This is a genomic window from Pseudomonas sp. LBUM1674, from assembly GCF_059695635.1.
In genome coordinates, this window is the sequence record NZ_CP166779.1 from 2634914 (window position 1) to 2691322 (window position 56409).

Sequence of the window (56409 nt, forward strand, 5' to 3'; positions counted from 1 at the left end):
GTACATTGAGCATTGGCGGTCGAGCCATCAGTGCCTTGATTCAAACCCAGGGGGTCAGCGACCTCGATCGAATCTACCGGATGGCGAAGCAGGATGGGGCGGACTTCAATCTTGCGTATATCGGTGCCGATTTTTGCTTTTCCCGAAATCATAAATTCGATGGCGAGTACATGAAGCGTTTATTCGAATACGCCTTTCAACTCGGCGCGAAGGGCTATCCGTGGCATAAGTTGCCGCCGGGCCCGGTCCTCTGACTGCCCTATGAGTCATTTCGAAGAAAAATACGCGTGTAGTGCCTGGTCTGTCTTGCGCCTGGCCTCAACCACGGCATCCGGACCCAAGGCAGTGCCTTCAACCGAGAAGAACGTTAGTGCATGCAGCCCGATCATGCCCAGAACGGCAGTCAGATACGGCGTGAGAAAATCCGGCTGACGCGGGTTCACCCCGGTAAATCTTCCGCCCGAGGCCACCGCGACAAACACCGGCCTGTCGCGCAAGAGGCTGGTTTTGCCCTGCGCGCCGACATTGAAGGTGCGACGAACGCGAGCCACGTGATCGATCCAGACTTTCAGCGCGGCCGGCACGGTGAAGTTATGCATGGGCGTGCCAATGACCACCACATCGGCGCTTTCCAGTTCTTGAATCAACTCATCTGACCGGGCAAGAGAACCTTCTTGCGAGACGTCTGCAGACGATTGTTGTGAATTCGCGTAATCCTCGTCGACCTGCGAAATGGCATCTTCTGCTACGACCCGGTTGATGACGGTGGCCGTCGGGGCGCTATCGAGTAAAAAACCGATGATGTGTTGGGAAAGTCGATAGCTCTCGGAAGATTGCCCGCGGGGACTGCAAATAACGTGGAGGATTTTCATGATTCACCCGTTGCTGAAAGTGCTGATGTGAGGGGAATCACTGTATGAAGCTTATGACCTATAACAAAGGTCCATGAATGGACTAAGTGACTGGGCCAAGACTGTCAGCGGCCGAGGGATCATGGACCATAACACAACACTAATCATGGACCTTATCAAATAGGCCAAGAAGCAGCACGATGGCGTCCCTTATCCAGCAAACACAAGGACTCATCATGAGCAACCGTATCGACTACTCCAACGCTTCTCCTGAAGGTTACAAGGCATTTGGCGGTGTCTACGTCTATCTGCAAAACAGCGGTCTGTCCCACGAACTGATCGACCTGGTCTATCTGCGGGTCTCGCAAATAAACGGCTGCGCTTTTTGCATCGACATGCATTCGCGCGATTTGCTGAAACTTGGCGTCAGCGTGGACAAGCTGGTGCTGGTACCGGTGTGGCACGACGCGGGTGAAGTCTTCAGCCAGCGCGAACGTGTTGCACTGAGTTGGGCGGAGACCGTGACCCGTGTCGCTGAAACCGGCGTTCCCGATGCTGATTATGAGGCTGCGGCGGCCGAGTTCGGCGATAAGGAACTGGCCGATATGACTTATGCGATCGGCTTGATGAACGCCTTCAATCGATTCGGCGTCACGTTCCGTTCGAAACCCGCTGCTGCCAACAAAGCTTGACCTGCCCGATAGGTCAGTAGAGCGCTCACCCAGTCTCGCCAGGCGCTGACGCCTGGCGATTCAACTTACGGATCTACCTCAACGGGACTATTACCATGGCATGGGCATTACTGGGCATCGCCGGCATTCTCGAAATCGCCTTCGCCTTCTACATGAAAGGCTCCGACGGTTTCACCCGGTTGATACCGGGATTGCTGGCAGCCGCTACAGGCTTGTCGAGCGTTTTTCTGCTTTCACTGTCGCTGCGCACATTGCCGGTCGGAACCGCCTACGCGGTGTGGACCGGTATCGGCGCCGCGGGCACCGCGATTCTGGGCATGGCGCTGCTGGGGGACGCCACCACGGCGCTAAGAATATTCTGTATCGCTCTCATCCTGGCTGGCGTTATCGGGCTCAGGCTGGTCTCGGCAAATTGAACGGGCTCCTTATGGCTGTAATTGCTCCACCAAGTGCGGTGTCACGTAGTGCGGACCGTCGAACAGGTAGAGGGGATAGCCGTCATACGCGGCGAGCTGCGTCTTGAGTTCGGCGGCGGTCGCGGAGCGGAATCCGCCGCCGAAGTTGGGCCGAAAGGCCTCGACGATGATCCGCACACGCTCCTTGCCCAGACGTTCGCCCAAGGCGTCGGCATAGGTTCGGGCCACGGGTGCCGTGCGCGCATAGACGCCGACACCATCCTGAAAGAACACGCCGATGTCATCCGGCAGCCATTGCTTGAGCCAGTCGGCGGTGGCAGCGGGGCCAATGTTGGCGCCGTCGTAGACACTGATCCACAACGGTCGCGGCAGCCTGGCCAGCAGGGCGGGCAATTCGTTGGCGCGGGTCCAGCTGGGATCGACTTCGGCCGGGAAATACCAGCCGGTGACGTGCAGTGGCGTCGGCAGTCTGGCGATGCGTTCCGATACGATCGCCAGTTGCTCGATGTTGTCCCTTGAACGGTTTTCGCTGAAATATCCGGCCAGCCCGAGGATGACATCCTGGGCCCAGGGAGCCTTGGCGATGCGCGCCCAATCGGGCAGGACCGGTACGCCGGGCAAGCCGCTGCCGGGAACGAAAGCCTGATCGTCGACGACGGTCCATTGCACCAGCAGTTCTCGGGCGCCCAGTTTTTCCCAGTTTCCGCTGATGCCCACGGTCTTGTTGTCCGGCTGCCAGACGATGCCGACGATCCCCGGTTCCAGGGCCTTGGTGCTCGTCACGTAGAGCAAGCCGGCACCGGCACCGAGGGTGAGGGCGAACAACACGGCCGTAACGGTCGCGCGACTGGCGGTGTAGCCGAAGATGTTCACGGCAGTGCCTTCTTGATGCGCTGATGCCATTGGCTCAGCGGGGTGACGCCTTTTGCATTCCAGTTGGCTGTCGTATCAGGGCCGAGGTGGAACTGGCCCTCATTGAATTGCCAGACGATCACTTGCGGCTTGTGCTCGGCAAAATCCGCCGACTCCAAGTATTGCAGCAGCGTAGCCCACGGGCCCACGTCGCCGGGGTTCCAGGTCAACGCGACGGGACGGTCCAGGGCATTGGAGAGCTTTTGGGTAAAGCCCAGATACGGCTGGACAAAACTGTTGCCGATCACCTGGACCGGAGCTGGCGCGTCATCGATCAGCAAGTCTTTCTCTGCCTGATGGCGCACGGTGTAGATGTCGCGACCGATGGCCTTGCGCTTGACAGCTGGCAGGAAATTGCTGGCCAGGTCGCCGAACGCGCGCCGATCGAACCACTGGCCCAGCGCCGCGCCACCACCGGGCTCACCGGGCAGGGGGTAACGCGCGGATATCAGTTGCGCCGCAGCGTCGGCGGTGTTTTCGGCGCTCCAGGCTGTCCAGTGGTAATCGGCGCGGTAAAACGCGGTCTGTTGGCCTTGCTCGGTGCGTTGCAGGATCGGCTTGATGTTCAGGGTGGTCAGGCCCGCTTGGGTCAGGTCGTTCTGCAAGCGCTCGTAACGCTGCTCGACGGCGGGGCTCAAGGGCTGATCGGCGGGCAGGCGCCGGGCATAAAACGGCGCTTTCATCGGCACCACCAGCACGACCAACCCGATGTGCTGGCGTGCAAGTTGCTGCTGGAGCTGTTTCACCAGTGCAATGTTGCGGGCCGTGGCGGGGTTATCGACCTTGCTCAGGCTTTCCCAGGCCGGGAACAACCAGCCGCCGTTGCCGGTAATCACTGCCGACGCCGCTTGCACGCCAGTGCCTGACAAGCCCAGCAGCAGGCCGGCGACCATGCCGGGAATCGACAAGCGATGGATAAAACGCTGGGGTTTGAATGAAAGGATCATGGCGCAGTCTGGTCGACAAGGCCAATCAGGCGTGGCGCCTGTCGGGAGCCAATCAGGAACAGGCTATAGCGATCGCCGGCCTTGAAGGGCGCCAGTTTCATCGGCAGGCTGCTGTTCTGATTGCAGCTGGCAACCAACGTCGCCTGCACCGGGTTGATCGTGCGCTGGGCTTGTCCGTTGAACGGCACCTGGTTGAATACCGGGGCGCCATTGGCCAGCTGGATATCGGCCCGTTCACAGCCGCGGCCCAGGTTATAAAAGTTGAGTTCGGCGCGCAGGTCTTTACCGCGCAGCGGCGGATCGATGACCAGGCGTGGGGCCAGTGCCGGGTTGCTGTCGAGAATCAGCGTGACCCAGGCGCCTTTCGGTGCGGTCAGGCCTTGGATCTCGCGACCATTGACGGTCACGTAAATCGGCTGTTGCGAGTCCACGACCTGGAAAGGGCTGGCCACTTCGGCCTGGGCGGAAAGGGCCAGGGTCGCGCCTTGGCCTACCCGGACCTGCGTGGAAGTTTCGCCGGGATTGACCACCCGCACCCAAGCGGAGCCTTCGGGCAGTGTTGGCGCGTAAAGACGGGCGATTTCAGGGGCGGCTTGGGCCCCTGTCGGGAGCAGGCCAAGTCCCAGCCACAAAAAAACTCGAACGTTCATGTCAGTCCTCAATAGGAATAGGTCAGGCGCGCGAACACGCCTTTGGCGCGGTCATCGCCCAGCACTTTCACGCGGTACTGCAGGGAAAAATCCACGTAGGAGCGGGGGGCGTTGTACGCATCTTCGCGGAACCAGTACCGGACGTTGTTACCGACACCGATGCCTCCAGCCTTGCCGGATGATGAGTCCGTGCTGCCGTCGGCAGCGGTCTCGCTGTGCATTTTGGAGTCGTAGTCGAACGCGGCCACGACATGCGGGAAGCTGACCCAGCGCGAACCTGTGCCGCCGATGGCGTAGCTGCGACCCACCTGCCATTCGCTGTTGAAGTAATCGCGCGAGTCATTGAAGTAATGACCGGCCTCGGCGAACAACTGCGAGGTCCACCAGCTTGAGGTATCGACCCGCAGATCGGTGCCGATGCTGGAGCCATAACCCAGGCGTGCCAGCCAGTCGCCATCGACGTCCGACGATCCCAAGGGGAATGTGCGTTCGACGGCGGCCATCACGTTCAGCGCCGTGAACGGTTTGACCCGAACACCCACGGCGCCTTGCAGCGCGTCCAGTCCAGTGTCCGAACTGCTGTTCTTGCTCCACAGGGTGTCGGTGACGCGTCCGTAGAGTTCGACAAAACGTGCATTGCGATAACCCAGGGGGCGCCAGGACAATTCGGTGCTGTTTTGCAGGCTGTCATTGCTGTTGCTGCCGCTGGTCGGGGCTGCGCTCAGGCCACTGCTGGAGCTGTTGCCACGGTAGCTGGTGGTGCTGGTCAGGCCCCAGGTGCGCGATACATCGGCCACCGCGCGACGGGTGTCGAACAGCTGCTGCACGGGCATGTCCAGGTCACCGGCGGCTTGCGCGTCGATGACGCGCTTGAAGTAGCTGACGGCTTGCTCGTCGTCATTGGCCCGCATGGCGGTGTAGGCGGCGTCCTGGGTTGCCGTCGGCGTGAGTCGGGTGTCGGCGTCTGCCTTGCGGAACGACGCTTGGGCGCCGTCATCATCGCCGGCCTGGACCGACAAATAGGCCAGCTGCAGCTCGCTCATCGATTCCAGTTCGCCCGTTTCCCGCGCTTGTTGCAGGCGTTCGCGCGCGGTTCGACGCTGGCCGATGGCGGCATACAGGCTGGCCTCTTCGTAAGCGGGCAGGCTGCCCAGGGCTAAGGCCCGGGTAAAGTCCTGGCGCGCCGCTGCATCGTCACCCGCTTGCTGATGCAGACGGCCGCGCTGGGCCAGCAGCCGGGCGTCATCGCCATTGATCTTGAGGCCGTCGCTGGCCGCGGCGATGGCTTGGGGCACTTGTTTGCGCTCACTCAGGGCGCTGACCAACAGGCGCCGGTACGCCGGGTTCTGCGGGGCGCGGCCGATGGCTTCATTGGCCAGGCCAATCGCCGTCGCCGGGTCCTTGCGGGCCAGGGCAGCGTAGGCCTGAGCGGCCATGTCGGTTCCGCCGTCGCGCTGGTTGCCCGGCCAGATATCACAGACCAGGCCGAAGGCCGTTTCCTGACAGTTCAGCGCCGGTGCCGGAAAGTGGGCAACAGTGTTCAAACCGTTGTTCTTCTGCCGCAGCGCCATTGCGGCGGCAGTACGTCGGCGGGACACTTCGCCGCTGTCATCGTCGGCCACTGGCTGCAGATGCTCGAGCGCCTGTTGCGGCTCGCCATGGGCCAATGCGGCGTCCGCGGCGAAGAAACGGATGTCACGGACTTCCGCATCCAGCAGGCCATCGATGGCCAAGGCGTGATTCAGGTCAGCCTCGGCTGCCTGGGTGTTGCCCTGTCGATCAAGGGCATAGCTGCGCAGGATCCACGGCGCGATTTCTCCATCGTCCTGTGCCAATGCGCCCGACGCGGCCTGTTCGGCTCCGGGATAATCCCTGGCAGCGAGCAGGGCACTGATCAGCAGTTGCTGATTGGCGCCGATTTCCGGAGCCCAGGCCACGGCTTTCCTGGCCTGGTCCACGGCCAGTGACGCCTGGCCTTGCTCCAGGGCGCGATAGCCCTGGACCGCCAGCGGTGCCGCCAATTGACGACGAATCGCTTCGCGCCGCATCAACAACGTATCGTCATCCGGGAACACGGCCAGTGCCTGGGTGGTGGCTTGATCCGCTGCCTGCAGATTGTGTTGACGCTGCAAGGATTCGATCAACAGCAACCGGTAATCCATGCGCTTGGGTGCCTGTGCGATGGCTTGGCGTGCTGCCTGGGCAGCGAGTCCGAAGTCATCGCGATCATAGGCCTTGAAGGCCCGGGCCGCGGCACCGAAGCCTGGCGCTTGACGGGACTGTGGATAGCGTTTGGGATAATCACGCAGGTCCTTGTCGCGCTGTGCCAGCCCAATCAGCGTGTTCAAGCGGGTGATGTCGGCCCGCTGGCGCAACGCTTCGCGGGCCTTGGCGATGGCCAGGTCGTAATCTTTGCGTTCGTAGGCGCTGTACGCCTCGTTGGCCGTTACATAGGCGGGGCCGGTCAACGGCAGCGGCAGCGTCTGGGCATGAGCATATCCGGGCATCAGGCTCAGCCCCGTGGCCATGAGAGTCAGGAAGGGGCGGTTCATGCCGGAAGCTCCTCGGGATAGTGGCTGTGCTGACGCGCGACGGCCTTTTCGATAGTGGCGCGAGGCAGCACGCCGCTGTCGACCAGGTAGTCGCCGATGCGTCCGTGATGTTGCGGGCGGTACTGCAGCATGGTGCGGCTGAACACGTCGCGATCCATCAGTCCCATTTCGATCAACAGGTCGCCCAACAATGGCGCACCGGCATCCGGAACCGACTGGCCTTCGTTTACCTTCAGCTGACGCAATCGCGCGACGATTTCGCTTTCCCGGGCAATCAGCTGCACCGGCACGCTGCCCAGATCATCGCTGACCTGGCGCAGACCTTCGGCTGGCAGCGGGTTGGCCACGGCAACTTGCGCATGGCCCTCGGCATTCAAGCCCAGCGGCACCACGCGCCAGCGCAGGGCAAATTCATCGTCCAGCATCAGGGGCGAATTGCGTGCCTTGGCAGCGACGTCGAACACCCGTGGCAAGTCGTTCTGGAAGGCAATGGCTTCAGCCAGGGTTTCATCGTCCAGCCAACCGTTGCTGAGCAAGATCCGCCCCAAAGGCATGTGTCGGGTTTTCTGTTCGGCCAGGGCGCTTTGCAGATCGGCGTCGTTGATCGCCTGCCAGGACAGCAGCACGCTGCCCAGCTTGCGCGGTGCGGCAGCGACCAGATCGGTGGACGGGAAGTCGTGCATGGTCTTGTCCCAGACCAGCTTGCGGTTGAGCACCTTGCCGACCAGGAACATGCGCCAGGCACGGGACGCTGCCATGAAGTTGACGAAATTGCCCACGACCATCCGCGGGATGGACAGCACGCCATGCTGCCAGCCGTACAGCACTGTGGTGAAATAGCAGCGGTGCGCGATCCGCCAGGCCAAGGCGAGCCCGTTAGCCAACAGGAGGTACGCGATAAACCTGTTGGTTTCGAAAGGCGTTGGGAAACTCACGTCCCACAAGCCACTCTGGCGCAGGATGATCAGGCCCAGCAGCTGCGCCAGAACGACGTAGGCGATGATGCTGACGAAAGCCGTCACCAGACCTTTGCGGTCACGAAACAGCAGATACCGGTTGGCCAGCGAGCCGCTCCAGCCCATTTGCTCCCAACCTTGCAAACCGATGCCCAGCGTCCAGCGAGCTTTCTGGCGGAACGCGGTGCGGAAGGTGTCAGGGAACAGTTCGCGCACGCATAACGGCATCTCCAGGGTCGATTCGTAAGGCTTGCGAAACCACGACTTACGCAATACCCGGAACTGCACCGGGAAGCGTACGAAGATTGCGTTCATGCCGACCTTGGCCAGGCGCGCGGCGACGTCGTAGTCCTCGGTCAGGCTGTCGGTGTTGAACGGCTGGTTCTGGTTTTTTCCGGCGAGCACGCGCAGGGCACGATGGGAAAAACAGGTGCCGACGCCGGCTGACGGCACCGTGTCGGTCATGCTTTCACGCACCACCAGATCCTTGCCGTGCCATTCGGCGAATTCGTCCATGTAGGTGCCCGCCACCCACTCGTACCAATTGCGCTCCAGCGACACCACCGGCAGCTGGATCATGTCCTTGCGGGGCAGCAGATAGTTGAACAGACGCAATTCCATCGGGTGCAACACGTCTTCGCTGTCGTGCATCACCACGCCGGCGAAGGTCATGCCGTGGATTTGCTCATGCAGGAAGATGGCCTGGATCACCCAATTCAGGCAGTCGGCCTTGCAGGTCGGCCCGGCGTGCGGCACTTCCACGCGGTGCAGCTGTTTGTAGCGCCGCCGCATGCGTTCCACTTCATCGATGGTGCGCTGGTCGTTGATGTAGGTGCCGACGAAGACCACATAGTTCTGGTAATCCAGGGTCGACACCATGTTCTCGATCATCGGCGCGATCACGTCATATTCCAGCCAGGCCGGGACCATGATCGCCAGGGGCTGCTCGTCCCGGGCCAGCAGCTGCTCGGCCGTCAGCGGCCGGTACTTGCGCTGCGCGGTGAATTTGCGGAACAGGCGGCGAGACCAATACCACAGATCAATGAACAGATCGTCCATGCTGGAGATCAGGATTAGCACCGCGACCACGATGGTCGAGATCTCCAGGAAGCTGTAGTAGTGGGCCAGCCAATAGGGCCAATAAAGCGACGTCATCGAAGGTTTCCGTTACTGGCGATTGCGACGGGCACTACGGCCGGCCAGCAACAGGATGAGGAGCAACAGGATGCCGCCGGGTATCAGCCACAACCACGACGGCGTGCGCCAGGCGTCCAGGCCCTTGGGTTCTTCGATGTCGATCAACTGGCTGCCACTCGGGTCCTGGGTGTCGAAAGTGCTCAGCGCACCCTTGTCACCGAGGATGGCCACGTCGCCGCGGGTCAGCAGAATCTGCCGGGCGAAGCGCGGTGCGTCGGGGCCCAGGGCGCGATAGACCAGGCCGTGCTGGCCCCCGGCATCCACCACTTGCAACGAGGCCAGGTGGTTGAGGGGATGCACGTCCAGCAGCACCTGATCCTTGTGATTGATGCGCAGGCGACCCTGTTCATCGACCTGCACCGATTCCTTGCTGTCCTTGATTGGCAGTTCGAAGGCGAGGAAGGCCTTGTCCGGCGTGACCGAAGCCTTGGGGTCGGCACTGACTTTCAGTTGTGCCCGCAGTGGCGAAACGCCGGCGGCGTCAGCCACTGAAATCACTTGTGGCAAGCTGCTCGCCGGATGCTCGAGGTAGGCCTGTGGCACGAGGATCTGCGTGTCCATGGCAAAGCGCGCGGCCATGCCGGAGAAGTCGTTATCCAGTGCGGTTTGTTCCAGCACGATGTGGCTGGTGGGCAGCACCGAGACCGGGAAGGCTTGGGGTGTTTCCAGGCAGCGGTCGCTGACCGGCTGGCGCTGGAACGACACACGCAGCACGTTCTTCGAACCCAGGGTGTAACGCGGGATATGCGCTTCGATGCGCTGCTTTTCCCCGTTGGCCACCAGCTGTTGCGCGCCAATCAGATAATCGTTGAGAAACAGCGAGGCCACCGGCGCGGTGTCCGAGGCGCCGGGTGCGGCAGACACGTCGATCACCGCCTTGACCGGCAGGCGACCGTCGTACGCCACACTGCCCAAGGGGAACGAGGTGCTCCAGTCGGATTTGGCCAGTACGTCGATGGCGCCGGGGTTGCCGCCCAGGCGCGACAAGGTCACGCGGCCGTCGACGCTCAAGGGCAGCTGTGCTTCGCTGATCGTCAATTGGCGGCTGCGTGCCAAGGAGTTCCAGGCCGAACTGAACAGGGCCAGCGCCTTGCCGGGTGCCTGGGGCGCGATCATCAGCACCGGTCGTGTGCCGAGCAATGCCAGGCGCACATTGTCAGTACCGGTGGCGGCCAGACCCGCATTGATATGCCGCTCACGCCACTGCGTAAAGGCACTGGCTGCCGCGGCGTCGAGGCCCTGGATCTGGCGCTGCAGCGCGTCCAGTGACTCGTTGACGGCCTTGAGCAGTTGCGGGTCGTTGACGGCCAGGTCCGCCTGGACGTTCGGCGTCTGCCCCAACATCAACAACGCGCCGATTTGCGCCGGGTCCGCCAGCACGTGCGGGCCTTTGCCGTTGAGGCCGGCGAACGCTGGAATCGTCAGCAGTTCAGCGGGGATGCGCAAGCCGCTCAGGTCAACGCTGTCTTGCAGGGCAGGGAAGGGCAGGATGCGGCTGTGCTTGCCAATCCGCTCCAGTGCCACACCCAGGCGCCAGGCCGCGTCGTAGCTGTCGGCGGACAAGGTGCCCGACGCGACCATGATCCCTGGCTTGCCGGGCAGTGCGGTCCAGGCGGCCCCGACGTCCTGCAACTGGCTGGCGTCGTAGCTGTAATTGAGGCGGGTGTCGGGTTCGATACGCAGTACGTTGCCGATGGCGCGTTCATCTTCGCACAGCACCCTGGACACGATCGACGACCAGGCAATGCCCAGGCGCAGCGAGCCGTTGTCCCGCGCTGCCTTATCCACGCCCAACGTGGCGCTGGCGTCGCCCTGGGCTTCGCTGAGCCCTTCGGCGCGTACCGGATAGCCGTCGAGCGACAGCAGCAGCGTGTTGCGGCCACCTTCGCCATTGAGGTAACTGGCATCGAAATTCAGTGTGGCGTCCGTCAGCGGCACACCGGGGGGCACCGGCAGGTACAGTTCGCGTCGGGAGTCGGTGGAGCCGAGGATGATCGGTGCGTCGATCCCCAGATCGCTCAAGCGGATCTCGCGCTCCTGCCGGGTATCGGCGTTGAGCCGGTGGATGGCCTGGGTAAGCGGGCTGTCCGCGGCCAGGGCAAAGGCAGGCATCAGCGCGAGCAGGCTCACGCCACAGGCAAGGGCGCTGAGCGCACCCGTATGGAGGGCAACGGAAGACTTCATTCAGGCAGATCTCGAGCAGATAAGAGGGGAGCGAACGGGTTACAGAGAAGTGAATACCGAGTGATGTCCTTGCGCTAACAAGGGCACGCGTTGCAGGTAATTCGGTGATCGACCGGCGACAAACTCATCGACGGGGCGCCCCATCAGGGCATCGACTATGCGTGCGCTGGCCTTGCCATCGCCGTAAGGGTTAGCCGCCCGGGCAGACCGCCGCCATAACAGATCGTCGTCGAACAGCGCATTGACACCGCGAATGATCGTTTCCGGTGAAGTCCCGACCAGCCGCACAGTACCCGCAGCCACCGCTTCCGGGCGTTCGGTGACATCACGCATCACCAGTACCGGTTTGCCCAGGGACGGTGCTTCTTCCTGCACGCCACCGGAGTCGGTGAGAATCACGTGGGCACGCTGCATCAGGCGTACGAACGCCAGGTAGTCGAGGGGTTCGATCAAGTGCACGTTGGGCAAATCGCCCAGTTGTTCGGTTACCGGGCCCAGCACATTGGGGTTCAGATGCACCGGATAGACGATCTGGATATCCGCACGCCGCGCCAGATGGCGCAGGGCCTTGCAGATATCCAGGAAGCCGTCGCCAAAGTTCTCCCGACGATGACCGGTCACCAGCAACACCTTGCGCCCGGTCTGCAGGAACGAGAACTGCCGGTCCAGGCTGTCCCGCAGACCAGGGTCGTGGTCGATGCGTCGGGCAGTCATTTGCAAGGCGTCGATTACCGTATTGCCGGTCACCAGCGTATGCCCTTGCAGGCGTTCGCCCAGCAGGTTGTCGCGAGATTCGCAGGTCGGTGCAAACAGCAAATCCGCACCCAGGTCGATACAGCGCCGGTTCATTTCTTCCGGCCACGGGCTGTAGATATCACCGGTACGCAAGCCGGCTTCCACGTGGCCCACGGGGATGCGCCGATGAAAGGACGCCATCGCCGCGACCATGGCCGAGGTCGTATCGCCATGCACCAGCACCCGATCCGGCCGGGTCATTTCCAGCACCGGGTCGATCGCTGCGTATAACGCCGCGGTCAGCGAGTTCAGGGTCTGCTTCGGGGTCATGACATCAAGGGTGTAATCGGCCTTCAAGTCGAAAAGATCCAGCACCTGTTTAAGCATGCTTTGGTGTTGGCCAGTGATGCAGATCTGCGAATGAATGCCGGGCTCCGCAGCGAGAGCCTTGACCAGGGGCGCCATCTTGATGGCTTCCGGACGAGTGCCGAAAATCGAGAGGATCCTGATCGGTGAATGATGGCGAACGATGATGCCTTCCTTGCGCAGTTCTAATGCGCCGCATACCAGTCGAACCAGGCATGATTTCGTCCTGGATCAACTTGCGAGAGTTGAGATTGGTAAGGGTCGGAGTTATACGGGAGAGACTTGCCGATCACTAAAAGTTAGAGGCTAAGTTGCGTGACTGTCCGAAAGCGGCGCGATTATTAACATCAATGGCGATAAGGGCAAAGGTTATATGAAGTTTTTTTAATAATTTAATAACTGAAACTTTTCGCGTTATTGTAGGTCGCGAATTGCTTGCTCTATATTCTAGATATTGCTTTATGTTTATTCTGTTATCGACTGTTTTTTAAGTGAATTCTATTTGGTCTCCGTTCATCGCTACAGTGGAATTTGTTACGGTGAGTCCTGTCGTGCAAGCGCTGTCAGATAGGGTGAATAGGTCAGTAGAATGGCGCCTGTATATTGTCATGTTATGTGAGAAGAGCTTTAGGGGTTGTTTGAGTGGGAGTAAAAAGTTCCATCTAAAGATGGGGCGCTCACAATCCGCTGCCCAGCAGTTTTAGATATTCTGGACTTTCGGAAATCGAATTGTGCCCGACACCGGGTATAACCCGTAGCGACGCGACGCCTTTGGCGAAATGCATGTAGAGCCGATCGGTACTGGAACGCGGTATCACTTCATCACGCTCGGCCGCGATCAATAGCGTCGGCACTGTGATCCGAGGGGCGTATTTCCAGGAGTCGAAGGTGTCCTTGAGCAGCCACTTCACCGGGAAAATCGGGTACTGCCGCGCTCCGAGTTCTGTAAGGCTGTTGTAGGGCGTAATCAGCACCAGGCGTGCCGCCGGCCGTTGGCTGGCGAGGCGCACGGCGACCCCCGAGCCCAGGCTGCGACCGACCACGGCGATATGGGGATGGGTGGCATAGACCTGGTCAAACAGGGCCACGGCATCGCGCTGGATCGCCTCCTCGGAGGGCGACCCGGAACTGCCACCGTAGCCCCTGTAGTGCATCAGGTAGAGCGCATGATCCGGGAAGGCCTGGGCGAACCCGGGCAGGCTGCGGGACACGTCCTCGGCATTGCCGCCGAAATAGATCAACGCCTTGGCGCCGTCGCGCGGGCGCACCGAAACCAGCACCCGCGCATCGTCGACCGCCAGGGTCAGCAGCGCTGCCGAGGTGTCGATGGCGCGTGGTTGCGGGAAGTAGATGAGCGCCCGCTGGAATACGAACAATGCTACGCAGAGCACCAGGTACAGCGCTGCGACGATGACGACGAGAGACACCAGGGTGCGCGACATTCGGCTAACGTTAGTGGGCGGCATTGACTGCTCTGGGCCTGAAGGCTGCTATCGCCTGATAGCGGTCAAAGTGTAGTCGATCAATAACGCACGCACCGGGAGGGCACCCATGCCGATCGTTCTGAAGTGGCTCAACGTATTGCCATCGGAAAGAACGGCGCTGATGCTGGGATTTGCCTTTCATTTCTGTGTGCTTGCCAGCTACTACCTGGTACGACCGTTGCGCGATGCCCTGGGCCTGGAGGGCGGCGCCGACAAACTGCAGTGGCTGTTCACCGCCACTTTCCTGGTGATGCTGCTGATGGTGCCGCTGTTCGGCGCGCTGGTTTCGCGGCTTCCGGCCTCCCGTTTCGTGCCGTTGATCTATCGCTTGATCGCCTTGTCGATGCTGGTGTTTGGCGTGTTGATCGCCAACCACATCTCGCCGGTAGGCGTAGGGCGTGTGTTTTTCGTCTGGATAAGCATCTACAACCTGTTCATCGTCAGCATCTTCTGGAGCGTGCTGGTGGACCGTTTTTCCAGTGAACAGGGGCGCCGGCTGTTCGGCTTCGTCGCGGCGGGCGGTACCCTGGGCACGTTCATCGGGCCGTTGCTGGCGGCGACCATGGCCACCCATCTTGGCCCGGTAGCGTTGACCATTGCGGCGGCGATACTGCTGGAAGTCGCGGTGCGCTGTTATCGGGCATTGTTGTCCCGTACGCAGTCGCAGTCCGACAGTCGTCAACTGGATGATCGACGCATGGGTGGCAGCATATTGGCAGGCATCACCCTGATCCTGCGCTCGCGCTATCTGTTGGGGCTGGTTCTGTTCATGCTGTTGCACACCAGCGCCGCGACCTTGTTGTATTTTGAACAGGGACGGATCGTCGCCGGTAGCTATGCTGATGTTGCCAGCAGGACGCAGTTTTTCGCCGTCGTCGATTTGATCGTGTCGACACTGACCTTGATTTTTCAACTCATGCTGACGGCGCCGTTGATCCGATTGATTGGCGTCGGCGGGGCGCTTGCAGCCTTGCCAATGGCGACGATCGTGGCATTTACCGCCATGGCGCTTGCGCCCGTTCCGACAACGGTGGCTCTGGCACAGGGACTGCGCCGCGCGGTCGAGTTCGCCATCGTGCGGCCCGCGCGCGAAGTGCTGTGGACCGTGGTGAGTCGCGAAGAAAAGTACAAGGCCAAGAATGTCATCGAAACCCTGGTGTATCGCGGTGGCGATGCCGCCAGTGGCTGGCTGTCCGCCGGATTGACGGCGCTGGGCGCCGGGTTCGGTCTGGTGGCGCTGGTGATCGTGCCGTTTGCCGGGCTGTGGGGCTGGTTATGCCTGTGGTTGGCCAGGCGGCAACAGCAAAGCGCTGACAGCAAAAATGTGGAAGGGCCATTTCATGAGCCACACTGATGGATATACGCGTCGACGACTACTCACGCTGGCCGCCGGTGCTTCGGTGGTCTTCACCTTCGATCCGGCCTTCGCAGCGTCCCCGCCGTCGAAGGAAACAGGAGGCAAGAACATGCTGACCCGAGCCATCCCTTCCAGCACCGAGCCGTTGCCCGTCGTCGGGCTGGGCACTTATCGCGGCTTCGATGTCGCGCCTGGGGACCCTGCCTACAAGGATCTGCCGGCGGTGCTCAGTGCGTTGTTCCAGAAGGGCGGGACGGTGGTTGACAGCTCGCCGATGTATGGTCGCGCCGAACAGACCACCGGTGAATTGCTGTCGATCCATCAGCCGCGTTCGCCGGCCTTTCTGGCCACCAAGGTCTGGACCCGTGGCCGCGAAGAAGGCATCGCGCAGATGGAACAGTCTTTCAAATTGTTACAGACCGACCGCATCGATCTGATGCAGATCCACAACCTGCTGGACTGGAAAACCCACCTGCCGACCTTGCGCAAATGGAAGGAAGAAGGGCGCATCCGCTACATCGGCATCACCCATTACACGGCGTCGGCGTATGACGAGGTGGAAGCGGTGCTCAAGGCTGAACAGTTGGATTTCCTGCAGATCAACTATGCCCTGGATGATCGCAGCGTGGAGAAACGCCTGCTGCCATTGTGTCGCGAGCGCGGCGTGGCGGTGATCTGTAATCGCCCCTTCGGCGGTGGTGGCTTGATCGCTCGCTTGAAGGGCAAGCCGCTACCGGGATGGGCCGCACAAGTGGAGGTCGTTAGCTGGCCGCAACTGGCGCTCAAGTTCCTGCTGGCGCATCCGGCGGTGACCTGCGTCATTCCCGGGACGGGCAACCCGCGCTACATGGCAGAAAACGCCCGTGCCGGGTTTGGCCCGATGCTGACGGGGGCGCAGCGCGAGCAGTTGATCGATCTGGTGGGGTAGGTGGGGTATTACCCGGCCTTGGTCCATTTGATCAGATTGTTGCGCAGCGTCACGACCGCCTTCTGCATGTCCATGAACGCCTCCGGCGTCAGCCCGGTGGCGTCGGAGAGCCCCAGTTCCGGGCGGCCTTCGCGCAGCTGTCGACCTTCCTTCGTCAGGCTGATCCGTACCTGGCGCTCGTCCTCGGGATCGCGCTGGCGCTGCAGATAGCCCATCGCTTCGAGCTTCTTCAGGATCGGCGTCAGGGTGTTCGATTCCAGAAACAGCTTTTCGCCCAGGCTGCCGACGGTCTGATCGTCTTGTTCCCATAGCGCCACGATGGTGATGTATTGCGTGTAGGTCAGCCCAAGCTGTTCGAGAATCGGCTTGTAGGCCTTGCCGAACGCCAGGTTGGTGGAATAGACCGCAAAACACAGGAAGTCGGAGAGCTTCGGGTTGGCGGGTGCCGTCTTGTCGGTGGTTTTCATGTGCATCCTCTTTGGCCGAAGACTGGTGCTGGCAAAAAATGTGAAATATACCTCGTATGCGATTCTATCGGAATGAAACCCACTTGGGGTTGCGACCGGTTCGTCGGCGAAGGCGAACCGGTCACAGGATGGATCATGCCGTCAGGGCGTTAATGACCACATCGATATTGCCTCGCGTCGCCTTCGAGTACGGACAGATCTGGTCGGCAGCGTGCGCCAACTCCATCGCGACCTCTTGCGTCAGGCCCGGCACGCGCAGCGTCAAGCGCGCCTGGAGGAAGTAGGCCGCACCGGTCTGGCCCAGATCGACCTCGATAATAACGGCCAGATTCGAGGGGAGCGTCACCTTCATGTTTTTCGCCGCCAGCTCGACGGCGGCGGTGTAGCAGGCCGACCATGCGCCGGCGAACAGCTGCTCGGCGGTCGGGTGCGGCACGATGGCGGTGAACTCGTGTGCCAGTTTTGCGTTACCGGGCGACGAGAGCTGGATGTCGAGGCCATGGGCAGAGTTGCCGGCGTCGCTGAACGTCGTGTGGGTTTTGCCTGTTGCCAGTACTTTTTCGATCTTGTTCATGGATGAGTCCTCATTGTTTGGAAAGTTTAGTTGTTCGCATACGCTTTAAGCGTATGCGATATATATGGCATATCGAAGCTGCCGATCGATATCAACGCCGCGCGGTGCGTCATGCCGTGAGGACGTTCAGGGCCACGTCAATATTACCCCGCGTCGCCTTGGAGTACGGGCAAATCTGGTCGGCGGTATGCGCCAGCGTCGTCGCGACATCGTGCGCCAGACCTGGCACGCGCAGGGTCAATCGAGCCTGGAGGAAGTAGGCCGGACCGGTCTGGCCCAGATCGACTTCGATGTCGACGGACAGGTCAGAGGGCAGCACTACGTTCATCTCACCGGCCACCAGCCCGACGGCGGCGGTGTAGCAGGCCGACCATGCGCCGGCGAACAGTTGCTCGGCGGTCGGGTGCGGCTGGGTGGCTGCAAATACGTGGGCCGGTTTCGCGTTTCCGGGTGTCGACAGTGTGATGTCGAGGCTGCCGTCATGGCCGCGCGAGGTGGTGCCAGCGTTGCTGACGGTGGTGTGGGTTTTGCCGGTGGCCAGGACTTTTTCGATCTTGCTCATGGGTGAATCCTCAAAGGTTTGGAAAGCTGTGATTTATGTGTCGCATACGTTTGTATCGTATGCGATTGAAATAATATTCGCGCAGACGCCAATCGCTGTCAATAGATCCGGGGCGGGGTTCCCGACGAGTGGTCGGACAGACCCGTGCCGACATGTTTGACGGTATGCCGAATTCGTCATCGACCGAGCCTAAAGCGATCAAGCCGCAGGCTCTGGACTGGGCCAGTCTGGGCGGTCTGTCCTAGGAGTTGATCATGATCCGACTGTCCCTGGCCGAAGCTCGCGAGCTGGCCGAATCGATCTTGCTGCACAACGGTTTCAACCTCGCCCACGCCCGTGCGGTGAGCGACACGGTGATGGCCGGCGAGCGCGATGGCTGCGCCTCCCATGGTCTGTACCGGATATTGGGGTGCGTGAACTCACTCAGGGCCGGCAAGGTGCTGGCGGATGCCGAGCCGCGGGTGATCGACCTGGCTCCGTCGATCGTGCGGATCGATGCTGACGTTCGGCGGGCACAAGGGTTCGGCGCTGGCGGCTATGGTGGAGCTGATCGCCGGGCCATTGATCGGCGATCTGACCAGTGCTGAATCGCTGGCCTATGACGCCGGCAGCAAATCGTCGCCGTACCACGGCGAGCTGATCATCGCGCTCGATCCGCGGCGCTTCCTCGGCGAGGCCACCGAACAGCACCTGGCCCGGGCCGAAGTCATGTTCGATAGCATCCAGGGGCAGGGCGCCCGCTTGCCGTCGCAACGACGCTACGAGGCGCGAGCCCGTAGCCAGCTGGAGGGCGTGCAGATTCCCGAAGCCTTGTACCACGACTTGAAGGCACTGCTGGCCTGAATAAACGGGTTGCCCAGCCCAGCCTGTGGGAGCGAGCCTGCTCGCGAAGAGGCCATCAGATTCAACATTTTCGTTGACTGCCAGGCCGCTTTCGCGAGCAGTCCGGCCCGGCACTCACTCAGAGACCGACGTCCGGCAATTCAGGACGATTGGCCAGGGCCTTGGCCATGATCTGCTCGACGAACACCCGATCTGCTTCCGGCAGGGCCAGGCGTGGCGGACGGGTCAGGGCGCTGCCGCGACCGGCGATCGCTTCGCACAGCTTGATGCACTGCACCAGGTCGGCACGGGCATCGAGGTGCAGGATCGGCATCAGCCATTCGTAGATCGGCATGGCTTCGGCGAAGCGACCGGCCTTGGCCAGGCGGAAGATGGTTTCGCCTTCCTTGGGGAAGACGTTGGACATGCCCGAGACCCAGCCTTCGGCGCCCACCGCGATGCTTTCCAGCACCACGTCATCGAGGCCGGCGAACAGCACGAACCGGTCGCCGACTTCGTTGCGCACGTCGATGAAACGCCGGGTGTCGCCGGAGGAATCCTTGAAGCACACCACGTTGTCGCAGTCGGCCAGGGAAATCAGGATGTCCGGGGTGACGTCGTTTTTGTAGATCGGCGGGTTGTTGTAGACCATCAGCGGCACGTCGGCATGCGTGGCCACGTAGCGGTAGTGCTCGGCGGTCTCGAACGGCTTGGAACCGTAGACCAGCGCCGGCATCAGCATCACGCCGTCGACTCCGACCCGGCGCACCGCGTTAGCGACTTTGGCCGCTTGCACGCTGGTGAATTCAGCCACACCGCAGATCACCGGCACGCGGCCGCGGGAGGCATCGACCGCCACTTCGGTCACGGCGATTTTTTCTTCGGCGCTCAGCGAGGTGTTTTCCCCCACCGAACCGCACACCACCAGGCCCGAAACGCCGTCACGGATCACGTTGGAAATCACCTGGTGGGTTTTTTCCAGGTTGATGGAGAAGTCGTCGTTGAATTGAGTGGTCACCGCGGGGAAGACGCCACTCCAGTTAATGCGCTTGCTCATTGTTGCCTCCGGTTCGTTAATTGTATTTCGTATACGATATGTAAAATGACAATGCTCGGCTAGTGCTTTTTGCAAAATATACAGGGGGTTCCGTAGCCGTTTGTCCGGGAAATCTCAGGCGCCGGGCCAGGTGTCCGACAGGCGATAGCCCTGTGGCCAGGGATCGGCTGGATCGAGCAGCAGCTGATGGGTGCCAGTGATCCAGGCCCGGCCGGAAATGCACGGGTAGATCGCCGGGCGTCCAGCCACTTCCGTCAGCGAATCGATGCGGCAGTGGAACTCGGAGCCGATGATCGAACGCCCGATAAAACGCTCGCCCACTTGCATCAAGCCTTTGGCCTGCAACACCGCCATCCGTGCCGAACAGCCGGTGCCGGTGGGGGAGCGGTCGATCTTGCCGGGTTGAATCACTACCGCGTTGGCGCCGGTGGCGACGCCATGTTCCATGACGATGGGCGCGGCGATCTGGCAAAAGGAAATATGTGACCACTCGGGGTTCAGCGGGTGGACAAAGCCCAGTTGTTCATTGGCCGCGCGGGTGATTTTCAGCCCGACCTCAACCAGCTCGGCCGCCTCGTCGGGACGAATGGCAAAGCCCAGGCCCTTGGCGTCGGCGATCACAAAACTGTCGCCGCCGTAAGCCGTGTCGACCTGCAATGAGCCAATACCTTCGACTTCGATCCAGGCGTCAAGGCGGTCAGCGAAAGAGGGCACGTTCTTGATTTCTACCCGTTCGACCTTGCCGTCACGGCAATCGGCCACGGCCTCGATCAGGCCGCCGGGGGCTTCGAGCACCAGCCGGGTTTGCGGTTCGGTCATCGGCAGGATGCCGCTGTCGAGCAGCACCGTGGCGACGCACAACGAGTTGGAACCGGACATTGGTGGGGTGTCCGCCGGTTCCATGATGATCCAGGCCATCTGTGCCCGGGGATCCTTGGCCGGCACCAGCAGGTTGACGTGGCGGAACACGCCGCCGCGGGGTTCGTTGAGCACGAAGTTGCGCAGGGTCTGATCCTTGGCGATCCAGCGCGACTGTTCCCACACGGTGGCGCCGGGGGGAGGGGCGACGCCGCCGACAATCACATCGCCGACCTCGCCTTCGGCGTGGCAGCTGACTACATGGATGACTTTCGATGAGCGCATGGCTTAATCCTTCTATTGCCTGTTGGGGCCTCATCGCGGGCTTGCCCGCGATGGGGCCATCCATTACTTCACTGATTTGAGAAACGCCGCAGTCTCCGCCTGCACCGGATTCCCAATCACCTGATCCGGCGAACCAATCTCATGCACCCGCCCATTGCGAAAGAACGCCACGCGGTCGGACACATCCCGGGCAAAGCGGATTTCGTGGGTCACCAGGACCATGGTCATGCCGTCTTCGGCGAGCATGCGCATGGTGTCCAGCACCTCGCCCACCAACTGCGGGTCGAGGGCCGAGGTGGCTTCGTCGAACAGCATGTAGTCCGGTGACATGGCCAGGGCACGGGCGATGGCCATGCGCTGCTGCTGGCCGCCGGAGAGCTTGCCGGGGAAAGCCTTGAGCTTGTCGCCGAGACCGACGTGAGTCAGTTGCCGGACCGCCAGCGCTTCAGCTTCTGCCTTGCTTTTACCCAGCACTTTGCGCGGCGCCAGCATCACGTTTTCCAGCACGGTCAGGTGCGGGAAGGCGTTCCATTGCTGGAATACGATGCCGATCTTCTGCCGCAGGCGATTGAGGTCGGTGGCGCTGTGGTGGACCTCGACGCCATCGACGCGGATGTTGCCTTTCTGGATCGGCTCCAGGCCGTTGATGCACATCAGCAGGGTCGATTTGCCCGAGCCGGAGCCGCCGATGATCGACACCACCTCGCCCTTGTTCACCGTCAGGCTGACGCCCTTGACCACGTCGAGGTTGCCGAAGGATTTATGTACGTTGTCGATCTCAATCATTTTCTTGCCACCTTCTTTCCAGACGAGCACCGAGGCGCGCGACCACCAGGCTCATGACGTAATAGATGAGGCCCGCAACACACAGCACCAGCAGCGGTTCCTGGATGCGGGTGACGATGGTTTGCGAAGCGCGCAGCAATTCGACGATGCCGATCCACATCACCAGCGCGGTGTCTTTCATCACGCTGAGCACCAGGTTCAGCCAGCCGGGGAAAGCCACCCGCGTGGCCATCGGCAGGACGATCCAGCGCAGGTCCTGCAGGAAACTCAAACCCAGGGAGCGACTGGCCCGGCGCAGGGTGAACGGCACCGAGAGCACGCCGCTGCGTACGATCTCGGTGAAGTACGCGGCGGCGTAGACCCCGAGCACGATGCAACCGACGCTGAAGGCGCTGATGTTCAGGCCGACGATACTTTTCAGGGAGTTGAACAACACGAACTGGATCAGCAACGGCACGCTGCGAAACACGTCCAGCACCCAGGCGAGCGGCAGGCTGGCACGCGGCAGCAGCGCCCGCAGCAGGCCGAACAACAGCCCGGCGCAAGAGCCGAGGATGATCGACCAGAACGTCAGTTGCAGGGTGACCCAGGCGCCATCGAGCAGAAACAGCAGGTCGTTCCAGGAAAAACCGGTGGAGAACATGCTCACCTCCTCAGTAACGGAACAGCCGCCAGGCCATCAGCCGGGCTGCCGCGACGATCGCCTTGGCGATCAGGTAATACAGCGCCGCGGCGATGGCGAAGTACTCGAAGGTGCGGAACGTCTTGACGTTGTAGTCCTGGGTCACGCCGGTGAGGTCATTGTTCAGTCCAACGATCACTCCCAGGGACGTCATCAGCACCGCCCAGACCATCTGGTTGCTCAGGGGGTAGAACACGATCCGCAGCAGCTGCGGGACGATGATCATCCGGTAGGCCTGGAACGCACTCATGCCCAGCGAGCGCGCGGCGCGCACCTGGGTATCGGGCACGGCCTTGAGGCCGCCGCGAAAGTTTTCCGCAAGATAACCGGCATTGTTGAAGGTGATCCCGGCCAGCAGGGCGAACCAGGAGCTGACATGCAAGCCGAGCGAGCCGAGGCCGAAGTACAGGACGTAGATCTGGAACAGCGACGGGGTGTTGCGGGCGATCGATACCCAGCCGTTGCCGACACCGCGCAACAGCGGGTTTTTGGTTTCGCGCATCACTGTCAAAGCCAGGGCGATCAGCACACCGAAGATCATCGACAGCGCGGCGGTCTCGAAGGTGACCCAGGCGCCGGCCAGCATGTCCGGCAGGGCGCGCAGGGTCGCGCGCCATTGGAAGGTGTAGTCAAACATGCGCGGGAATCTCCAGTGAGGCGGCGGGTTGCAACCAGGCCGGCAGGCGACCGCTGGCCCTGGCGCTGCAGGCGGCGTCGACGCATTCGGCGAGGTTGGCGAAGTGCACCTTGCGTCCCACCAGGCCGGGGGCGTAATGGGCGTACTTGCCGGAGTTGGTCATCAAGGTTTTTGCCGCCAGCGGGATCACCGGTTCACCGAGCATGCACCAGCAGGTGTCGGTGACCAGGGTCGCGCCGAAGGCTTCGATCACGGCGATATGCCCGGCCTCGCGGGCCTGCTCCAGCACGGCACGGCCGCAGGTAATTGCGAGGACCACGTCAGGGTGCTTGTGTCGACCCCGGCACAGTCGCGCCAGGTGGGCAAACTCGCTGAGGGAGAAATGCGGGTTACCCAGCGAGACCACATCCACCCGGCTGTCGCGGGCACTGTTGAGCTCACGCCAGCTGCGTAGCAGGTCTTTCAGGTAAATGGTTTCCACCGGCAGGGGGACGTCCGGCTCCAGCACTTGCGCGGGGTCGAGTGCCTCCGGTGTCACCCCGGCGATATGAAACAACGGCGCGGCGGAGGTGGTGGCGAAGGCCGCGCCGAAGGCTTTCAAATCGTCCAGGCTCGGCTTGCGCTGCTCCAGCCCCAACACCAAAGGAATCCGGCTGCCGGCCAGGGCGCCGATGTGGTAGCCGAGCAGCGGGTAGAAGGCATCGTCCAGTTCACCCAGCACGGGCAATTCGATTTGCAGCCTCGCCTTGCGTTGCGCATCCAGATGGCAGCCGATCAGAGGCGCGCGGCCGGTCAGGGCGATGCAGATATCCAGGTAGTCCGGGTATTTCAGGGTGCGCGCACCGAGCACGCTGTTGGCGTAGACCACCGCGTTGGATTCGGCCCAGACGATCTGCTCGCCAGCCTTCGGCGCGCTGTCGAGCAAGTAGGGCGCGCAGGTGAAACTGAGCTGCGCCCCCATCGCCATGTAGGCATCGCCCAAGGCACTGGCCGGTTCGCCCAGCGCCGGATCGATGCCCAACTCACGCCAGCGACGCTGGTCCACGGAGATCGAATTGAGGGTGGTCGGCACCCGCACTTGTGCTCCCCACTGCACCAGCTGTTCGGCAAAGCGCAGGCTCGCCGGCCCCGTATAGATGCAGCCGTCGATGTGCGCCTGGGTGACATCCACCAGGTTGCGCGCGCCTTGCAGTTCGGCCATGCGCAGCACGATCTGCATGGCCACCTGGGCAGCCTTGCCCTGCGCGCCGTCGAGCAGCGCCTGATCGTGTTCGGTGAGTTCGATAGCGGTGCTTTTTTCTGCTGTCTGCAACGGACTCTCGAGTGCCTGCCAGGCATCGCCCGGCAGGTGTTCGAACACGGTCACCGTTGATGCTTCGACCCGAGCAAAGGCCTTGCCGCGCAAGGTGGCGAAGGCCCCCCGGGCGATGCACAGCACCGGCAGGGAACGCTCGAAAATGGTCTGTGCCACGAGCACGCCCAGGGTCAGGATCTCATCGGGTTCGGCCAGCACCAGTGCGGCCGGCGCATGACCATTACTGATCAGTTCCATCAGCACACTGCTGCCGGTGCACGAGCCGCGACCGCTGGGAATGGCCAGCACCCGACCGGCCAGGTATTCGCCGCTGAGCGGGTGGTGCCGGTCGATGATCTCGCCGCTGTACGGGTCGACCCCGCCCCAGAAACTCAAACCGACATCGGCGAACAACAGGGCACCCTCGGCGGCGCCCGCGACCAGGCTGCGACCGGTCAGAGCAGTGGACCTGGGCATGCCGGACACCTCAGTAGTAGACCTTGGGCACGGTCAGGTCGGTGGGTGAAATCTCGGTACCGACCCATTTGGTGAATAGCTCATTGTATCGACCGCTGCGTACCTGCTGATTGACGAACAGATTGAGGTAGTTAAGCAGGCCGTACTCGTTGCGCTTGGCGCCCAGGGAGACGTAGTCGATGGTGTATGGCGCGTTGCCGGCGATTTTCAGGTTCTTGTATTTGCCTGACTTGATGGTGGCGGCGGCCACGGTATTGGTCACCACAGTAGCGTCGATGTGACCCTGGGCGACGGCCAGCAAGGTGTCGTTCTGCGACTGATAGGCGCGGAAGGTGCCGCTGCCCCAGTGCTTCACGTCTTTTTCCAGGGCGATGGCTTCATAGGTGCCGCTGGTATTGCCCAGGGCTTTGCCCTTGATGTCGGCGAAGCTGTTGATGCCGGTGTTGTCGCGGGTCAGCACCACCATCTGGAACGCGAAGTAGGGCACGGTCAGGCCGACGGTCTTGGCCCGCTCGAGGGTGTCGGAGGTGGAGGCGACGATCACGTCGGCGCGCCCGGAGACCAGTGCCGGAATGCGATCCGGGAAGGGCGTTTCCACCACCTCGGCGTCGACCCCGAGGATTTTCGCCAGATCGTTGCAGTAGTCGACGTCAAAGCCGGCGGGGTTGTTGCCTTCATCGCGAAAACCCATGGGGGGGAAATCCAGGGTCACGGCGCAGCGCAGCTTGCCTGAGCCAATGATGTCGTCGAGCTTGTCAGCCTGGGCGGTGGCGATGAAGGAGGTACTGAGAACAGCGCTGAGGGCTACGGCAAATGCGGGGTTTTTCATAGAGGCCTCGTTAGGTGATGTGCTGTCAGATATCGTATTGTGGATTTCGTATACGATATTAACAATAGCAATGGACGTGCCTGTTTTCCTCTCCAGGGCAGAATTATTTGTCAGCCCTTGAGTCAGACGGGTTGAGCGGCCGGAAGGAGGCAGCAGCGCGTTGGTGCGCAGAAGGGAGGTGTTACAGAAGGGAGCACAGGTGTGCCCGCTGGCGCCCCTTAAAGGAACACACTAGCGACGGCTGTCGCGATATTGGCTGGGCGCCAGGCTGGTCAAGGCACGGAACTGCCGACTGAAGGCGCTGTGGTCGGTGTAACCGCAACGCAGGGCGATCTCGGTGATGGGCAGGTCGGTATGCAGCAACAGCCGTGAGGATTCTTCCAGGCGTGCCTTGTGAATCATTTGCCGTGGGGTGAGCTGGAACACCCGTTTACAGTGGCGTTCCAGTTGCGCCACGGAGTACCCGGCAATTGCCGTCAGCTCGGCAAGGCTGATGGGACGGGCGAAGTGGTTGCGGATATGCGCGTCCACCGCGGCGAGTTTCTGGAAGGCCGGATGGTTGGACTGTGGCAGTTGCAGGTCGCGGGAGATGCCGGCCAGGCCGACGATATGACCCTGTTGGTCGCGCAATGCGAGTTTGTGGGTCAGGCACCAGACCGGCTGGTTACCGAAATACAGGTGCAGTTCGAGCTGGTCGGCCAGCTCGCGGCCGGTGGCAAGGACCCGGCGATCCTGCTCGGTGTACAGCGGACCGAAGCGTTGCGGAAAGACCATGTCGGCGGTGCGTCCGAGCAGCTCGTCAGTGTGTTTGAAACCGCAGCGCCGTGCCAGCGTCTGGTTGACGAAGGCATAGCGCGCCTCGCTGTCCTTGATGAAAAACACCACGTCCGACAGGGTATCGAGCAGCGCCGCGATCGGTTGCAGACTGCTCAGCAGGGTCGGCAGGTCGCAGGGTTTGAAGGTAGTGAGCGAGGCATACATGGCGCTGGGCGTCTGGTGGCAATGCCCGGGATCATAAAGACTCGGCAGCGGACCCGGAAGCCCCGGGCCGGCATTCAACCTGGCGGGGTTTCGTCCAGGCACAATAAGGTCTCGATGCGCGCCGGACTGAATGGCGGTCGTGGCGCCGAAGGTTGCCAGCCGAACAAGTGCTGCGTTGCGCCGCCGCACACCCGGCCCTGGCAGGCGCCCATGCCGCAACGGCTGGCCAGTTTAGCCTCGCGCCAACCCGTATGCCCGGCCAGTGCCCCGTAGGATACGTCTTCGCAGCGGCACACCAGGGTATCAGCCTGTGCCAGCGATTTGAGTTGCGGGTCGAGTGTGAACGCTTGGTTCAGGGCGTCGGCAAAACCCTGCCAGCGCGCCCGACGCGGCCACAATGCCCGGGCCGCTGCCCTGTCGCCGACGGCAGCGAGGCCGGCGATCGCACCTTCGACCAACGCCAGCTCACTGCCGCCGAAACCGGTGCATTCACCCGCCGCGTAGTGATCGGCGCGGCTGCTGGCCTGCCAGGTATCGATGGCCAGCGCCTGGCCGTCGAGCTCGCAGCCCAAGGCCTGGCCAAGCTGGGTGTTGGGGATCAAACCGAAGCCGCACGCCAGGCGATCGCATTGCAGTTCGACGATTTTTCCCTGTTGTTTCAGGCGTACGCCTTCCAGGCGGTCATTGCCCAGAGCGGCCAGTACGTGGGTCCCGCTCCGATAATGACGGTCGAACAAGGTGAACGACTGCAGCAGTTTGTGCGGCCAGCGTGGCAGTTGCGCAGCGAAACCGGCGACGGCGGCGGTGGAGGCTTGCTCGGTAATGCGCAGCACCTGGGCGCCGTTGTGTTTCGCGGTGGCGGCGCTGGCCAGCAGCAACGGCCCGCTACCGGCGATCACCAGGCGCTCGCCGTGCACGGGCAGGCCGCCCTTGATCAAAGCCTGCAGGCCACCCGCGCCCGTCACGCCGGGCAGCGTCCAGCCGGGGAAGGGCAGCAGCAACTCCCGGGCGCCGGTACACAGAATCAGTTTGTCGTAGCCGATCAGCCAGCCACGATCGAGGTCTTCAACCAACAAGACTTTCGGGCCGGCACAGGCAATCACTCGAGTGTCAGAGTAGCGGCGGATGTTGCTGCATGCCTGCAGTCGCTCGCGAAGGTGACGCGCCTGCTTCGGCAGGTTGGCCTGAGGCCCGTCACGCCAGATTTGCCCACCCGGCAACGGGTTGTCGTCGAGCAGGACGATGCGGGCATGGCTTGGCGCCGCAGCGAGCGCCGCGGCCACGCCGGCGGGACCGGCGCCGATGATCAGCAGATCGGCATAGTCGCTCATGCTTGAGTCTCCACGCGCATGCCGTCACGGCACAGTGTCTGGCAGGCGAGCCGTCGTCGGCCGTTGATCGTCACCCGGCATTCCTGGCAAATGCCCATGCCGCACAGCGGAGCGCGGCGCTGGCCACTGACCGAGGTGCGACTGCAACCATCCCCGCCCAGCGCCAGTGCCGCCGCGACACTGGTCCCTTCAGCCACCTTCAACGCCTGGCCGTGCAGGATCAATTCAGGCATACACCGACTCCTCGAGAAAACGCTGCGGCAGATAAGGTTGCGCCGCCAGTGGCGGCGTTTCGTTGAACAGTTGCGCGGCCAAGAGATCGGCCGTACCCGGGGCGGTAGTGACACCCAGCCCCTCGTGCCCGACCGCCAGCCATAAGCCTTTGCGGTGCGGATGCGGGCCCACCAGCGGCAGGCCGTCGGGACTCGCGGCGCGAAAGCCGGTCCAGGCGCGGATGCCGTTGAGCGCGACCAGCCCCGGCATGTACTCGGTGGCGCGCCTGAGCATTTTCGCCAGCATCCAGCCTTCGACCTGCGGGTCGGTGGTGCCGAACTGCCGTGACGCGCCGATGAACAGCTGCCCGGTCGGCCGGGGCTGGATGTTGCAGGCGGTCGACGGGCCCGTGGCGTTGTGGGCGCTGGTGACATAACCCAGTTCCACCAGGGTATGGGTGACTGTTCCGGGGTAGCGATCGGTGATCAGCAAGTGGCCTTTTTTCGGCTCGATCGGCAACTCGGGGCAGAGCTCGCTGGCCTGGATGCCGTTGGCCAGCACCACCGCATCGGCACTTAGCCAGTGGCCGTCGTCGAGGCGCACGCGGTGGCCATCGACTTCGCTGACCCGCGCCCGGTGTTGGCTGATGTTGGGTGAATCGAGCATCCAGCGCGCAGTCGCCGGGGCATAGAGGATGCCGTCGCCCTTGATCAGCAGGCCGCCTTCCAGGCCTTCGCGCAGTTGCGGTTCGCGCTGGCGCAAGGCACTGCTGCCAATCAATTCACAGGCCACGCCTTGTTCCTGAAGGTTGCGGTATTTGCTTTGGGCGACCGCCATTTCTTCAGCATTGGCCGCCAGCCACAGCGTGCCGTTGCTGCGGTAGGCGCAGTCGTCCGGCAAGGCCGGCGCCTGTTCGCGCCAGCGTTGCAGGGAGTATTGGCTGAGCGCCAGCTCTGCCGGGTTGTCATCGAGCACCAGCAGGTGGCCCATGCCCGCCGCCGTAGCGCCGGGCAGGCCGGCGTCCAGCACCCGCACGCGCACGCCGCGCCGGGCCAGCGCCTGGGCACAGGCGGCGCCGATGATGCCGGCACCGATCACGATCACATCGGCCACCCGGCCCTCGCTCACGGGCGAATGCCCCAGGCGAACGGGTCGTCCTGTTCGATGATCAGACTGGCTTCGGCGCTGATGTAGGCCCGGCCGCGAATGGTCGGCACGATGCGCTCGCCGTGGATCTCGTAGGAGCCCTCGAACTCGCTGCCGATGACACTGGCCTGGCGCCAGATCTGTCCCGGCTGCAATTTATCGTCGGCCGCCAGGCACGCCAGTTTGGCACTGGTTCCGGTGCCGCAGGGCGAACGGTCGTAGGCCTTGCCGGGGCAGAGCACGAAGTTGCGGCTGTCGGCGTGCTCGTCCTCGGCGAACAGCTCGACGTGGTCGATCAAGCCGCCGTCTTCGCCGCGAATGCCCTGGACCTCCAGGGCTTGCTGCACGGCGAAGGTATAGGCGGTCAGCGCCTCGAGATTGTCGCCGACAATGCGCAGACCGTGCTCGGCGATCAGGAAAAACCAGTTCCCACCCCAGGCAACATCGCCGGTCACCTGACCGATTCCCGGTACCTGCAGCGACAGCGCTTTGCGATAACGGTAGGCAGGCACATTGCGCACGCTGACCGAGCCGTCTTCGTGCAGCGTCGCCTGTACCGTGCCCACCGGCGTCTCGATGCTGTGCACGCCCGGGCCGATCTTGCCCAAGTGCGCCAGCGAGGCCACCAGGCCGATGGTGCCGTGGCCGCACATCCCGAGGTAACCGCTGTTGTTGAAGAAAATCACCCCGGCACAGGCGCTCGGGTCCACCGGCTCGCAGAGCAGTGCGCCGACCAGGACGTCACTGCCCCGTGGTTCGAGCATGCAGGCGGCGCGCCAGTGATCATGCTGTTCGGCCAGGCGCTGTCGACGTTCGGCCATGCTGCCGTTGCCCAGCTCGGGAAAACCGGCGGTCACCAGGCGGGTGGGTTCGCCGCCGGTGTGGGAGTCGATCACGGTGATGCGTTTCATGGGAGGGCCACGTCCGTTCAGTTGAGTGAACGAAAGAGTGGCCTCTGAAGGTGCTTGCCGGCTTGATGGTTTTACTCGGCGCCTATGACGAAATCGGCACAGCCGGGCACGCTGTCAGTGAGGGTGGGGCAGATGCTCGAACAGCGTCTTGCAGACCCCGGCAATATGCTCGTCGAGCAGCTTCACTGCCAGATCCACATCGCCGGCGCGGCAGGCCGCGAGGATTTCCCTGTGCTCGTGATCGGCGCGCTCCTTGCCGGCCGACAGGCTCATCTGCATACGCAGGTAGCGTTCCAGCTTGTCGTTGACCGAGCGGATCAGGCCGACCAGAAACGGCCGTTGCGCCGGTTCGTAAAGGCAGGCGTGCAGTTCCCAGTTGAGCTCGGCCCAGCGTCCGACGTCATCTTCGCCGATGAATTCCTGGCAGATGCGTTCTGCGCGGGCGAAGGTGTCTTCGGTCATGTTGGGAATGGCCAGGCGCAGCACCTTGTCTTCGAGCAGCATGCGCACTTCGAACATCTGCGCCAGTTCCGCATCGGACACCCGCGTGACCATCGCCCCGCGATTGCGCTGAAACATCACCAGGCCTTCGGCTTCGAGGCGCTTGAGGGCTTCACGCACCGGAATCTTGCTGACGTTGAACTGGCGGGCGATGTCGTCCTGGCGAATCGGCTCGTCTTCGGCGAAATGTCCGGCGACGATGGCATCGCGCAGATGACGGGTGATGATTTCCGAGGTCGACGGCGAATTGCCAAGGTCGGGTGCGTTGAGTTTGGTCAGGGCCACGGTGGTGATCATTCGCAATGAGGTGCATATATGGTATACGAATTTGCCCTGTGGTTCCGCCTATCAACGTTCGGGCAGGTTCCAGCTTGCGCGAACATGCTCGTATTCCGTCTCGGGCAACTGGATCAGCAACGGCGACTGGCCTGGGTCCAGCCAACCGAACAAACGGGAAATATCCGCTTGATCCATGGCGGTACAGCCAAGCGTCGGCGAGGAGGGGCTTCGCCAGATATGGAAGAAAATGCACGAGCCTGAAGCGGGGGATGCCGGCGTGTTGTGCTCGATGAAAATGCCTTTGCGATACATATCATCGTCACGCCGCATCCGTTCGGAACTGTTCCAGTCCCTGGCGATTGTCGCCCCATCGACCAGCTCGTTGTAATGCCCGGAGTGACTGTCATCCACGCATTCGGTGGTCGATGTCAGCGCCAGGTAAGGCAGTTTGGTGCTGGCTGTGCTGTCGTAGCCGAACGCCGTTCCCAGCCTGAATATCCCGGCAGGGGCTTTTCCATCGCCTTCATGCTTGACCGGTCCGTCGCGCTGATCATGGCTGTCCGCAAGGCCCTTGCCCCAGGCCAATCCGTTCTTGCCGAGCACAATCGGAAACGGCTCCCCGTATTTTCGAAACGTCTGCCCTTGCCGTTCATAGCGCTGGGCCGTGCCCTGAACATCAGTCCAGTTTTTGCTGATGACCACTATCAGCTGATGACTGGTGTCGAGAACGTGGCTTGCCTGCAGCGGCGTGATGGGGAAATCCATGACATCCTTGCGCGGACCCGCGCCACTGTAGGTGAAGTGCCACCATTCCTTGTCGTACCCGGAAAACCCTTCCTTCTCCATGGCCCGGCTGAGTAGCTGGCGATTTTTCCGCGCGTCGGCGTTGATCAACGGAGTGTCGGTATGCGCGCGCTCATCGAAGCAGTCGAAACCGGTGCCCATATCGAGTGCGCCGTCACGCGAACGCTGGCCGTAGGGCGCCGTGCAGTCCACTTGTGCGGCCGCGGGCGACCAGGTTTCAGCCGGCAGCGCCTGCGGACCGGTCAGGGTCAGGTCCACGGTCGAGCCTCGGGAGTGATTGGACACACGGGCCACATAACCCAGGCGCCAGAAGTCTTGTTTGTCTACGCGTGGATAGAATTCCGCCTTGCGCGGGTCACCAGGCACCAAAGCGAAGCGCCCCATATCGGCAACCGCACGGCCGGGCCGATAGCAGTCGAATACCTTCAAACCATAGCCCTGGGCACGCAGTGCTTTTTGTACCCGGGCAAGGGCCTGGGCCGCGTCCTGCGTCAGCAGGCACTGCGCCGCGACGTAACCGTCGAGCGGATGCCCGGTGAAGTTGTGGGCACTGGCATAGCGGATGTCCTGCTCGATGCCCGGATCGATCGAACGTAGATACACCATGTCCCCGGGCCGTGATTGCTCGGCGGCCAGGGCGGAGGAGACGAGGCCCAGACACAGGCCCCATCCCAACCAAGACCTGCGCACTGGACACTGTCTCGAGCAGGACGCTGGCTTGGTTCGACATATAGGGTGCATGCAATGCCCTCCTGGGCTACGGCTGTCTACACCGGATCATGCTGACTCGCGGCGCTGATCTCAAGCGCACCGTCCACGCTGCGCGGCAATCCCAACTGATTGATCCTGCGCAAGGCTTCGGGCAGTAGCGCATCGGGAAACTCCTGGTAGCACACCGGGCGCAGAAAACGCTCGATGGACGTCATGCCCACCGAGGTAAAACGGCTGTCCGATGAGGCCGGAAAGGGGCCGCCGTGAATGCTCGCAAACGAGACCTCCTGCGGATGGGCGAAGGCGTTGACGACGATGCGACCTGTGCGCCGTTCCAGCACCGGCAACAAGCGCCGGGCCAGCGGGATGTCACTGTCCTCCAGATGCATCGCGGCGCTGAGCTGGCCCCGGCGTTTTCCAAGGCGGCGAGCCCGCTGACATAGGCCGCATGGATACCCGGCGTCAGCATCGGACGTGACGATGCTTCGCTCACGCGCTCGAGCATGGCGGTCCGCAGCGCCTCAAAGCCAGCCCCTTCGATCGCGATCAGCAGGGCAGGCTTGAGGCAGGCTTGCCCGACATTGACCAGCATGCGCTCGACGAAACCATCACCGATCCGGTCACCACGTTCGGCCAGCGCATCCGGGAGGATGAACGTGGGGTTGACGCTGGTCATTTCGGTAAACACCGGAATCGGCTCGGGGCGTTGCTGCGCCCGACGATACAGCGCCATGCCACCTTGCTCGGAGCCGGTGAAGGTCACCGCCTTGATCAGGGGGTGATCGACCAGGGCTTCGCCGATCGCATTGCCGCTGCCGCGCACCATCGAGAACACGCCTTCGGGCAGTCCGTTGTCTTGCACGGCCTTGCGGATGGCTCGCGCCTGGATTTCCGAGGCGCCCGGATGCGCGTTGTGCGCCTTTACAATGACCGTCGCGCCCGCCGCCAGGGCCGACGCGGTATCGCCACCGGCGACTGAGTATGAAATGGGAAAGTTGCTTGCACCGAAAACTACCACCGGGCCGATCGCGATCTTCTGCAGTCGATGGTCCATCCGTGGACGTGGCTGGCGATCAGGTTGTGCCGGATCGATGGCCAGCTGGAGGAAGCGGCCCTGGCGCACGACCTCGGCGAACTGGCGGAACTGGGTGGCGGCTTTTGCCGCCTCGCCCTCAAGCTGGGCGGCAGGCAGGCCCGTTTCCAGCGCGGCCCGTGCGGCCAGCTCGGTGCGAACAACGTCGAGATTGTCGGCGATGCTGTCGAGGAAAGTCGCCCGGGAGGCAAGCGAGGTATGGCTGTAATGGTCAAACGCCTGGTCGGCGAGCGTCGCCGCCTGGTCGACCTGCGCCTCGCCACCCAAGGCGAACTCCGGTTCGATCAATTGGTGAGTGGCGGGATTGAGCGCCTTCATCGTCCCCTCAGTGCCCGGGACATCCTTGGTGCCGATCAGCAGTGCTCCTGTCAATTTCATCGGGTTACTCCTGCTGTGCCAGGGCGGCGATGAGTTCGTCGGTGGCCACAATGGAGTGAGCGAACGTCGGGCCATTGAGTTCATGGGCGGCATGCATCATTTCCGGCTTGAAGGCGGCGGTCGCATCGCGCACCAGAGTAACGTGGTAGCCCAGCTCGGAGGCGTAACGGGCGGTTGCCTCGATGCAGGTATTGGCCAGCAGGCCGACGATGATCACGTGAGTGATGCCTTTTTGCTTGAGGCGAAAATCCAGGTCGGTGTTGGCAAAACCACTCGAACCCCAATGCTCCTGAACCACGATGTCGCCGTCCCTGGGCGCGAAATCGGGGTGCCATTCGCCACCCATTCGCCGCGTGCGAAGTGGTGCATATGCATGACCTTGCACTGGGTCGGGCTCGGGTGATCCCAGTTTTCGTAGTCGCCTTGTTCCCAGCGGCGGTGCGGTACGATGACTACCGGGATGTCCAGTGCGCGGACAGCGCGGTCGAGAGCGCGCAGGTTGTCGAGCAGACCGACCTGGTTGGCGATCGATTCGATCAAGGGATAGACCTTGCCGCCTTCCGACAGGAAATCGTTGTAGGGATCGACCAGCAGGTAGGCGGTTCTGTCGAGTGGATAGTTGACTTTGGACATGGCGCTGTTCTCCAGGGATTTGCGATGGCCTGTGCCGTGGAGTTGCCATGGCACGTTGTAGATATGATAATCATAGTAACTGTGAGAGAGGCAAGGCCTTATGTCGGCAAATCCAGGCACTCCCCAAACCTTGTGCCCGATTTCAAGGGCCGAGGACATCGTGGGCGACCGCTGGACCGTGCTGGTCCTGCGCGAGTTGTTCATGGGCAGTCATCGCTTCGACGAGATCCAGGCGCAGACCGCAGGCACCCCGCAAATGGTCGCCACGCGCCTGAAAAACATGGAGGCTGATGGCCTCGTCACGCGGCGCCCTTACAACGAGCGGCCACTGCGCTACGAATATCACCTCACCGCGAAAGGCGAGGCCTTCTACTCGGTAGTGCTTGCACTACGCGCTTGGGGCGAAACCTGGTGCAAGTCGCCTGAGGAGGGGCTGGCGGTGAGCTATACCCATCAAACTTGCGGCCAGCCAGCCGGGCTCGGGCCACTGTGCGAGCACTGCGGCGAGCCTTTGCGCCGTGGCGAGCTGATCAGCGAGCACAGTGAAGCTTATGCCGTCGAACGAAAATCACGGCGCGAAGCCTTCAAGGGCAATCGTGGGCCGGACTCGGTCTAAATGTCCCCTGTTTGAGTGATCGGGTCGGTCTAGGTATCTGTTAAAGAGATAGCTATGATCATTATAATTCGCTTCTGAAGATTGCTACTTCACGAGTACTGTCTGCCCATCTGAAGAAAAGAAGGGCAGAGATGAACAGTGTGAAGCCAACGATCGCCAGAGAACCCACGCTGCGGCCAGCCTCCGCAGGGTGGAGCACCCTGGCCGGTTTTTGCGCCAGTCTGGTCGGCATCGGCCTGGCGCGATTTGCCTATACGCCGCTGCTCCCGGCCATTATTGGCGCGCAATGGTTTGAGCCTTCAAACGCGGCTTACCTGGGGGCCGCCAACCTGGCGGGCTACCTGGCCGGAGCGATTTTCGGTCGTTCCATGGCGGCCAGGACCTCAACGGCGTTTACCCTCAGGGCGATGATGCTGCTGGCAAGCCTGGCGTTTTTTGCCTGCGCCTGGCCTGTGTCCTTCGCGTGGTTTTTCGCCTGGCGCTTTCTCTCAGGAACGTCCGGTGGCGCGCTGATGGTGCTGGCCGCGCCAACCGTGTTGGCGCATGTTCCCGCGTCCCGGCGTGGACTGGCAGGCGGTGTCATTTTCATGGGCGTCGGGGTGGGCATCGCGGCCTCCGGCACCCTGGTTCCGCTTTTGCTGCAACAGGGCCTCAGGCAAACCTGGCTCGGCCTTGGGCTGATTTGCCTGGTGTTGACCGCCATTGCCTGGCGCGGATGGCCGAGCGAACAAGCGCCTGTGGCCAATCCCACGCACCACCGTCGTCCCGCGGCCAACGGCACGCTCAAGGCGCTGTATGTCGAGTACGCACTCAACGCTGCCGGTTGGGTACCGCACATGATCTTTCTGGTGGATTTAGTTGCCCGGGGCATGGGCCAAGGCCTTCAGGTGGGCGCGCAGTACTGGGTGTTTTTCGGCATTGGCGCCACGGTCGGACCTCTGCTGGCAGGCGTATTGGCCGACCGGATCGGCTTCGGACGCGCCTTGCGGGTGTCTTTCATCATCGAAGCCATCAGCGTCGCCGTACCGGCCCTCGGACTCGGGAGCGCCTGGTTGATGATCTCCAGCGTCGTCGTCGGCGCCTTTGTCACCGGTACCGTGCCGCTGGTGCTGGGTCGGGTTCACGAACTACTCGCCAGGCATCCCGCCCAACAGAGTTCGGCCTGGCAAACAGCCACGGTCGGTTTTGCCTTGTTCCAGGCGGTGGCGGCCTATGGCTTGTCGTTTCTGTTCTCGTACAGTGGCGGCAATTACAGCGTGCTGTTCATCATCGGCACTTCGGCGATGTTGCTGGCTTTTGTCATCGATGTCATCGCGGTCAGGAGTGCCAGTGGCCAATAACGGAGCTTCTCTCCAGGTGAGTTATGCCGAGCGCAATCTTGCCTATTGGCGCCGCAATCTGACGGTTTGCGTCTTCGGCTCGTTCACCACCCTGGTTCGAAAGCCGATGCTGGTCCGGGCGGCGATCGGCATGGCCATTGTCATGTCGATGATCGGCCTGGCCCGCAACGTCACCGATCTGGTGCTACTGCGCCTGATCGCCGGGCTCATCGGCGGCTACGCCTCGGCGTCGATCGTCATGATCGGCTCACAGGTGCCACGGGAAAAGGCCGGTTGGGCGCTGGGTGTACTGTCCACGGGCGCCTAGTCCGGCAACCTGATCGGGCCGCTGGTGGGCGGATTCCTGCCGGAGATTGTCGGGATCCGCGGAACGTTTTTCGTCGGTGGAGGGATGATCGCACTGGCAGCGCTGACGACCATCCTGTTCATTCGTGAGGATTTCGATCGAGTGTCGGATGGCAAACGACGGGACACATGGACTCGCCCCGAGGGTGTCCAACCCAATTGGCCAATTATTGGCGCGCTGCTCATGACAGCGATGATGGTTCTTCTCGCCAACATGTCGATCGAGCCCATTATCACCGTCTACATCGGCCACCTTGGCGTGGCGTTTGATGACCAGGCGCGGATGGCGGGCGTGGTGATGGCCTGTTCGGCGCTGGGCAGTATCCTGACCGCAGCCAGGCTGGGGGCGCTGGCAGACCGCATCGGCAGTTGGAACGTCATTCTCGGTTGTCTGGTGTTGACGGGCATCGTCATGGTGCCCCAGGCGTTTGTCACGCAATGGTGGCAGTTGGCGGTTTTGCGCGGCGTCATGGGCATGACCCTTGCCGGGTTGCTGCCATCGATTGCCAAGCTGATAAGGCATTCGGTCGAAGTGCACAACAGCGGCAAAGTACTGGGCTATCTGCAATCGGTGCAGTTCTCGGGACAGGTGATCGGGCCACTGATCGGTGGCCAGATCGGAGCTCACGTGGGTTTGAACGCGGTGTTCCTGGTCACCGGAGCCCTGTTGGTGCTGTGTGCCGGGGTAAACGCGTGGGTGAGACGGCTTCATGGCGCAAACCCGATGCGCTGCCAGCGGCACCTGATCGGGCTATGACGCCAGGGTGATCGGCGCAGGAGCGGCGGCGCCGTCCAGGCCAACGCTCTGCAGAAACGTGCTTAACGCGCTGGAAAAATAACCATCGAGGCGTCTGACAAACACCGTCTCCACGGCGGCGAGTTCTGGCGCAATCTCGTGCGCGGCAACCAACCCCTCGCGCACGGCATTCGCCACCACGCCTCGGGGTAACAGCGTGACCCCGACTCCAGCGGACACACAGGCGATGATGGCGTCGATCGAGCCAAACTCCAGCGGCTCGGGGGCCTGGATACCCAGGCTGGCCAGCAGGGAATCCAGGCGCTGTCGATAAGAGCAGCCGATGCGAAAAACCACGGTCTTGAGCATGTCGATGCCAGCGACAGCCTCCAGGCTATGAATCGCCGGGGAGGTGACCAGTACCAGCTCTTCCCGGAACGCCAGCTCGCTGTGCAATTGCGGATGGTTGACCGGGCCTGCGACGAATGCACCTTCCAGCTTGGAGTCGATGACCGCTTGAATCAGGCTGCAGGTGGTGCCCGTGCGCACCACCGGCCGCACCTCGGGGTAGGTCTTGGCAAATTTGGCAATCAGCTGCGGCAGACGCAGCGCCAGCGTGGTCTCCAGCGTGCCGATCTCGAGCACACCGTTTGGCTGCCCTTCATCGCGCGCGGCGCAGGACGCATCCAGCAACAGCTTCGAAAGCCGTGCGGCGAAGGGCAGCAGGCGGCGTCCCGCGGGCGTGACCTGGACGCCCCTGGCGCTGCGCTGGAACAGCGCCACACCAAGTTCGTCTTCCAGTGAGCGAATCCTCGCGGACACGTTGGACTGCACGGTATTCAGCTCGTTGGCAGCCTTGTTCATGCTGCCATGTCGCGCCACCGCATCCACCACTTTGAGATCCGTCACGTCCATCGAATTTCACCTATCTCAAAAACTAATAACTGGCTATTAAAAAGCTTGGTTTTAGAGATTAGATTTCGCTGGGTTCATAGGCAAACAAAGCATGGCTATCCAGGGGTTATGGGTTCATCAAAACAGATCATAGGCATCATTAATGATCGTTTTACATGATCTTTTGCCAGGCATAGGTTGATCAGGCAAACAAACCGCAGCCAGTGGCGGATCGAGTCTTCGAATCCGAGGCTGTGGAACAACAATAATTTCCCACTGCACCACGGAGTCAACGTGAATCACGCATCTGAATCAGCCAGAATTCGTAACCATCCCCGGTACAAGGATTTGGTCTCACGGCAGCGAAGATTCGTCGCTTGTCTGACGGTCGCAACCCTTGTGCCTTACTTCACGTTTATCCTCGTCGCCGCGTTTGCCCCCCACCTGCTTGCGACGAAGCTTTCCACCACGAGCATGATCAATATCGGTTGGCCACTGGGTGTCGCTTTCATTATCGGCGCCTGGTTGTTTACCGGCGTGTACATCCTGCGTGCCAACGGCGAGTTCGATGAACTGACCGCAGAAATCCGTGCGGGTGCAGTCGTATGAAACCTGTATTTCAATACCTCATTGTTCCTGCACTCCTGGGCGCGGTCGTCACTGGCGCCTCGGCCGCCGACGTGTTGCAGCAGGTCGAAAAACAGCCCCTGAACATCACTGCGATCTCGATGTTTCTGATCTTTGTGGTGACGACCCTGGGCATTACCTGGTGGGCTGCGTCCAAGACCAAATCGATGGAGGATTTCTACACCGCGGGTGGTGGGATTACCGGCTTCCAGAACGGCCTGGCACTGGCCGGCGACTACATGTCGGCCGCGGCGCTGCTGGGTGTCACCAGCATGATCTTCTTCAACGGCTTCGATGGCGTGCTGTACTCGATCAGTTTCTTTGTCGCCTGGCCCCTGCTGTTGTTCCTGTTTGCCGAGCGCATCCGGAATCTGGGACGCATCACCATTTCGGACATCGCCTCGTTTCGGCTCGATCAAAACCGGATTCGAACCCTGACCGCCTTCGGCTCACTGACCGTGGTGTGCTTTTACCTGGTGGTGCAGATGGTGGGAGCAGGGCAGTTGATTCAGCTGCTGTTCGGTCTGCCCTACAACTATGCGGTGATCGCGGTCGGTCTGTTGATGGCGGTCTACGTCACCTTTGGCGGCATGGTCGCTACCACCTGGGTGCAGATCATCAAGGCCGGGCTGCTGTTGGTGGGCGGCACCTTGCTGGCGTTTCTGGCGATGAGCAAGTTCGGCTTTTCCTTCGAACTGCTGTTCGAGAAAGCGGTGGCCGCGCACCACGACGGCGAGCGGATACTGCTGCCCAGCAAACTGGTGGCCGACCCGCTGTCGCTGATCTCGCTGGCACTCGGCCTGGTGTTTGGCACCGCGGGATTGCCGCACATCCTCATGCGCTTCTTTACCGTGGCGGACGCCAGACAGGCGCGTAAATCGGTGTTCGTGGCGACCGGGTTCATCGGCTTTTTCTACCTGATCGTTGGTGTGCTGGGCCTGGCCGCGATCGTGATCGTCGGGCAAGACCCGGCCTTTTACGAGTCCGGCATTCTGGGTGGCAAGCTCATCGGCGGCGGCAACATGCCGGTGATGCACCTGGCCAAGGCCGTGGGTGGAGACTTCCTGCTCGGCTTCATCTCCGCCGTCGCGTTTGCCACGATCCTGGCGGTGGTGTCCGGACTGACCATGGCCGGTACCTCGGCGATTTCCCATGACCTCTATGTCATGGTCTTCAGCAAAAACCGGGCGGATGCCAAGGACGAGCGCCGGGTGTCGCGGATCGCTTCGGTGGGCATCGGCATCGTCGCGGTGGTACTGGGTATCTTGTTCAAGGACCAGAACATCGCCTTCCTCGTGGCGCTGACGTTTGGCGTGGCGGCCTCGGTCAACTTCCCGATACTGGTGCTTTCGATGTACTGGAAAGGGCTGACCACCCGAGGGGCGCTGATCGGTGGCATTGCCGGTCTGATAAGCGCTGTCAGCCTGGTCATTCTCTCGCCCGCGGTGTGGGTCAAGGTGCTGGGCAATACCGACGCGATCTTCCCCTATGACTACCCGGCAATCATTTCGATGAACGTGGCCTTCCTGTTCACGTGGCTGGGCTCGGTCACTGATCGCAGCAGCGCGGCAGCCCTTGAGCGCGCGCGTTTCGACGATCAGCTGATCCGTGCCCAGACCGGGCTTGGGGCATCCCGGACCGCCAGCCATTAAAGCGCGGCCCCTTGGATACCCCAGTCATTTCCATGCCCTGAAAAAGGAGTCAGCCATGCAATTACGAGACAATGGCCTGAGATTCTCACCCATGACTGTTGCCTTGCACTGGATCGTGGCGTTTTCGCTGCTGTCGATAATCTGCCTGCAGGGTTTTATCACCCACGCCTCCGATGAGGCTGTGCGGATGGAACTGGCCAAGGTGCAAAACCTGATGGGCCTGATGCTGTTCCTGGTATCGATCTATCGGTTCTGGGCCAGGGTCACGGCTTACCATCCTCTGCCCGTGGGTACGCCCAATCCGATTGAAGTGATCATCAGCCGTTCCGTGGCGGTGGCGCTTGCCCTGGCCATGGTGCTGCTGCCGATCGCGGTCTGGGCTTCGCGGTCTGCCGCCGGGGAGGTGACGGCTCTGCCCTGGGGATTGGCGATTCCAGCGCTGTTGCCTGCCAACCCGGCGCTGAAACAGGTCGTCGATGTGCTGTTTGATATCGGCGCCTCGTTGTTCCTGGCCGGCCTGGCCCTGCATATCTTCGGCGCGGTCAAGAATCACTTTCTCCTGAAGAACAATACGCTCAAGCGGATGCTTGGAAAACATGTGGAGTTGTGAGCAATGAACGAAGCCAAATTCGAGTTTGCCGGTAATGCCATCACTCGCCTGTGTGGCGTCAAGTACCCGATCTTTCTCGGCGGCATGGCGGCCATTTCCGGCCCGGCGCTGGTGGCGGCAGTCGCCAATGCCGGGGGGATGGGCGTCATGGGTGGCCTGCGACTCCCGCCGTTGGCCTTGCGCCGATGGCTGCAGGAAACCCGCGCGCTGACCGACCAGCCCTTTGGTGTGAATCTGGTTCCGCAGTTCGGCGGGCCGGATGTATTCGAGGCGCAATTTCAGGTGGTGCTCAAGGAAAAACCGCGGCTGCTGTCGCTGTTTTATGCCGAAGCGTATTCCGCCGACATGATTCCCCGGGCGAAAGACGCCGGGCTGGTGGTCATGGTGCAAGTGGGCTCGGTAGCGCTGGCGAAAAAGGCCATCGCCCAGGGGGCCGACATTATCGTGGCGCAAGGCAGTGAGAGCGGCGGTCACCTGAATCGCGGCACGATCGGCATCATGCCGTTGTTACCTTCCATCATTGCCGTCGCCCAGGGGCGCCCGGTATTGGCAGCCGGCGGCATTACCACCCGCGACGATGTCCGAGCGCTGATGTCGCTAGGTGCGTCCGGGGTGGTGGTGGGCACGGCATTCATCGCCACCGACGAATCGAATGCGCATCCGCTGTACAAGCAAAAAATCGTTGAAGCGACCACGGACGACACCGAGTACCGCACGGGTTATTCGTTCGGCTGGACCTATGGCACGCCGCACCGGGTGATTCCCAATCGGGACAAGTGGAACCTGCTGCGCTTCATCGGCGGCGGCGCCCGGGCGATCGACAAGCCGCGCATGGCCCGCAAGCTGTCGCTGTACGCGGGGCAGGGCGTGGGGAAGATCCACAGTGTCGTCCCCGCGGCGCAGCGGATGGCGGAACTCGCCTTGGGGCTGCCGATTTCAACCAACCGGCTTGAAGGGGAGGAGGGCGGCGCCGTCAGCTATGCCGCCCAAGGCAGGATCTGTCTGTAGGAGCGAGCTTGCTCGCGATGGACGAGAGAGTGCCGAGTTTAGTCAGTAAACACGCGTTTTCGTTAACGACCATCGCGAGCAAGCTTGCTCCTACACCGGCCGGGCAATCTGTTCCTGTGCCAAGCCGATGAACGCACTCATGGCCGAGGTGATCATCGAGTCGTTCCTGCGGATGAACACCGTTGAAACCTTGGCGAACTCGGGCGGCAAGGTGTGGCAGCGGATGGCGTGGCGCACACTGCAATTCTCGGCGATGGCCTTGGGCAGCAAGGTCACGCCCATGCCCGCGGCGACGCAGGACAAGATACCGTCGAGGGTGCCCAGCTCCATGATCTGGTTCGGCACCAGCCCGACCTGGTAAAACCAGTTTTCCAGGGTCGAGCGATAGAAGCAGCCCGTGCGGAATACGAGCACGGTCTGCTGGGGCATTTTATCGATGAGCGCGGCCAGTGACTCGAAATGATGACTGCTGACCAGCACCAGTTCTTCCTGGAAAACCTCTTCCTGCGCCAGCGCCGAGTTCTGGTGGAACCCGCCAACGAAGGCGCCATCCAGTCGATGTGCTTCAATCGCCTTGATCAGCTCGACCGTTGTACCGGTGAGGAGCGAGAGCTGCACGTCGGGAAATTTCTCGCGGTACTTGGTCAGGACCTGGGGCAAGCGAATGGCGGCCGTGGTTTCCATCGATCCCAGCCGCAGCAGTCCTGTCGGGCTACCCGTGTCCATCAAGGCGCTGCGACTCTCTTCGGTGAGTTGCAGGATACGCCGCGCGTAACCGAGGAAAGTTTCGCCCGCCGATGTCAGCACGACCCCGGACTTCTTGCGTATGAACAGCTCGCGATTGAGCTCGGCTTCCAGCTCCTTCACCCGCATGGTGACATTGGACTGCACTGTGTTCACGTTGACCGCGGCGGCGGTGAAGCTGCCCAGCTCGGCCACCGCGCAGAAAATCTTCAGTTGGCGCATTTCCATGATCATTGTCACCTATCATAAAAAGTGATGGATTGCATCACGATCCATCATTTTACTGGCTTTGCTGGCGGTTAGTAAAGTGAACAAAACAGGACTGACAAGCGCGGTTGTGAACGATGACACTGACTTCAAACATTGACCATGTCTTTGCCGGTGGCCTGGACGTGTTGAAACCCGAGGGGCAATGTACGGGCATCTTCAAGCGGAGAATTTCAGGCCCTGCTCGCGTGGAATATCAGGGTATTGTCGGTGACCAGCACGGCGACACCAGGGTTCATGGAGGGCGGGAAAAGGCGGTGCATCAATATGCGGCGCAGAACTACGAGCGATTGGCGCAGGCGTTTGCGCACAGTGCCCCGGAGCTGATTCCGGGCAGCCTGGGGGAGAATGTTTCAGCACGCTTGCTCTCTGAACGAAACGTGCATATCGGCGACGTGTTCCAGATGGGCAGTGCCGTGTTGCAGGTCTCTCAGCCGCGCAGTCCGTGCTGGAAAATCAATCATCGCTTTGATGCCGAGCGGATGTCGATGTACGTCGCCAAAGAGCGAATCACCGGTTGGTATTACCGGGTCATCCAGCCGGGATTCTTCGAGGCGGGGAACAGGATAGAACTGTTGGAACGGCACACCGAACGCTTCTCCATCGATGCGTTCTGGCAGGTGCAGCTGTCGCATCGGCCGGTGATCGATGACCTGCTGGCGCTGGCGGCAACCCATGGCCTGGCCGAAGACTGGAAGCAACGTCTAACGAAACGGGCGGAGTGGCTGCAAAGGACGCTGGGGACCGAGATAACTGCACAGCCCTGAACTAGCTAAACCAGGACGATTCGGCTTGTCCGCATTGGCGGCCTGACAGCCAGCCTGGTCGGACACGGGATTTGTGTACACCCCGATTACCTGTAGGAGCTGGCTTGCCAGCGAAGGCGGCGTCACAGGCAACGGCGGGGGTAGCCATTTCATTATTGGATGTTTGCCGGACTCGGGATTTGTGTGCGCCCCGATCACCTGTAGATACCGTCTTGAACCTCACTGAGCAAGCCTGATTCCGGCCTCATCCGCCATGGCTGTCGCAAAAGCCACTTCATAATTTGTGATCCATAAGATCATTAATCATCATTTTACATGATTCAACGGCTGACCTACTTTGGCCCTGACAGGCACACCGACACACCGCCTGCCGCTTTCCTGACAACAACAAGAGATGGCTCTTATCCACCACCAGGGGACACCCGCCATGAGCAACCAGCCAGCAGAGATCGCCCACTACATTCACGGCCGCGCAACGCCAGGTACTTCAAGCCGCACGCAGAACGTCACCAACCCCGCCACCGGTTCGGTCATTGGCCAGGTGGCGCTTGCCAACGCCTCTGACGTCGACGCGGCGGTGAAGTCGGCAGCGGGCGCCTTTCCAGCCTGGTCGGCGCTACCGCCGCTGCGCCGCGCCCGCATCATGTTCAAGTTCCTGGCGCTGCTCAACGAGCACCGCGACACCCTGGCGCGGATGATCACCGCCGAGCACGGCAAAGTCTTCACCGATGCCCAGGGCGAAGTGACGCGGGGCATCGAGGTCGTCGAGTTCGCCTGCGGTATCCCGCAACTGCTCAAGGGCGACTACACCGAGCAGGTCTCCACCAATATCGACAACTGGACCATGCGCCAGCCGCTGGGCGTGGTGGCCGGCATCACGCCGTTCAACTTCCCGGTGATGGTGCCGATGTGGATGTTCCCGGTGGCCATCGCCTGCGGCAATACCTTCGTGCTCAAGCCCAGCCCGATCGATCCTTCGCCCGCGCTGCTGATCGCCGAATTGTTCAAGGAGGCCGGACTGCCAGACGGTGTGTTCAACGTGGTACAGGGCGACAAGGAAGCGGTGGATGCGCTGCTGGATCACCCCGACGTCCAGGCCGTGAGCTTTGTCGGGTCTACGCCGATCGCCAACCACATCTACGAAACGGGCGCCCGCCACGGCAAGCGCGTGCAGGCACTCGGCGGGGCAAAGAATCACATGGTGGTGATGCCCGATGCCGACATCGACCAAGTGGTCGACGCGCTGATCGGCGCGGCCTTCGGCTCCGCCGGTGAACGCTGCATGGCGATCTCGGTGGCGGTGTTTGTCGGTGATGTCGCCGATAAGGTGATGCCGAAACTGGTGGAGCGCACCCAGACACTCAAGGTGCTCGAGGGCATGAACCTGGCGGCCGAGATGGGCCCGATCGTGTCGCACGCGGCGCTGCAACGCATCACCGGTTACATCGAACAAGGCGTCAGCGAAGGTGCTGAGTTGCTGGTCGACGGGCGTGGCTTTGACGGCCAGCAAGCCGGTGCCGATTGCGCGCAGGGTTTCTGGCTCGGCGCCACGGTGTTCGACCATGTCACCGCGCAGATGAAGATCTATAAAGAAGAGATTTTTGGCCCGGTGCTGGCGTGCATGCGGGTGAAGGACTTTGCCGAGGCTGTCGATCTGGTCAACTCGCATGAGTTCGGCAATGGCACCGCTTGTTACACCCGCGACGGCCACATTGCGCGTGAGTTCGCCAGCCGGATTCAGGTCGGCATGGTCGGCATCAACGTGCCGATCCCGGTGCCCATGGCGTGGCACGGTTTCGGCGGCTGGAAACGCTCGCTGTTTGGTGACACCCACGCCTACGGCGAGGAGGGTGTGCGCTTCTACACCAAGCAGAAGTCGATCATGCAACGCTGGCCGAACAGCATTGCCAAAGGCGCTGAATTTGCGATGCCGACCTCGAAGTAGGCATTGCGCTTTACAGGTTTGGGATGGAGAGCGGGTGGGATGGCGGCAGGCACGGGCTGCACGTCATCCTTTTTCCCCAGGGAGCGAATTTTTCTCGCTCCCGATTTTTTCGCAAAGGTGAACCGCTATGCCACTGCTCAAGTTTGACATCATCCAGGGCCGCAATGACGCGCAGCTCAAGGCGCTCCTGGATACGGCCCATCAGGCCATGGTGCAAGCCTTCGAAGTACCCGCCAGTGATCGCTACCAATGCGTCACGCAACATCGTCCAGGGGAATTGGTGCTGCACGACACGGGGCTGGGTTACACGCGCTCGGCCGATGTCGTCTTGCTGACGGTGTTTTCACGGCCGCGTTCAGAGCAGCAGAAAATCGCGTTCTACCGGTTGCTCGCCGAAAAGCTGCAAGCCGACTGTGAACTGTCGCCCGACGACCTGATCGTTTCGCTGGTGGAGAACGCCGATGCCGACTGGTCCTTCGGCCGTGGCAGGGCGCAATTCCTCACCGGGGAACTCTAGGCTCCCGCAGCCTGCTTGCAGTCAACCGCGCACATTTCTTACAGGTGGTGTCATGTCCAATCCTCTGCTGTCCTTGTTGAACATCGAACTTGCGATCATTCAATCGCCCATGGTTGGCGTTTCCACCCCAAGGCTCGCAGCCGCGGTGTCCAGCGCCGGTGGGCTGGGCTCCATCGGCATCGGCGCGAGCAATGTCGAACAGGCGCGGGCCATGTTACGAGAGACGGCCGCCCTGACGGACAAGCCCTTCAACGTCAATCTGTTTTGCCATCAGCCTGCGGTTCATGACTCAGTCCGGGAATCGGAATGGCTGAATGTCCTGACTCCGTTTTTTGCCGAGTTCGGCGCCGTTGCGCCTGCCTCGCTGCGTGAGATCTACACCTCATTCGTCGAAGATCCGGGGATGCTGCAGATGCTGCTGGAAGAAAAACCGGCGGTGGTCAGCTTCCATTTTGGCTTGCCCCCGCAACCGGCGATCGATGCCCTCAAGGCCGCAGGCATCATCTTGTTGTGTTCGGTGACCCACCTGGCCGAAGCGCGGTTGGCGGAACGCGCCGGGGTGCATGCCCTGGTGGCTCAAGGTTACGAAGCCGGTGGGCATCGCGGGGTGTTCGAGCCAGGGCAGGACACTGAAATGGGAACCTTCGCGCTGGTACGTGTGCTGAGCGCTGAATGCAGCCTTCCTGTGATTGCGGCGGGCGGTATCATGGACGGCGCGGGGATCAACGCGGTGATGCAACTGGGCGCCAGTGCCGCGCAATTGGGTACGGCATTTATCCTCTGCCCGGAATCTTCTGCCAACGGCGCGTATCGTGAGGCCCTCAAAGGTCCGCGGGCACACCAGACCCAGGTCACCAGCGTCATTTCCGGCCGTCCCGCCCGGGGCATGGTTAATCGCAACTTCACGTGCCTTGAGGTGACGGGCACTCTGCCGGCTTATCCGTTCACTTATGACGCCAACAAGGCGCTCAACGTGGCGGCCAGCGCCCGCGGCAACACTGATTTTGCCGTGCAGTGGGCCGGGCAGGGCGCACCCCTGGCCCGAGAGATGCCGGCGGCGGCGTTGGTCAAGCTGTTGGCCGCGCAAATGACATTCTGACTCGATACAGGGAGCGTTCCAGGTCCGGACGGCACGTACCGGCGGTCGGGCTGCAGGAATCTTCCGTGATAGCCGTACTCGACCGTCTGATAGGCAATTGCTTATTCAATGGCGGTGATTTCCGCCCGGGGCACTCGCAATGATATCGGTCGAAGAATTCAGGACCCAATCCCACGCACTACTGATCGAACTGGACGCCGCCACGATGGGCATGATGGTGCTGGTGTCATCCCGCTGTGTTTCAGGGCCGGCGTGGGACGATGCGACCAAGAGACATCACGATGCCTATGAGCTCTGGAATAACTTTCTCAATGTGCCTGATCCAGCCCTGAACCGGGCTACTCACTGACATCCATCACCCTCTGACTAAGGACGATTTCGGGGCGACCTTGCGCTTCAGCGCAACGATCGGAACGCCGTGCGCAGTTCCTCGGTAAACAGTTGCGGCTGTTCCCAGGCCGCGAAGTGGCCACCCTTGTCGGCTTTGTGAAAGTAGATCAGGTTGCCATAAGCACGTTTGGCCCAGCTCTCAGGCGGATAGTAGACGTCATCCGGAAACACCGTGACGGCCACCGGTAGCGTGATCTCGGTGGTTTTCTGTGCAGCCGAAGAAAGCGGGCTGCGTCCCATGTTCTCCCAGTAGAGCCGTGCTGCCGAGGCGCCGCTGTTGGTCAGCCAGTACAACGTAATGTCATCCAGCACTTGATCCCTGGTCGGCGACTGCCGAGGGTCGGCGCCGTACGTCCATTTGGCAAAACCTGGATGCACCAGCAACAGCGCCGCGAGGAAGGCCGGCGAATCCGTCGCGCCATAGCCCATCATCTGCGGCCGCGCCGCCATCATCGTGCTGTAAGCCAGGTTGCCCTGTTTGACGAGGGTGGCGACGGCGTCGAAAGTCGCGCGTTCCTCCTCGGAGAATCCGGCCGGCGCCGGCCCGCCGACAGCGAGTGCTGCGCCTGCTTCTGGCGGTATCGTCGCCGGCAGGTTGAGGTGGATGCCGCGCAACCCCGACGGTGCCTGGCGCGCCATCGCGCTGGTGATGGGGCCACCCCAGTCGCCACCCTGCGCCACGTAGTGGGTATATCCCAGGCGCTGCATCAGCTGCGCCCAGACCCGCGCGATGCGATCCGGGTCCCAACCAGTGCCATCCGGCTTGCCGGAGAAGCCGTAGCCCGGAATGGACGGAATCACCAGATCAAATGCATCGGCGGCGTTGCCTCCGTGCGCGGCCGGATCGGCTAGTGGACCGACGACCTCGATGAACTCGAACACCGAACCTGGCCAACCGTGGGTCATGATCATTGGCAGCGCCTTCGGACTGGGCGAGCGCACCCAAATGAAATGGATATCGACCCCGTCGAGGGTGGTCATGTGCTGCGGCAACGCATTGAGCTGCGCCTCGGCCTTGCGCCAGTCGTAGTCCGTGCCCCAGTAGCGAACCAGCGCCTGCAACTGCGCCAGCTGTGCGCCCTGTGAGCGATCGGCAACCGTCTCCTTGTCCGGCCAGCGGGTCGCGGCGATGCGGGTGCGCAGGTCGGTGAGGTCCTTGTCCGCAATGGCGACGTGGAAGGGGCGAATGGCGTTGGCGTCGTCGGTGGGCGCTGTACTGGTGGGGGGCGCAATGGAAAGCGAAAGGGCCGCCAAAACGACCGCGAATAGGTGCTTCATCTTCACTTCCTCGGTTGAGGGGCGGATGAGTGATGCCGTGCTCATTTCTAATGTAGACCAAGCGCACCAAAACTCGGAAGCATCCTACGTCCTTATCGGAAACGGCCTATTTCAGCCGCGGACGCCATCGTGAAAGCTTGCGGGCGCTTGAGCGAGGGTGGACATAACGCCTCCCTGTCAGTCCCACACAGACCAGGAACGTCTGAACATGTCCAGCCAATTGCCCATCTTCTTCGACCACAGCCGGCACAAGCTCAGCGTCTATAACTTCGACGCGACCCTCGACGTCCTGGCCTTCCACGGCGAAGAACAGCTGAGCCAGCCGTTCCACTACGTCGTCGAATTCACCAGCAGCGAACAGGACATCGCCGCCGACCAGTTGCTCAACCGCGAGGCGCAGTTCAGCCTTCACCCCGTGCCGCGCAAGCTCACCTTCCTGACCCGGGACATCCCGATCAAACCGCTGCGCACCTTCAACGGTGTGATCACCGGCTTCAAACGCCTGTCCGGCTCCATCGACGAAGCCCGCTACGAGATCACCCTGCAACCGCGCCTGGCACTGCTTGCCCGCGGCCAGCAGTTCCGCCTCTATCAACACCAGTCGGTGCCGGAAATCGTCGAACACATCCTGCGCAGCCGACACGACTTCCGGGGCGAGGACTTTTTCTTCAAGCTCACGCGCGACTACCCCAAACGCCTGCAAGTCATGCAATACGGCGAAAGCGACCTGGCCTTCATCGCCCGCCTGCTGGCCGAAGTCGGCATCTGGTACCGCTTCACCAGCGACGAACGCCTGCACATCGACGTCGTCGAATTCCATGACGACCAGCTGCATTACCAGTCCGGCATCGAGCTGCCGTACCGCCCACCCGCGGGATTGAGCAGCGAGCAGGACGGCGTCTGGGCCTTGCAAACCCAACACCAGGTGGTGGAACGCCAGGTCAACATCCGCACCTATCAGCACCGTGACGCCCGCGCCCACCTGGACGGCGAGATCGACCACACCCGCGGCGCGACCACCACCTACGGCGAGGCCTACCACTACGCCGAACCCTACACCGCCCTCGGCGACCGCTACCAGTTCTACGAAGACCTGCCGCCGGAAACCGGCTACTTCTACGCCCGCCTGCAACACGAACGTTACCTCAACGATCAGACCCGCCTCAGCGGCACCAGCAGCAGCGCGACCCTGGCCCCCGGCCAGGTCCTGAAAATCTCCGGCGGCGCGCCCCAGGCCTTCGCCCCCGGCACGGTGATCACCCGACTCAGCACCCGCGCCGCCCGCGATGCCAGCTTCGAAGCGCAGTTCCAGGCCATCCCCTATTCGGAAAGCGTGTGCTTCCGCCCGCCACTGCTGGCCAAACCGCAAATCGCCGGCACCGTCCCGGCCCGGGTCAGCAACCCGCAAAAACACGACCCCTACGCCGAAATCGACGTCGAAGGGCGCTACCGCGTGCAGTTCCTGTTCGACCGCGACACCTGGAAACCCGGCCAGGAAAGCATGTGGCTACGCCTGGCCCGTCCCTACGCCGGCGACACCCACGGCCTGCACCTGCCGCTGATCGCCGGCACCGAAGTGGCGGTGGCCTTCGAACAGGGCGACCCGGACCGCCCCTACATCGCCCACGCCTTGCACGACAGCCAGCACCCGGACCACGTGACCCTGCGCGCGCGCAATTACAAGCGCAACGTGCTGCGCACGCCGGCCAATAACAAGCTGCGGATGGAGGACACCCGGGGGGAGGAGCACGTCAAGCTCAGTACCGAGCACAGTGGCAAGAGCCAGCTCAATCTCGGGCATTTGGTCGATGCCGAGCAGAAAAAACGTGGCGAAGGGTTTGAACTGCGCACCGATGGTTGGGGGGCGATTCGGGCGGGGAAGGGGCTGTTTATCAGTGCCGATGAACAAGCCAAGGCCCACGGTCAGCAACTCGACATGACCGCGGCTATTGAGCAACTGGAAAGCGCGCTATCGTTGGCCCGTTCCCTGGCCAATGCCGCCCACAGCGGGCAAGCGACTCCTGGCGATACCGACAGCCAGGCCCGCTTGAACCACGCTCTCAAGGGGTTGGCGCAACCGGGGCTATTGCTGCAGGCCCCGGCGGGCATCGGCCTGGTCAGTCCCGAAGCCCTGTGCCTGTCCTCCGGAAGCGCCAGCGTGGGTATCATGGCTGCGTACAACGCCGACATCAGCGCCGGGCACGACATCACCGCAGCGGCGGAAGGCGGCATCAGCCTGTTCGCAAAACGCGCCGACCTGAAACTCAAGGCGGCCAAAGGCAAGGTCGAGCTGCACGCCCAGGGCAGCCACCTGCACGCCCTGGCCAAGACCGACATCAAGATCGAAAGCGTGGAAGGGCGCGTGGAAATCAGCGCGCCGGACGAACTGCTGTTCCGCTGCGGCGGAGCCTACATTCGCCTCAAAGGTGGCGAGATCGAACTGGGCGCGCCCGGCAACATCTACCTCAAGGCGCCCCATGTGCAAAAGCTCGGCGGCGCCAGCCTGGACACCCCGGCCACACCCCTACCGGCAGGTTATGCCGCCCGCTACACCGTGAAAGACGGCGCCCAGACGCCGGTACCGTTCAGCCGCTATCGGATCACTACCCAGCAAGGCGAGGTGTTTAACGGGGTGACCGATAAGGATGGCCAGACGATGAGTGTGCATACCCTGGTGCCGGGGGATCTGAAAATCGAGTTTCCGGATTCAGAGCAATGGATCAGCTTTTCAGCTCCACTTGACCTGAATTATCAAGGCATCAAGTGCACCGCCACGATGGATGATGGCTCGGTCCTGCAAGGTGAGTTCGACGGTGAAAACAAAGCGAATTTTTATTCTTTTGCAGGGAAGTCGTGCGTGAAATTCGAGGTGGAAAACCTGGATAACCTGAATAGCCAGGAAAGTGTACTCAGTGGTGCACAGAGATTGTTAAAGGAGCTTGCGGAGTAAATATTATGGATTCTTTTTATCGGTACTACCTGGCTCAAGAAGTTCATCCTGTAGATGATGAGGTTTTGAAGCCGGCCCTTGAAAGCTTTGAGGGCGCAGCGCTTAAATTTTCGGCAGATTTTATAAGCGATGCGAAACAGCGAGAAAACTATAATCGTAATGTGAAGAGGGTCAAGGCAGAGGTCTTGTCGCAAGTGAAGGCTGGCAATGTGTCGGTGAAAGAGGCCGCAGAGTTCTGTTACGAAGCGCGAAACAAGATTATGGCGGAAATCAGAGACAAGACCTCTGCGCACGGTTTGGCTATTGCGCAAAAGAAGAAAATTATTTCGCCGGCTCTAGAGCAGTTGCTGGATGAGAAAGCAGTAAAGAAATTTGGTAAGGGATTTGCGGAGCTCGGTACTACCCAAAGAAATTTTATGTATTACGAAATCGTCGAATCATCTGCTAGGCCAGACGCTAAATTTAATACACTCAATAAGGTTTTGAATGTTTCGGGTAAGGTTTTAATAGTCGTTACAATCGCGTATGCAACGTATGAAATTGCTAACGCCGAAAACAAACCCAAAGAGGCGATTAAGCAAGGAGTTATAATTGGTGGCGGTGCAGCCGGAACCGCTTTGGCGGGCTTGGCTGTATCACCTTTATGCGGGCCAGGTGCTCCGTTTTGTGCAATCGGATTGATGCTGGCTGCTGGAGTGACATCAGGTTGGGCTGCCTCTAAGCTGGTTGGCAAATTTGATGATGAGCTTGAAGAGTTTGCCCAATGGAAAGTTCATTAAGCATTAAATAAATTTCTGAGGAGGCATGTTGGAATTGAATCCAGCGACTTGGCCGTTATTACTTAAAATGTGTTTCCTGTTGGGGCCGTTTTTCGTTATGTTTGTCGGAATGGGCATGATTACATATATGGCATACCGTGACTTGGATAAAGTGCTTGACGGGTTTTCACAAAGTCAAATAATCACTTCTTATGCTGAGTCGTGGAAGGGAGGTTCGTTGGTCGCTCGCTATACGGTTATGTCCATTGTAATCAGTGCTGTTCTTTGGCCTGGAATGCACCTGAGAAGGGGGCATCTTAATGCAGATGAGCTCAATAGAGTTCCTATTCCTATCAAACGGCGTATGCAGGTTTCAGCAGGAATTCTTATATTCGGTTTTATATGGTTTGCTGGTTTTTTTGTTCTGGTAAACCTATTTGAGTGATTTCCGATGGCGGCTTATTTTAAGTTTTCCGAGGAGATGTACAGGGAGGTGATGATTTTTTTTTGGTTAAGCTGTTTTTGGGGGTCGTCATATAAATAGCCATTTATGGCGTTCGAACTGAATAGTAGTTGATGATGTTTAAGGGTGGGCAGTTCTCAAGCGTCGGCGAAATGACTCTGGCTGTTGGGAGGTGTTGTCGGTTTAAATTTTTCGGCTTGGCCATTGCTGCTTAAAATGTTTCTCATGTTTGGGCCGTTTTTTCGTGATGTTTGTCAGAATGGCATGAAATTGGCCAAAAATTTCAATGCAAAGATTGTCTGTATCATCCCTCAGGATAACTCAATGTCGTTAGTGCTTATAAAGTTATTTTTGGTTTTTGGGCCGCTTTTAATTGGTTTTATAGGTATTGGTATCAACTGCTATGTCGCATGTCGAGATTTGAATGCAATTTTGGATATTTTCAAGAAGAGCTATATCGTAACTTCTTATGGGAATATATGGGGTGGTGGTTCATTTTCTGCGCGCTGTGTACTCGCATCTATAATTTCTGGAGCCGTACTTTTCCCTAAAAAACATATCCGAAATGGGACGCTTGATCCTGAGGAGCTCGCTTGTTTGCCTGCCTCAATAAAATTACGCATGAGATGGTCAGTGGGGCTCATGTTTGTTGGGGTTATATCGCTTGTTGGGCTTGTTGTCGTTGCTGAATTTTTAAAGCGGTTAGCTGGGGCTTAGGCTTGGTATTTGCCCGGAGATACATTGGGGGGGTAATGAGTTTTTTGTTGGCTAAGTTGTTTTTTGTGCTTGCACCGCTGCTGATCAGTTTTATTGGTGTAGGCATAAATTGTTACATTGCTCGTCGTGATCTCGATGTAGTGCTGGATATTTTTAAAAACAGTTACGCTGTAACATATTATGGAAGGATGCCGTCCGGGAAGTGGACGTTCGCTACGCGCCTCTCCCTAGCTTCTAAATTGTCGGGGACCATTGCATGGTCGAGCAGATATGTTCGGCATGGAATGCTTGATCCTGAGGAGCTTGCTCGGTTACCAGTATCAATAAAGACACGGATGATGTGGTCTTCAGTGTTTTCGGTCAGTGGATTTATAGCGATGTGGGTAGTTATCATTGTCCTTGAGATTTTCAACTAATGAGCGAATCAATAATAGAAGCGCTAGTTAATAACTGCTAAGTTTTTAAAGGGTTGGCTGGGGCTTTGGCTTGGAGGTTCTTAGGCCTCGTCCATTTCGGTTATGCCCTCACTGAAGCGCGGTTGCTGCCTGCACGGCCTCAGCGGGTCATCGAGTTCCTGCTGAAATAACTTGAGAATGCTTGAGGATCGGCCCCCTTGGAGAAAGGGGGCCAGTGCAACACATCACTCACGCACATTCTGATAAAGCATCAACCTCGACGTTTCATGCATCCCCCGAGTCAACTCCACCAGGCGCTTGAACTCGTCCGGGTTTTTCTCGGCCACGTTGTCCAGCGGGGTCTTTGAAGCCAGGTCGTGGAGCGTCGGCGAGCTGCCGTCGTGTTCCATCTGCACCATATAGTGCTGAGTGACGCCGGCAATCAGCGGGAAGGTGCCTTCGCGCAATACCAGCGGCACGACACGTTCACCCTCGGGGGCGGGTTGCTGGATGTCACGGCCCATGCCGCTGTTACGGAACTCGAGGCCGGCCATGCCTGCGACGGTGGGCAGCAAGTCCACCAGCCCCACGGCTTCCTTGACGTTTCGCGTGCCGAGCAAGCCCGGCGCGTGGATGATCATCGGCACTGCGTTGCTTTCCAGGCCCAGTTGCTCATAGGCCGGGGCCAGGAACGGGATCTGCGCGATGCGGGTGTTGTGATCGCCAAACAGCACGAAAATGGTGTTGTCGTACCAGCCGCCTGCTTTGGCGATTTCCATCAAGCGACCGATGTTGAAGTCCAGCAAACGCACTGCGTTGTACTGCTCGACACTGCGCGACCCTGCGGCCTGTACTTCCTCCAGGGTAGGGTGCTTGACCTCGAACCCGTCATTGGTCTTCGGAATGGTGAACGGACGATGGTTACCGGCCGTCTGTACATAGGCAAAGAACGGTTTGTCCTTGGGCAGTGCTTGCAGGATCTGGTCGGTTTCCTTGAACAGGTCCAGGTCGGAAATGCCCCAGACATCTACCACCGGGGACTTCCAGTCGCGCTCTTCGAACAGGCGAACGCCGTCGATGCTCTGCCGGATCAAGGCATTCATATTGGCCCAGCCGGAGTTGCCGCCAATGGTGTAGAGCTTCTCGTAACCGGTGAAGGCGTTGATCAGGGTGTGTTGTTTGGTGATCAGTGGATTACGGGTCGCGGTTTCCTGGCGAGTGACGTCAGGCACCCCGCTGATGCTGGCCCAGACAGTTTTCGCGGTTCCGGTTACCGGCACATAGAAGTGCTCGAAGAACCAGCTCTGGGTGGCCAGGCGATCGATGTTCGGCGTCGGATTGAGCGGGTTGCCATAGGCGCCGACGGCGCTGGTACCCAGCGACTCAAGCATGACGAACATCACGTTCGGTGGCCGGGAGCCCGGTACTTTGTAAGGTTGTGGTGCCTGGTGACGGACGAAGTTAAGCGCCTGAGGATCGGGCTGGTCTACGCCCAGGTAGTTGGCCATGACCGAGTAGTGCTCGCGCACTTGTTCTTTGTCATAGCGCGACTGGCCGACCTTGACCGTGTCGTAAAGGAAAATCACCGGGTTCAGGCCCAGTGCAGCGACCTGGTTGTTACCCGAGAAGAACGCATCGCTCCAGCGCAACGGGACCGGGTTTTCCAGGTTCATGTTCTCGACACGGCCCAGAATACCCAGCAACACCACCACCACCATCAACGCGCTGCCCCATGTGACGGCGAGGGGGTGGA

The 56409-nt window shown here is 61.1% G+C and carries 52 protein-coding genes and 3 pseudogenes (2 of these 55 only partly in view); 23 read left to right on the forward strand and 32 right to left on the reverse strand.

Features of this window, described 5'->3' with window-relative positions; all coding sequences use genetic code 11:
* Positions 1–254: the 3' end of a patatin-like phospholipase family protein gene (locus tag ACA067_RS12285; protein ID WP_497461998.1), read on the forward strand. 940 nt of this gene lie to the left of the window's left edge; only the last 254 of its 1194 coding nucleotides appear in the window; its start codon lies off the left edge, out of view; it ends in the stop codon at positions 252–254.
* Between the two features lie 12 nt (positions 255–266).
* Here ACA067_RS12285 and ACA067_RS12290 read toward each other — a convergent pair whose 3' ends face one another.
* Positions 267–872: an FMN-dependent NADH-azoreductase gene (locus tag ACA067_RS12290; RefSeq protein ID WP_497461999.1), complete on the reverse strand. Its 606-nt coding sequence runs from the start codon at positions 870–872 to the stop codon at positions 267–269.
* Positions 873–1087: 215 nt separating this feature from the next.
* Between ACA067_RS12290 and ACA067_RS12295 the strand changes: the two genes are divergently transcribed.
* Both ACA067_RS12295 and ACA067_RS12300 read left to right on the forward strand, forming a co-directional pair.
* Entirely contained in the window at positions 1088–1543 is a 456-nt protein-coding gene (locus tag ACA067_RS12295; RefSeq protein ID WP_497462000.1) for a carboxymuconolactone decarboxylase family protein, read from the forward strand.
* 95 nt (positions 1544–1638) lie between these two features.
* Positions 1639–1959, forward strand: a complete 321-nt coding sequence (locus tag ACA067_RS12300) for a DMT family transporter (RefSeq protein WP_497462001.1) — start codon at positions 1639–1641, stop codon at positions 1957–1959.
* 9 nt (positions 1960–1968) lie between these two features.
* On the opposite strand, the gene ACA067_RS12305 is transcribed toward ACA067_RS12300, so the two are convergent.
* The 8 genes from ACA067_RS12305 to ACA067_RS12340 form a co-directional block, all read right to left on the reverse strand.
* The gene (locus ACA067_RS12305; RefSeq protein ID WP_497462002.1) at positions 1969–2832 is read right to left on the reverse strand and encodes an alpha-amylase family protein; all 864 of its coding nucleotides are present in this window, start codon (positions 2830–2832) and stop codon (positions 1969–1971) included.
* Positions 2829–3818 (reverse strand): alginate O-acetyltransferase AlgX-related protein, encoded by a 990-nt coding sequence (locus ACA067_RS12310; protein WP_497462003.1) that lies wholly within the window; start codon positions 3816–3818, stop codon positions 2829–2831. The genes ACA067_RS12305 and ACA067_RS12310 overlap by 4 nt, the downstream gene beginning before the upstream one ends.
* Positions 3815–4468, reverse strand: a complete 654-nt coding sequence (locus ACA067_RS12315; protein ID WP_497462004.1) for an alginate O-acetyltransferase AlgF — start codon at positions 4466–4468, stop codon at positions 3815–3817. Before ACA067_RS12315 ends, ACA067_RS12310 begins: the two co-directional genes overlap by 4 nt.
* A gap of 8 nt (positions 4469–4476) precedes the next feature.
* On the reverse strand, positions 4477–7020 hold the full coding sequence (locus ACA067_RS12320; protein WP_497462005.1) for a bacteriophage N4 adsorption protein A: 2544 nt from the start codon (positions 7018–7020) through the stop codon (positions 4477–4479).
* A complete protein-coding gene (locus tag ACA067_RS12325) occupies positions 7017–9131 on the reverse strand; it encodes a glycosyl transferase family protein (RefSeq protein WP_497462006.1) in 2115 nt (704 codons plus the stop codon). Before ACA067_RS12325 ends, ACA067_RS12320 begins: the two co-directional genes overlap by 4 nt.
* Positions 9132–9143: 12 nt before the next feature.
* On the reverse strand, positions 9144–11357 hold the full coding sequence (locus tag ACA067_RS12330) for a hypothetical protein (RefSeq protein WP_497462007.1): 2214 nt from the start codon (positions 11355–11357) through the stop codon (positions 9144–9146).
* Between the two features lie 39 nt (positions 11358–11396).
* Positions 11397–12557 carry a non-hydrolyzing UDP-N-acetylglucosamine 2-epimerase gene (gene wecB / locus ACA067_RS12335; RefSeq protein ID WP_497462008.1) on the reverse strand — a complete coding sequence of 387 codons (1161 nt, stop codon included), beginning with the start codon at positions 12555–12557 and terminating at the stop codon, positions 11397–11399.
* A 578-nt stretch (positions 12558–13135) separates the two neighbouring features.
* Positions 13136–13924, reverse strand: a complete 789-nt coding sequence (locus tag ACA067_RS12340) for an alpha/beta hydrolase (RefSeq protein WP_497462009.1) — start codon at positions 13922–13924, stop codon at positions 13136–13138.
* 85 nt (positions 13925–14009) lie between these two features.
* Here ACA067_RS12340 and ACA067_RS12345 point away from each other — a divergent pair, with 85 nt between their 5' ends.
* Positions 14010–15296 carry an NTP/NDP exchange transporter gene (locus ACA067_RS12345; RefSeq protein ID WP_497462010.1) on the forward strand — a complete coding sequence of 429 codons (1287 nt, stop codon included), beginning with the start codon at positions 14010–14012 and terminating at the stop codon, positions 15294–15296.
* Positions 15283–16227, forward strand: a complete 945-nt coding sequence (locus ACA067_RS12350) for an aldo/keto reductase (protein ID WP_497462011.1) — start codon at positions 15283–15285, stop codon at positions 16225–16227. The genes ACA067_RS12345 and ACA067_RS12350 overlap by 14 nt, the downstream gene beginning before the upstream one ends.
* A gap of 8 nt (positions 16228–16235) precedes the next feature.
* Here ACA067_RS12350 and ACA067_RS12355 read toward each other — a convergent pair whose 3' ends face one another.
* The 3 genes from ACA067_RS12355 to ACA067_RS12365 all read right to left on the reverse strand — a co-directional run bounded on the left by ACA067_RS12355 (position 16236) and on the right by ACA067_RS12365 (position 17830).
* A complete protein-coding gene (locus ACA067_RS12355; RefSeq protein ID WP_497462012.1) occupies positions 16236–16694 on the reverse strand; it encodes a MarR family winged helix-turn-helix transcriptional regulator in 459 nt (152 codons plus the stop codon).
* Between the two features lie 133 nt (positions 16695–16827).
* Positions 16828–17268, reverse strand: a complete 441-nt coding sequence (locus ACA067_RS12360) for an Ohr family peroxiredoxin (RefSeq protein ID WP_497462013.1) — start codon at positions 17266–17268, stop codon at positions 16828–16830.
* Positions 17269–17377: 109 nt separating this feature from the next.
* A complete protein-coding gene (locus tag ACA067_RS12365; RefSeq protein WP_497462014.1) occupies positions 17378–17830 on the reverse strand; it encodes an Ohr family peroxiredoxin in 453 nt (150 codons plus the stop codon).
* Between the two features lie 254 nt (positions 17831–18084).
* On the opposite strand from ACA067_RS12365, the pseudogene ACA067_RS12370 reads away from it, so the two are divergent.
* Positions 18085–18673, forward strand: a pseudogene (locus ACA067_RS12370) (Ldh family oxidoreductase).
* A gap of 118 nt (positions 18674–18791) precedes the next feature.
* On the opposite strand, the gene ACA067_RS12375 reads toward ACA067_RS12370, so the two are convergent.
* The 16 genes and pseudogenes from ACA067_RS12375 to ACA067_RS12450 all read right to left on the reverse strand — a co-directional run bounded on the left by ACA067_RS12375 (position 18792) and on the right by ACA067_RS12450 (position 34538).
* Positions 18792–19709, reverse strand: coding sequence for a dihydrodipicolinate synthase family protein (locus ACA067_RS12375; RefSeq protein WP_497462015.1), 918 nt, complete (start codon positions 19707–19709; stop codon positions 18792–18794).
* Positions 19710–19823: 114 nt separating this feature from the next.
* Positions 19824–20852, reverse strand: a complete 1029-nt coding sequence (locus tag ACA067_RS12380; RefSeq protein WP_497462016.1) for a trans-3-hydroxy-L-proline dehydratase — start codon at positions 20850–20852, stop codon at positions 19824–19826.
* Positions 20853–20915: 63 nt separating this feature from the next.
* On the reverse strand, positions 20916–21638 hold the full coding sequence (locus ACA067_RS12385) for an amino acid ABC transporter ATP-binding protein (protein WP_497462017.1): 723 nt from the start codon (positions 21636–21638) through the stop codon (positions 20916–20918).
* Positions 21631–22281 (reverse strand): amino acid ABC transporter permease, encoded by a 651-nt coding sequence (locus ACA067_RS12390; RefSeq protein WP_497462018.1) that lies wholly within the window; start codon positions 22279–22281, stop codon positions 21631–21633. The genes ACA067_RS12385 and ACA067_RS12390 overlap by 8 nt, the downstream gene beginning before the upstream one ends.
* A gap of 10 nt (positions 22282–22291) precedes the next feature.
* The gene (locus tag ACA067_RS12395) at positions 22292–22957 is read right to left on the reverse strand and encodes an amino acid ABC transporter permease (protein ID WP_497462019.1); all 666 of its coding nucleotides are present in this window, start codon (positions 22955–22957) and stop codon (positions 22292–22294) included.
* Entirely contained in the window at positions 22950–24728 is a 1779-nt protein-coding gene (gene lhpI / locus ACA067_RS12400; RefSeq protein WP_497462020.1) for a cis-3-hydroxy-L-proline dehydratase, read from the reverse strand. Before lhpI ends, ACA067_RS12395 begins: the two co-directional genes overlap by 8 nt.
* Positions 24729–24738: 10 nt before the next feature.
* Entirely contained in the window at positions 24739–25557 is an 819-nt protein-coding gene (locus ACA067_RS12405) for an ABC transporter substrate-binding protein (RefSeq protein WP_497462021.1), read from the reverse strand.
* Positions 25558–25788: 231 nt separating this feature from the next.
* Positions 25789–26538: a PAS domain-containing protein gene (locus ACA067_RS12410; RefSeq protein WP_497462768.1), complete on the reverse strand. Its 750-nt coding sequence runs from the start codon at positions 26536–26538 to the stop codon at positions 25789–25791.
* Between the two features lie 74 nt (positions 26539–26612).
* Positions 26613–27869 (reverse strand): FAD-dependent oxidoreductase, encoded by a 1257-nt coding sequence (locus ACA067_RS12415; protein ID WP_497462022.1) that lies wholly within the window; start codon positions 27867–27869, stop codon positions 26613–26615.
* Positions 27866–28102, reverse strand: a complete 237-nt coding sequence (locus ACA067_RS12420; protein ID WP_497462023.1) for a (2Fe-2S)-binding protein — start codon at positions 28100–28102, stop codon at positions 27866–27868. The genes ACA067_RS12415 and ACA067_RS12420 overlap by 4 nt, the downstream gene beginning before the upstream one ends.
* Positions 28095–29210 carry an NAD(P)/FAD-dependent oxidoreductase gene (locus ACA067_RS12425; protein WP_497462024.1) on the reverse strand — a complete coding sequence of 372 codons (1116 nt, stop codon included), beginning with the start codon at positions 29208–29210 and terminating at the stop codon, positions 28095–28097. The genes ACA067_RS12420 and ACA067_RS12425 overlap by 8 nt, the downstream gene beginning before the upstream one ends.
* The gene (locus ACA067_RS12430) at positions 29207–30139 is read right to left on the reverse strand and encodes a 4-hydroxyproline epimerase (RefSeq protein WP_497462025.1); all 933 of its coding nucleotides are present in this window, start codon (positions 30137–30139) and stop codon (positions 29207–29209) included. The genes ACA067_RS12425 and ACA067_RS12430 overlap by 4 nt, the downstream gene beginning before the upstream one ends.
* A gap of 114 nt (positions 30140–30253) precedes the next feature.
* Positions 30254–30925 carry a GntR family transcriptional regulator gene (locus tag ACA067_RS12435; protein ID WP_497462026.1) on the reverse strand — a complete coding sequence of 224 codons (672 nt, stop codon included), beginning with the start codon at positions 30923–30925 and terminating at the stop codon, positions 30254–30256.
* Positions 30926–30988: 63 nt separating this feature from the next.
* Positions 30989–32464 carry a M15 family metallopeptidase gene (locus ACA067_RS12440; protein ID WP_497462027.1) on the reverse strand — a complete coding sequence of 492 codons (1476 nt, stop codon included), beginning with the start codon at positions 32462–32464 and terminating at the stop codon, positions 30989–30991.
* A 26-nt stretch (positions 32465–32490) separates the two neighbouring features.
* Positions 32491–33905, reverse strand: a pseudogene (locus ACA067_RS12445) (aldehyde dehydrogenase (NADP(+))).
* A 4-nt stretch (positions 33906–33909) separates the two neighbouring features.
* A pseudogene (locus ACA067_RS12450) lies at positions 33910–34538 on the reverse strand (cysteine hydrolase family protein).
* A gap of 100 nt (positions 34539–34638) precedes the next feature.
* Here ACA067_RS12450 and ACA067_RS12455 point away from each other — a divergent pair.
* The 4 genes from ACA067_RS12455 (at position 34639) to ACA067_RS12470 (ending at position 37596) form a co-directional block, all read left to right on the forward strand.
* Positions 34639–35154: a winged helix-turn-helix transcriptional regulator gene (locus ACA067_RS12455; RefSeq protein WP_497462028.1), complete on the forward strand. Its 516-nt coding sequence runs from the start codon at positions 34639–34641 to the stop codon at positions 35152–35154.
* A gap of 131 nt (positions 35155–35285) precedes the next feature.
* Entirely contained in the window at positions 35286–36494 is a 1209-nt protein-coding gene (locus ACA067_RS12460) for a YbfB/YjiJ family MFS transporter (RefSeq protein ID WP_497462029.1), read from the forward strand.
* Positions 36484–36801 (forward strand): hypothetical protein, encoded by a 318-nt coding sequence (locus ACA067_RS12465; protein ID WP_497462030.1) that lies wholly within the window; start codon positions 36484–36486, stop codon positions 36799–36801. Before ACA067_RS12460 ends, ACA067_RS12465 begins: the two co-directional genes overlap by 11 nt.
* 84 nt (positions 36802–36885) lie before the next feature.
* A complete protein-coding gene (locus ACA067_RS12470; RefSeq protein ID WP_497462031.1) occupies positions 36886–37596 on the forward strand; it encodes an MFS transporter in 711 nt (236 codons plus the stop codon).
* Here ACA067_RS12470 and ACA067_RS12475 read toward each other — a convergent pair.
* On the reverse strand, positions 37591–38490 hold the full coding sequence (locus ACA067_RS12475) for a LysR family transcriptional regulator (protein ID WP_497462032.1): 900 nt from the start codon (positions 38488–38490) through the stop codon (positions 37591–37593). The genes ACA067_RS12470 and ACA067_RS12475 overlap by 6 nt on opposite strands.
* 273 nt (positions 38491–38763) lie before the next feature.
* On the opposite strand from ACA067_RS12475, the gene ACA067_RS12480 reads away from it, so the two are divergent.
* The 4 genes from ACA067_RS12480 to ACA067_RS12495 are packed head-to-tail and all read left to right on the forward strand — an operon-like array spanning position 38764 to position 42366.
* Positions 38764–39078: a DUF485 domain-containing protein gene (locus ACA067_RS12480; RefSeq protein WP_497462033.1), complete on the forward strand. Its 315-nt coding sequence runs from the start codon at positions 38764–38766 to the stop codon at positions 39076–39078.
* Positions 39075–40748, forward strand: a complete 1674-nt coding sequence (gene actP / locus ACA067_RS12485) for a cation/acetate symporter ActP (RefSeq protein ID WP_497462034.1) — start codon at positions 39075–39077, stop codon at positions 40746–40748. The genes ACA067_RS12480 and actP overlap by 4 nt, the downstream gene beginning before the upstream one ends.
* A 55-nt stretch (positions 40749–40803) precedes the next feature.
* Positions 40804–41358 carry a cytochrome b gene (locus ACA067_RS12490; RefSeq protein ID WP_497462035.1) on the forward strand — a complete coding sequence of 185 codons (555 nt, stop codon included), beginning with the start codon at positions 40804–40806 and terminating at the stop codon, positions 41356–41358.
* A 3-nt stretch (positions 41359–41361) separates the two neighbouring features.
* Entirely contained in the window at positions 41362–42366 is a 1005-nt protein-coding gene (locus ACA067_RS12495; RefSeq protein ID WP_497462036.1) for an NAD(P)H-dependent flavin oxidoreductase, read from the forward strand.
* A 90-nt stretch (positions 42367–42456) separates the two neighbouring features.
* On the opposite strand, the gene ACA067_RS12500 is transcribed toward ACA067_RS12495, so the two are convergent.
* The gene (locus tag ACA067_RS12500) at positions 42457–43338 is read right to left on the reverse strand and encodes a LysR family transcriptional regulator (RefSeq protein ID WP_497462037.1); all 882 of its coding nucleotides are present in this window, start codon (positions 43336–43338) and stop codon (positions 42457–42459) included.
* A 116-nt stretch (positions 43339–43454) separates the two neighbouring features.
* On the opposite strand from ACA067_RS12500, the gene ACA067_RS12505 reads away from it, so the two are divergent.
* From ACA067_RS12505 to ACA067_RS12520, 4 genes are all read left to right on the forward strand, one after another.
* The gene (locus tag ACA067_RS12505; protein ID WP_497462038.1) at positions 43455–44144 is read left to right on the forward strand and encodes an MOSC domain-containing protein; all 690 of its coding nucleotides are present in this window, start codon (positions 43455–43457) and stop codon (positions 44142–44144) included.
* A 427-nt stretch (positions 44145–44571) separates the two neighbouring features.
* Positions 44572–46089: a CoA-acylating methylmalonate-semialdehyde dehydrogenase gene (locus ACA067_RS12510; RefSeq protein ID WP_497462039.1), complete on the forward strand. Its 1518-nt coding sequence runs from the start codon at positions 44572–44574 to the stop codon at positions 46087–46089.
* Positions 46090–46216: 127 nt separating this feature from the next.
* Entirely contained in the window at positions 46217–46606 is a 390-nt protein-coding gene (locus ACA067_RS12515) for a tautomerase family protein (RefSeq protein WP_497462040.1), read from the forward strand.
* A gap of 52 nt (positions 46607–46658) precedes the next feature.
* Complete coding sequence (locus tag ACA067_RS12520; protein ID WP_497462041.1) at positions 46659–47705, forward strand: NAD(P)H-dependent flavin oxidoreductase; 1047 nt, start codon at positions 46659–46661, stop codon at positions 47703–47705.
* 396 nt (positions 47706–48101) lie between these two features.
* Here ACA067_RS12520 and ACA067_RS12525 read toward each other — a convergent pair whose 3' ends face one another.
* Positions 48102–49373: an epoxide hydrolase family protein gene (locus ACA067_RS12525; protein ID WP_497462042.1), complete on the reverse strand. Its 1272-nt coding sequence runs from the start codon at positions 49371–49373 to the stop codon at positions 48102–48104.
* Between the two features lie 208 nt (positions 49374–49581).
* Here ACA067_RS12525 and ACA067_RS12530 point away from each other — a divergent pair, with 208 nt between their 5' ends.
* The 5 genes from ACA067_RS12530 to ACA067_RS12550 all read left to right on the forward strand — a co-directional run bounded on the left by ACA067_RS12530 (position 49582) and on the right by ACA067_RS12550 (position 54677).
* Positions 49582–52323, forward strand: coding sequence for a type VI secretion system Vgr family protein (locus ACA067_RS12530; RefSeq protein WP_497462043.1), 2742 nt, complete (start codon positions 49582–49584; stop codon positions 52321–52323).
* Positions 52324–52328: 5 nt separating this feature from the next.
* Positions 52329–53102, forward strand: coding sequence for a hypothetical protein (locus ACA067_RS12535; protein ID WP_497462044.1), 774 nt, complete (start codon positions 52329–52331; stop codon positions 53100–53102).
* A 25-nt stretch (positions 53103–53127) separates the two neighbouring features.
* The gene (locus ACA067_RS12540; RefSeq protein ID WP_497462045.1) at positions 53128–53526 is read left to right on the forward strand and encodes a hypothetical protein; all 399 of its coding nucleotides are present in this window, start codon (positions 53128–53130) and stop codon (positions 53524–53526) included.
* 282 nt (positions 53527–53808) lie between these two features.
* Positions 53809–54261, forward strand: a complete 453-nt coding sequence (locus ACA067_RS12545; RefSeq protein ID WP_497462046.1) for a hypothetical protein — start codon at positions 53809–53811, stop codon at positions 54259–54261.
* Positions 54262–54308: 47 nt separating this feature from the next.
* The gene (locus ACA067_RS12550; RefSeq protein WP_497462047.1) at positions 54309–54677 is read left to right on the forward strand and encodes a hypothetical protein; all 369 of its coding nucleotides are present in this window, start codon (positions 54309–54311) and stop codon (positions 54675–54677) included.
* Between the two features lie 224 nt (positions 54678–54901).
* Here the strand turns inward: ACA067_RS12550 and ACA067_RS12555 are convergent, their stop codons facing one another.
* A protein-coding gene (locus ACA067_RS12555; protein WP_497462048.1) for an LTA synthase family protein crosses the window boundary here: on the reverse strand, positions 54902–56409 show its 3' portion. 529 nt of this gene lie beyond the right edge of the window; the window shows 1508 of its 2037 coding nt (coding positions 530–2037); its start codon lies beyond the right edge, outside the window; the stop codon is at positions 54902–54904.

What these genes read in the sequence shown, in the direction of transcription:
- ACA067_RS12380 (WP_497462016.1), bottom strand. Translation starts at nt 20,852, where the DNA reads ATGCGCTCATCGAAAGTCATCCATGTAGTCAGCTGCCACGCCGAAGGC.
- ACA067_RS12290 (WP_497461999.1), bottom strand. Translation starts at nt 872, where the DNA reads ATGAAAATCCTCCACGTTATTTGCAGTCCCCGCGGGCAATCTTCCGAG.
- ACA067_RS12420 (WP_497462023.1), bottom strand. Translation starts at nt 28,102, where the DNA reads ATGCCTGAATTGATCCTGCACGGCCAGGCGTTGAAGGTGGCTGAAGGG.
- ACA067_RS12360 (WP_497462013.1), bottom strand. Translation starts at nt 17,268, where the DNA reads ATGAACAAGATCGAAAAAGTACTGGCAACAGGCAAAACCCACACGACG.
- ACA067_RS12295 (WP_497462000.1), top strand. Translation starts at nt 1,088, where the DNA reads ATGAGCAACCGTATCGACTACTCCAACGCTTCTCCTGAAGGTTACAAG.
- ACA067_RS12350 (WP_497462011.1), top strand. Translation starts at nt 15,283, where the DNA reads ATGAGCCACACTGATGGATATACGCGTCGACGACTACTCACGCTGGCC.
- ACA067_RS12440 (WP_497462027.1), bottom strand. Translation starts at nt 32,464, where the DNA reads ATGCACCCTATATGTCGAACCAAGCCAGCGTCCTGCTCGAGACAGTGT.
- lhpI (WP_497462020.1), bottom strand. Translation starts at nt 24,728, where the DNA reads ATGCCCAGGTCCACTGCTCTGACCGGTCGCAGCCTGGTCGCGGGCGCC.
- ACA067_RS12415 (WP_497462022.1), bottom strand. Translation starts at nt 27,869, where the DNA reads ATGAGCGACTATGCCGATCTGCTGATCATCGGCGCCGGTCCCGCCGGC.
- ACA067_RS12475 (WP_497462032.1), bottom strand. Translation starts at nt 38,490, where the DNA reads ATGGACGTGACGGATCTCAAAGTGGTGGATGCGGTGGCGCGACATGGC.
- ACA067_RS12300 (WP_497462001.1), top strand. Translation starts at nt 1,639, where the DNA reads ATGGCATGGGCATTACTGGGCATCGCCGGCATTCTCGAAATCGCCTTC.
- ACA067_RS12530 (WP_497462043.1), top strand. Translation starts at nt 49,582, where the DNA reads ATGTCCAGCCAATTGCCCATCTTCTTCGACCACAGCCGGCACAAGCTC.
- ACA067_RS12525 (WP_497462042.1), bottom strand. Translation starts at nt 49,373, where the DNA reads ATGAAGCACCTATTCGCGGTCGTTTTGGCGGCCCTTTCGCTTTCCATT.
- ACA067_RS12405 (WP_497462021.1), bottom strand. Translation starts at nt 25,557, where the DNA reads ATGAAAAACCCCGCATTTGCCGTAGCCCTCAGCGCTGTTCTCAGTACC.
- ACA067_RS12430 (WP_497462025.1), bottom strand. Translation starts at nt 30,139, where the DNA reads ATGAAACGCATCACCGTGATCGACTCCCACACCGGCGGCGAACCCACC.
- ACA067_RS12390 (WP_497462018.1), bottom strand. Translation starts at nt 22,281, where the DNA reads ATGTTCTCCACCGGTTTTTCCTGGAACGACCTGCTGTTTCTGCTCGAT.
- wecB (WP_497462008.1), bottom strand. Translation starts at nt 12,557, where the DNA reads ATGGCGCCCCTGGTCAAGGCTCTCGCTGCGGAGCCCGGCATTCATTCG.
- ACA067_RS12505 (WP_497462038.1), top strand. Translation starts at nt 43,455, where the DNA reads ATGACACTGACTTCAAACATTGACCATGTCTTTGCCGGTGGCCTGGAC.
- ACA067_RS12375 (WP_497462015.1), bottom strand. Translation starts at nt 19,709, where the DNA reads ATGAGCAAGCGCATTAACTGGAGTGGCGTCTTCCCCGCGGTGACCACT.
- ACA067_RS12410 (WP_497462768.1), bottom strand. Translation starts at nt 26,538, where the DNA reads ATGTATGCCTCGCTCACTACCTTCAAACCCTGCGACCTGCCGACCCTG.
- ACA067_RS12330 (WP_497462007.1), bottom strand. Translation starts at nt 11,357, where the DNA reads ATGAAGTCTTCCGTTGCCCTCCATACGGGTGCGCTCAGCGCCCTTGCC.
- ACA067_RS12460 (WP_497462029.1), top strand. Translation starts at nt 35,286, where the DNA reads ATGAACAGTGTGAAGCCAACGATCGCCAGAGAACCCACGCTGCGGCCA.
- ACA067_RS12385 (WP_497462017.1), bottom strand. Translation starts at nt 21,638, where the DNA reads ATGATTGAGATCGACAACGTACATAAATCCTTCGGCAACCTCGACGTG.
- ACA067_RS12365 (WP_497462014.1), bottom strand. Translation starts at nt 17,830, where the DNA reads ATGAGCAAGATCGAAAAAGTCCTGGCCACCGGCAAAACCCACACCACC.
- ACA067_RS12515 (WP_497462040.1), top strand. Translation starts at nt 46,217, where the DNA reads ATGCCACTGCTCAAGTTTGACATCATCCAGGGCCGCAATGACGCGCAG.
- ACA067_RS12340 (WP_497462009.1), bottom strand. Translation starts at nt 13,924, where the DNA reads ATGCCGCCCACTAACGTTAGCCGAATGTCGCGCACCCTGGTGTCTCTC.
- ACA067_RS12345 (WP_497462010.1), top strand. Translation starts at nt 14,010, where the DNA reads ATGCCGATCGTTCTGAAGTGGCTCAACGTATTGCCATCGGAAAGAACG.
- ACA067_RS12320 (WP_497462005.1), bottom strand. Translation starts at nt 7,020, where the DNA reads ATGAACCGCCCCTTCCTGACTCTCATGGCCACGGGGCTGAGCCTGATG.
- ACA067_RS12545 (WP_497462046.1), top strand. Translation starts at nt 53,809, where the DNA reads ATGAAATTGGCCAAAAATTTCAATGCAAAGATTGTCTGTATCATCCCT.
- ACA067_RS12395 (WP_497462019.1), bottom strand. Translation starts at nt 22,957, where the DNA reads ATGTTTGACTACACCTTCCAATGGCGCGCGACCCTGCGCGCCCTGCCG.
- ACA067_RS12540 (WP_497462045.1), top strand. Translation starts at nt 53,128, where the DNA reads ATGTTGGAATTGAATCCAGCGACTTGGCCGTTATTACTTAAAATGTGT.
- ACA067_RS12470 (WP_497462031.1), top strand. Translation starts at nt 36,886, where the DNA reads ATGATCGCACTGGCAGCGCTGACGACCATCCTGTTCATTCGTGAGGAT.
- ACA067_RS12510 (WP_497462039.1), top strand. Translation starts at nt 44,572, where the DNA reads ATGAGCAACCAGCCAGCAGAGATCGCCCACTACATTCACGGCCGCGCA.
- actP (WP_497462034.1), top strand. Translation starts at nt 39,075, where the DNA reads ATGAAACCTGTATTTCAATACCTCATTGTTCCTGCACTCCTGGGCGCG.
- ACA067_RS12495 (WP_497462036.1), top strand. Translation starts at nt 41,362, where the DNA reads ATGAACGAAGCCAAATTCGAGTTTGCCGGTAATGCCATCACTCGCCTG.
- ACA067_RS12325 (WP_497462006.1), bottom strand. Translation starts at nt 9,131, where the DNA reads ATGACGTCGCTTTATTGGCCCTATTGGCTGGCCCACTACTACAGCTTC.
- ACA067_RS12455 (WP_497462028.1), top strand. Translation starts at nt 34,639, where the DNA reads ATGTCGGCAAATCCAGGCACTCCCCAAACCTTGTGCCCGATTTCAAGG.
- ACA067_RS12315 (WP_497462004.1), bottom strand. Translation starts at nt 4,468, where the DNA reads ATGAACGTTCGAGTTTTTTTGTGGCTGGGACTTGGCCTGCTCCCGACA.
- ACA067_RS12500 (WP_497462037.1), bottom strand. Translation starts at nt 43,338, where the DNA reads ATGGAAATGCGCCAACTGAAGATTTTCTGCGCGGTGGCCGAGCTGGGC.
- ACA067_RS12310 (WP_497462003.1), bottom strand. Translation starts at nt 3,818, where the DNA reads ATGATCCTTTCATTCAAACCCCAGCGTTTTATCCATCGCTTGTCGATT.
- ACA067_RS12520 (WP_497462041.1), top strand. Translation starts at nt 46,659, where the DNA reads ATGTCCAATCCTCTGCTGTCCTTGTTGAACATCGAACTTGCGATCATT.
- ACA067_RS12355 (WP_497462012.1), bottom strand. Translation starts at nt 16,694, where the DNA reads ATGAAAACCACCGACAAGACGGCACCCGCCAACCCGAAGCTCTCCGAC.
- ACA067_RS12535 (WP_497462044.1), top strand. Translation starts at nt 52,329, where the DNA reads ATGGATTCTTTTTATCGGTACTACCTGGCTCAAGAAGTTCATCCTGTA.
- ACA067_RS12490 (WP_497462035.1), top strand. Translation starts at nt 40,804, where the DNA reads ATGCAATTACGAGACAATGGCCTGAGATTCTCACCCATGACTGTTGCC.